A 57,671-nucleotide genomic window follows, 5' to 3' on the forward strand; every position below is an offset into this window, starting at 1 on the left:
ATCCAGAGCGGATGCATTTTGGGGTACTCCGTGTACTAAATGATGACCAAGTGGCACCGGGCAAGGGGTTTGGCTCCCACCCCCATGACAACATGGAGATCATCTCCATTCCTTTGGAAGGGGACCTCGAACACAAGGACAGCATGGGCAATGTGACCACCATCAAAGAAGGGGACGTACAGGTGATGAGTGCCGGCACGGGCATCTTTCACAGCGAATACAACAAGAACGATGACAAGCAGGTGAAGTTCCTACAGATATGGGTGTTCCCCAACAAAAGGAACGTGGAACCCCGTTATGACCAGATTTCCATAAGGGACATTGAGAAAAAGAATGCTTTTTACCAAGTACTCTCCCCAAACCCTGACGATGAAGGTGTGTGGGTGCATCAAGATGCCTGGTTCCATTTGGGCAAGTTTGAATCCGGTGCCATGGATACCTATACCATCAAGAAAGAAGGAAATGGGGTCTATGTGTTTGTACTGGAAGGAACAGTGGACATCAATGGACAGCAACTTGAAAAGCGTGATGGTTTTGGACTATGGGAAACGGATTCCTTCGACCTGAAATCCAACACGGACAGTAGGGTGTTGCTCATGGAAGTGCCGATGGGCCTTGGCAGCATTGGACGTTGATTTTTTTTGAAACGATCATAGACACAATGGCCCCGATCGGGGCCATTGTGTCTATTTTTTCTTGGTGCCTACACGCTAAACTTGCTGGTGACCTATTTCAAAAATCATGACAATTTATATGTATTTTAGTATTCCCAAATCTTTCAATCATGATACGAAACATTCTTTTCACTTTGTTTTGTTTGTTTTCGCTACATCTTGTGGCCCAAGACGAACTTTACCCTCCAGCAATAGAGATTTCTGACCCTACATTATCCAAGTTTTTGACCGAACTCACCCTGGCCGCTGGCAAGAAGGACAAGGATTTTATCCTGAACCATATGGATCCCAACATTTTGAGCAGTTTCGGGGGCAATGGTGGGATAGAGGAATTTAAGGAGTACTGGGATTTTGAAAAACAGCACACCACATTCTGGGACGAACTGGAAAATATTCTTTTGATCGGTGGGGCCAAATATGAGGATGGCTCCGGAAGTTACAGCATTCCCTATACATTCAGCGATTGGCCCAGTGAGTTCGATGCATATGAACATTATTTGGTCTTCGGCACCCATGTGAACGTCAGGAGTGCACCAAGCACCGAAAACTCCAAAGTATTGGGCCAACTCAGCTACCGAATTGTCAAATTGAATCAAAGTCCTCAAGATAATTCGGAGAATCAAAATCAGTGGTACAACATCAGCAGTACAGATGGGAAGTTGACCGGCTACGTACATGGAAAGTATCTTGTCTCACCTATTGGGTATAGGATGGAATTGACCAAATCCAAAAAAGGCTGGGTAATATCCAGTTTTGTCGCTGGTGATTAGGTCACACATTTTCATAGAAGCTTCGATCGGTTTTTTTTGTTGATCAAAACCTTCATCCATCAATTGAAACTGGGCATTGGTCAATTCAACGGCCTGGCTTTGTTCCCATTTGCTTTTCTTTGGACATCAGAAATAGAAGCGATGAGCCTGTCTGCCCGAAATATACTTTACCGCTTTGCCATCTTCATTTCCATAATGACAAACACCCAATGCTCGTCCACCCATCCCAAAATGAGCAATATGGACCCTACTGTCAAAGAAATCGGCAATCTTGGAAAGCAACGCATTGTACAAATGGCCAGGACACTCATCCTAGAGAATAGCGGTGAAAAAATACCGGAAAGTTATGACGCCCGAGTGTTCGCCAATGACAGTTCGGTGATTGTCCTGTTTGACCTTCCCATTCATTTTGCAGCCAAGAACACTGCCTTTTATTATGGTGCCACTGTTGATGTGGTCTCGAAAACCTTTAGCTATAGCCCCATCATAAACACGGAGGCCCAAATAAATGCTTTTAAGCACTTCCCTTTCCATGAACCGTCCAAAGTGGACATGAAGACCATTGAATTTGTATTGGGTGGGACCACATCGTACAGAAAACATAGGGAATCCCTGAATGCTAGGAATGAAGGCGTCACCATCATCGAAACCGATACCTTTTATAAGGTTCAGGTGCTATCCCAGTCACAGAGCAGCCAATACAACTTGGATAAACGGACGGGAATTTCTTCGGAACACCGACACCGACATATTAAAACCGAACCGCTCTCGGAACGGGGTTATGTGGAGATCATCAAATGACCGACTTGGGCCGGAACTACTTTTTCAGCTCCAGTTTTTCTGCAAAATAGTCGCAGAAATCCCTCATGGTGGCCGTCATTTTATCGTCCTGCGTGGCTTTCATGAAGGTATCGGTCATGGTCATCAAGGTCTGATGGAAGAAAATCTTCATCTCGTCCACTGGCATATCCTTGGTCCAAAGGTCTATTTTGAGGGATTCCTTGTTCTTGCTGTCCCAAACGGACAACATCATGGCCTTTGCATCTTCCTCTTGCACACCACCATCTTGGGCAGACCATTTCAATTCTTCAGGAACTCTGTTCTCATCAAGTCCCACTGTCAGTTTTATTTCTGAAGTATGTACTACCGCCATCTACTTTCTTGGTTTATAGTTTGATTTTTTCAAGATCTCATCCGCCGGCATGTCCAAAAGCTGTCGGAATCCCACCTCATTTTTTTCCACAAAGGCCCTAACGATCTGCCAACCCATATATCTGCCCAGCCTTCCCGGCGATTCATTGTCCAGTTCCAGTCCAAACTTGGAAAACGGTGCGGGGTCCAAAAACTTTCGGTCCAATTGGGAATCCGTACTGTAGAGCAGGTCACGCTCCACAAAATACTTCCACATTTCTTCCTCATTCGTTATCGCCCAGTCCATTTCTTCTTGGGTATAACCTATTTTTTGGGCATCCGTACTATGGGGAAGCAACCTGTCCTTTATATATAACTCCTTGCCATAATGCACCATTCTCGAAAGGAAAGTCCGGTTTCTAGGATAGGCAAGCACCCTCTTGGAAAATGCACTGGCCACATCGGAAACCAGAAATTGCTTGTCCAGTCCGGCCGATATGTATCGCTGTATGCCCCCATAGAAATAGTGGTCCGGCCCCAAATAATTGTCCAGCCCGATCAGCAGAAGGGTATCGGTAAGGATAACCCGGTCCTCATACCGCACATCCGAAGTGAGCGTGACCACTTTGGGCACTTCAAACTCCGGGAAATAATATTTGATGTGCTGAAAAAGGGACTCCAACTCCCCGGCTTCCTCCTCAAAATCCCCAAAGGTCTTTTCCACCTCTTCGGAAAGTTCAATCTGAAGGGTATCGGACAATTTTGCCACCCAAATACTATCGGGAAATTGTTCAGGAAAAAAGTAAGGATATTTCTTCTTCAATTGGGGAATGCCCTCCTGGGTCGCTTGGGCAAACTCGCGGTCAAATCGGGAAATCTGGAGTTCAACAGGGACCTTGGCAATCTCCTGTTCCGCCTTGTCCTCTTTTTTACAGGAGAAAAAGAAAAGAAAAATCCCCAAAACCAAACACAAAGGTGCCTGTTTCGCAAAGTATTTGAACAACCTCTTCATTTTTATGGACGCAGGGTTTAAATTTACAGGGAACAAAGGTAATTTATTGAAAACAAAAAGTAAGATATGCAAACAGAAAAGGTAATAGCCCATATTGTGGATTGGTTGAAAGCATATGCCACCAATGCCAAATGCAAAGGTTTTGTAATCGGGGTATCGGGAGGAATCGATTCCGCCGTCACTTCGACACTCTGTGCCAAGACCGGGCTGGACCTCTTGTGTTTGGAGATGCCGATACATCAAGCTGAAAGCCAGGTTACCCGTGCCGACCGCCACATTGATTGGCTGATGGAAAATTTCCCCAATGTGTCCCGACAGCCTGTGGACCTCACCCCTGTGTTCGACAGTCTTGTGGCCGCTTTTCCCAAAGTGCAGAACGAAGAGGAACGGTTTATGTCCCTTGCCAATACCAGGGCCCGATTACGGATGACCACACTCTATTATTTTGCCGCACTCCAAGGCTACCTCGTGGCAGGCACTGGAAACAAAGTGGAAGACTTTGGCGTCGGTTTCTACACCAAATACGGGGATGGCGGTGTGGACCTTAGCCCCATTGCGGACTTGGTAAAGACTGAAGTGTATGAACTCGGGAGGGTGTTGGGCGTCAACCAGGATATTATGGAAGCAGCACCTACTGATGGCCTTTGGGGCGACAGTAGAACGGATGAAGACCAAATAGGGGCATCTTACCCAGAATTGGAATGGGCAATGAAAATGGATGAGGCCGGAAAAACGATTGAAGATTTCTCTGACAGGGAGAAGGAAGTATTCACCATCTACAAAAGGTACAATACTGCAAACAAACATAAGATGGTTCCTATCCCTATTTGTGAGGTTCCAGTGGGCCTCAAATGACCATTTGACCCAAAAATCCCAGTTTAAGACGAAAAAAACCATAGAAAAACTATGGTTTTAAGAAAAAAAATACAATTTTACGTCGTCAAATTGTTATCTTGCCCGCTATACCGTGCAGGTAATCAGACACTAACTAAACGATAAATTAAACTCAAAACCGAATGATAAAGGTATTGATCGCTGACAACCATCCTGTAGTAAGGCTTGGTATTCGACAGGTGCTTGAATCTAGCTCAGATATTGAAATCATTGCAGACGTCTCCACTACAACAGAACTTTTTGAAACATTGGCCAAAATGACCCCGGACGTGGTCGTTTTGGAAATGGACATCCCTGAAATCAATGGGATTGCCACCCTCAGGAAGATGAAACTGGAATTCCCTGACATCAAAACCTTGATGTACAGCGGCCAGTCGGAAGATGTGTATGCCTTGAGCACCATCCGTGCTGGAGCCTATGGCTACCTGTCCAAAACTGCCGATTTGGATTACATCATCTCTGCAGTACGAAAAGTGAGTGACGGCAACATGTTCATCACCAATGAACTGGCACAACGTCTGGCCTTTGATGAAGGCACCCAAAAACCAAGAAGGTTCTTCAGAAAACTGTCCTCAAGGGAAGTTGAGGTACTGAAACTTCTGGCCAGTGGAAAAAGGAACAAGGAAGTCGCCGAAGGACTCAATTTGAACGAAAAAACAGTAAGTACCTACAAGGCCCGTTTGATGAAAAAATTGAATGTGGACAACTTGGTAGATCTGTTGCAACAGGCCAAGGCCCTGGAACTCTATTAAAAATACCCAACCAAACCAACTAAAGTAGGTCCCGGACAGTTTCACTTTCCGGGATTTTTTTATCCCATCACGATAGGACCCGGTTCAGTTTAGCATTCAACAACTTATTCAACTGCAAGTAGTTGACTATTTCTTCCAAAATTTCGGTATGGTCCCCGTTGCTCTCCTGCGTCTTTTCCTGTAGTTTCTGGATGCGGTTCTTGATCAGATTGCACCTCAGGGTAAGAATGGTTTCCCCTACCAACTGGGCCACGCCCAACTTTTTCTCCTTCGGGTAGATTTCACGGCGTTCCCAATCGTGCAGGACATATTGCTCTTCCTCCATTAAAATGGACGACACCTCCGGCACCACATCTTGGTCCAGTTCGGCCAAAAAAGTGTTCAATGAGAATTCCTCGTTCTCGTTCAGACTTTCTATCAATTTATAATAGATGTTCTTAAACTGTCCATTGGTGAGTTCGATTTCATCCTCCTGAAGGTCCAAAAATACCTTTTCATACACCTTGGCTTCCACAATTTCAGGCTCCAAGACCAATTCCCCTGACTCATTTTCCTTGAGCACGAGGTCCTCAAACTCTTGTTTTTGGTTTCCGTACAGCAACAGCACCTCAATGATCTTGCGCTCCAGCTCATATTGCACATCCACCTTCTCCACCACAGGGTCGCTTTTAACGACCTCAAAGGCTTTCTGTTCCTCCTTGATCTTCTTGGAGGCATCCGCCATACCCTTTTTATCGATCTGTGCCAAAGTGTTGTACAGCACTTCCTCCGAAATCTGCATGATCTTGGCACATTCCTGAATGTAGATCTCCTTTTGTATGCGATCGGGTATCTTGCTGATACTGTTCACGATATCCCTTACCGTATCCGCTCGCTTGATGGGGTCATTGGCCGCCTCCTTGGCCAGCAAAGATGTCTTGAACTGAATAAAATCCTTCGCATTTTCCTCCAAATAGAGCACCAGGTCCTCATACGTATTGTTCTTGGCAAAACTATCGGGATCCTCGCCTTCGGGGAAGGTGCACACCTTTACGTTCATGCCCTGCTCCAAGATCAGGTCAATCCCACGGAGCGAGGCACGCAATCCGGCCGCATCCCCATCAAAAAGCACTGTGATGTTCTTGGTGAGCCTGTTGATCAACCGTATCTGTTCCGGGCTAAGGGCCGTACCACTGGAAGAGACCACGTTTTCGACGCCCTTCTGGTACATTTGGATGACGTCCGTGTAACCCTCCACCAAATAGCAGTTGTCCTCTTTGGCAATGGCCTGCTTGGCATAGTAGATGCCATAAAGCACCTTGCTCTTATGGTAGATATCACTTTCGGGCGAATTAAGGTACTTGGCCGCTTTTTTGTCATTGCCCAGGATCCTTCCGCCAAAACCCAACACCCTTCCGCTCATGGAATGGATAGGGAACATGACCCTTCCCTTGAAACGATCGAACCGTTTGACCTCCCCGCCTGTTTGTTCCTTCACAATGGTGAGCCCCGTCTTTTCCAAAAACTCCAATTGGTAGCCTTGTTCCAAAGCGTTTTGCGTGTAGGCTTCCCACTCGTCCAAGCTATATCCAAGCCCGAACTTTTTGATGGTCCCATCGGTAAAACCGCGCTCTTTGAAATACGTAAGCCCAATGGCCTTACCCGGTCCCGTCTCCCAGAGGGTCTGTGCAAAGTATTTTTGTGCATGTTCGGAGACCAGGTACATGCTTTCCCGCTCGTTGGCCTGCTCCTTTTCCTCACTGGTCTGCTCGGTCTCCTCTATGTCGATGTTATACTTTTTCGCCAAATATTTGATGGCTTCAGGATAGGTGAAATGTTCGTGTTCCATCAAAAAGGCCACCACATTTCCCCCTTTCCCGCTACTGAAATCCTTCCAAATCTGCTTGACAGGGGACACCATGAAACTTGGGGTGCGCTCGTCCGTAAAAGGACTGAGTCCCTTAAAATTGGAACCCGATTTCTTCAACTGCACAAAATCCCCGATCACCTCTTCCAATCGGGCGGTCTCATATACTTGGTCTATGGTGGTTTTTGAAATCAAGGGCAATGCGTTGAAATGGCTGTTAAAGGTAAATAAAAACAAAGATTTGGTGAATCTGGTACCAACATTCCCCTTCTAGATTTCTTATCTTAGAAGTCCAATACTTGTTATCCACTTGGGATATTAAAAAATACAGGGGAAATATGACACATAAAAGATTACAGAAGTTAGCCTTTTTGACCATTTGTTCATTAGGAATAGCCTTCAATGCACATTCCCAAATGGCCGAGAAAGCCGCACCGATCTATGAAAATGGTGAGGCCCAAGTGGTCGAAGCTTTTTCCGACCCCAGCAAATGGATTCGCCACGATCTTTGGGTGGAAACCGAGTTTGATTCCGACGGGGATGGAAAACCCGATCGGATGCATGTGGATGTCACCCGTCCGGAGCAGACCGAGACCGAAGGCCTAAAACTTCCTGTTGTCTATGAATCCAGCCCCTACTATGCCGGTACCGCCGGATTGGCCGATGGAATGCTGTGGGACGTGAGGCACGAACTCGGTGAAGCCGGAAAACCCCGGAACCACCCCGAAGTGACCCGGATAGGGGAACGCCCCATCATTTCCAATTCCCAAATACATACATGGGTACCCCGCGGATATGTGGTGGTACATTCCTCTTCGCCTGGCACAGGGCTTTCGGATGGATCGCCTACTGTTGGGGGTGACAATGAGTCCCTGGCTCCCAAGGCCGTAATCGACTGGTTGTGCGGCAGGGCAAAAGGATATACGGAGCGAAACGGCAACACCGAGGTAAAGGCCTATTGGTCTACTGGCAAAGTGGGCATGACCGGTACTTCGTACAATGGCACCCTGCCCTTGGCCGCGGCCACAACGGGTGTGGAAGGTTTGGAAGCCATCATCCCCATTGCTCCGAACACTTCCTACTATCATTATTATCGCTCCAATGGACTGATACGCTCGCCGGGAGGGTATTTGGGAGAGGACATTGACGTACTCTATGATTTTATCCACAGTGGTGACGAATCCAAAAGAGCTAGGAACAACAAGGTGGTCCGCGACACGGAGATGAAAAACGGACAGGACCGCATCACCGGGGATTATAACAATTTTTGGGCCGGACGCGACTACCTCAACGATATGGGGCCCATGAAAGCAGCCCTTTTGATGTCGCATGGGTTCAACGACTGGAACGTAATGCCCGAACACAGCTACCGCATTTATGACAAGGCCCGGGAGAAAGGATTGCCGGTCCAGATCTATTACCATCAAAATGGACACGGTGGCCCGCCTCCCATTTCCATGATGAACCGCTGGTTCACCAAATACCTGCACGGCATTGAAAATGGGGTGGAAAACGACCCGAAAGCCTGGATTGTTCGGGAAGATGACAAAATGGATAACCCGACTTCCTATGAGGACTATCCCAATCCGAAAGCATCGGACGTCACCTTATTTTTGACCAAGGGGGCTCCGGAAAAAGGACAACTCTCTACGACCAAACCACAAAAACAGGGAACGGAAACTTTGGTGGACAATTATTCCTTTTCGGGGTCCAGTTTGGCGCAGGCAGAGATAACCAACCATAGGTTGATCTATGTAACCCCTCCCCTTTCCGAGGATGTGCACATTTCGGGTGTTTCCAAAATCAAGATAAAATTGGCCAGTAGCAAACCCGCTGCCAATCTATCCGTTTGGTTGGTTTCCCTGCCCTGGACCGAACGTCGCAATACCAAGATCACGGACAACATCATTACCCGGGGATGGGCAGACCCCCAAAACCACAAATCCCTTACCGAAAGTGAGCCTTTGGTACCGAACAAGTTCTATGAAATGGAGTTTGGACTGATGCCGGATGACCAGATCATCCCCAAGGGGCAGCAAATCGGGTTGATGATCTTCTCCAGTGACAAGGAATTCACCCTATGGCCCGAACCGGGCACGGAACTGACCGTGGACTTGGATGGAACACAGCTTGTTCTCCCGGTGGTGGGAGGAAAAATCCCTGTCACAAATCCCTAGACCCGAAGGGAAATCGATTTTGAATCTTATAAAGTAGAACTAAATTAATTGAACAACAATGGACAAACACAATTTTGACACGCTTTCCGAAGCCATAAACACCTTGACCCAAGAAGGATATGAAGAAAATTTTGAAGCCGGGGACAACTGCATCAAAGCGCTATATTCCAAAAAGGAGTATCAACCCAGTGAATTAAAGATCATGGCCTCATACCGTTTTGAAGGGATGACCAACCCCGAAGACCAAGCCACCGTTTTCACCATTGAGGCCAAGGATGGCACCAAGGGCACCCTAGTGATGTCCTACAGTGCGGAGCACAACCAAAATGAGGAGCTCATCAAAAAAATCCCAATGGCGAGGAACTAGATCTATCCAAAAAACTGGCCCAAGGCAGAAGGTTGATAAAGCAACCAACCCGTTAAGCTGAACCGACTTTTGTGTGCTTTGAGCACTGCATGGGGCACTTCGGCACTTTTGAACATCACACATCTCGCCGCCAAAGGGTCCACCAAAAAACTGGAACCGTCCTTTTCAAAGATTTCCAGTTCCCCACCGTCCCCTCTTTGCCAACCTTCATTGAGGTAAATCACCACGGAGATCATCCGGTTGTTCCTACGCTCAAATTGATCCAAATGTTTATCGTAATGTCCGCCCGAAGGGTAATGTGCCAAATGGAACTCATATCCGGAAAGACTCAGGTAGCAATATCGATTGAACATCTGCATGGTTTCATCCACCAATCCCCAATAAGTCTTCAGGTGACCGTCCCTTTCCCGATCTAGCCAATAGGTGAAATCGCCCCTGATCTTGCTGTTGATCTGCTTTTCGGTGTCGGCACCTATCCCCGCCTCATTAAACTTGGGCAGCATGTCCAGAAAAAAAGACCTGATCTCGGCATAGAGTTCATCCCGAAGAAAATGGTCAATGATCACGTAATCTTTACTGGAGAGGTCATCCATCCAAGACAACCAATCTTCCAAACTGTGGTAGGTATCCAATGGTTCAAAATGTGTGCGAATGTAGAGAATATTCAACAATGAACCACTGTTTTTCTTATTTTGGACATGCTCAACCTACATCAATATATTATGGCACCAATTTTGTCCCAATCATTTCATTATGAAAAACATGCTCCCCATTCTTATCCTCTCCCTCCTTTCCCCTGCCCTTTCGGCACAACGTGTTTTTGAAGTGGATGCGGAATACAAGGCCGATTACTTGGTCTTTGAGGTGGATAGCGAATACAAAGCCGACCTTCTTGTCCACAAAGTGGACCGGGAATACGAGGCGAAATACAATAAGGGCCTATGGTTTTTTACGGACCGGGATTACAAGGCTGATTTTCAGGTGTTCTTCGTAGATCGGGAATATAAGGCCGAACTTATGGTGTTCTTTGTGGATCGGGATTATAAAGCGGGCTGGAGAAACGATGCCAAAAGACTGGCACTCGAATTCCCAATTCTGGAATGACCCCAACGCTGTATCTTTGCATACAAATCGAAATGTATGATTCTTTTCTTCGGAAGCAGGCCTGGAAAAAAAGAGACCAAAACCTTGAAAAATGTCAGCTGTCCGCATTGCCACCAACGGGACACATTGACCGCAGTTTCCCAATCCAATCATGCCCATGTGTTCTGGATACCGATTTTTACCCTTAACACGATCCGCTATGCGGAATGTTCCCACTGCAAGCGGGTTTACTACAAGGAAGAGTTTACACCTGAAATGGAACGGGCCCTATCGTCCTAATGAAAAAAGCACAGCCCGGATACCCGAACTGTGCCCACATTCAAAATTGTTTCGGTCATATATCGAACCGAAGGCCCAAGGAAATATTGTTCTGTTTGATGTCCGCATCCGTGAAAATGGGATTCAGATCGTACTTGACGTATAGCAACACCCCATCAAAACCCATATAACCACTCACTCCATAGATCAGGTCGCTGGTATTGTAGTCTCTTTTGAGCTTGTCCTTGACATCTTCCCCATCCCTGCTGTACTTCAGTTTTTGACGGGTTCCCAAATTGAAACCCCCATATCCTCCCAAACCGACCCTGAACTGATCTCGGATGGAATATCGGATGGTGCGTTCCGTTTTTCGCAATCGCGAAGGCCCAAATTCAAAATGGACCGGGAAGACCAAGTTGTCCATTCGCAGTTTGGACTTGTCCAATTCATATTCGAACTCCTCCAAAACGGTCTGATCGCCATTTTTGACAAAAATCTGGTTGTCCTTTGGTTTCAGACCATTGAACTGGAATGAAAGTCCATAGTTGAACCGCAGCCAGTTCGAATTTTGAAAAACCCGGGTGCGCCACTGCCAGCCCATTTCAAAAAATCGGCTCCCACCGATTTTATACGGGGATTCGTCCAACGACTGCCCCTCAATCAGGGCATTGTTAAAACCTATGGCCATGACAAAGTCAGAATAGGTCCGTCTGTCATATTTGATGTCTTTTTTCCATCCGTTCGAATTGAACCAGATGGCAGGTTTTCCATCGATCATGATACCGATATGCGTCCGGTCGTTGTCCAAAGTGTCCAGTTCGGACAGGGTAAGCACTTGGCCTTCGTTACGCTCCAAAAGGGAAATCCTATTGTCCACAATGGCAACCCTGTTTTCAATATTGAGGGCCCTGCGCTTGGCCACTTCTTCCTTCAAAATCTTTGCTTCGGCCTCGGAAATATCGCCCCGCTCCAAACGCCGATTGATGTCCTTGACTTCCACTTTCAGGGCTTCTTTTTCCTGTTCCACAATACGTTCCCTCTCGATCTTTAGGGCTTTGATTTCCTTTTCATAGTCTTCCTGTCCCAGGATTTGGTGGGAAACCAGCAGAAATACCAGTGTCGCTAAATAAAATGTAATTGTTCTCATGATTGTTTCTGGATTATAGCCTTCCTTGTCCCTGCCCAAACAGTTTGGGCAGGAAGAGAAAGGTGTTTTGATTGATGAATAAAATTTTAATTGTTTCGGTCGGCCACGGCAGTACGCAGTTTGAAATATCCTTCCTTGAGCGCATCGAATATTTGGTCCCTGAACGACTCGTCCAGTTCATCCTCTACTTCGGCCAGCAAGCTCATGGCATCCACTGATCCATTTTTAGGGAACAATCTGTCGGCCATGATCTGTTTTTGGGCCTGTCGGAGCAAAGAATCCACTTCGGCATCCGAGACGCCTTTGTTCAAGCCTTCCATATGTTGCACCTGGGCGATCACTTCCTCCACTTTTTGGGTAATCAATACATCCGACTCTTTGATGAACTTGTCCTGTTCCACCTGTTTTGTTTCCTCTTGTGCCAAAACCGGTTGCGAAATGGGAAGCTCGTCGGCAAAACCCTTTGGGTTTTCTTTGGTCATCGGTTCCAAATCGCTGTTGGCCAGCTTGGTCTCCTCGTGTCCCGGAAGTGTTTTGGTAAGCTCCTGTTGAGGGGATTGGGTTTCGTTTTCCGTATCGATAGGATCCACTTTTTCTTTCACGGCTTGTATCTCCCCCGGAATGCTTTCCCCTTTGTCCACAAACAATAGGGACAACAACAAAATGCCCACAAAACTCGCCGCCATGGCATACACTTGCCATTTACGGCCTTTCTTCTTGGGTGCGGTGTCCAATTGCGACGCAATTTTGTCCCAAGCTCCGGATGAAGGAGCTATGGTACGCTCCTCCAGTTTTTCCTTGATATGCTTTTCCAATTTATCCATATCCTATGCTTTACTTGCCCAACCTTGTTTTGGGCGACATTCCTTTTAAAGTCAAATTTTCCTGAAGCATCTTTCTTGCCTTGAACAGCTGCGATTTGGAGGTCCCTTCCGAGATCTCCAGCATTTCGGCTATCTCTTGGTGGCCATAACCTTCTATGGCATGGAGCAAAAAAACGGTTTTGTACCCCTCGGGAAGCGAATCGATGAGCTGCTGCACGTATTCCACATCCAACAATCCACCACCGCTCACCGTTTCTTTGGGCTGGGCATCAAACACTTCATCGTCATAGACCACAAACTGTTTTTTCCGCAGATGTGAAATGCTCTCCCTCACCATAATGGTCCTGATCCAACCCTCAAAACTACCCTTGTGCGCAAATGTGCCCAGGTTTTTGAACACCTTGATGAAACCATTGATCATCACGTCCTCCGCAAAATGCTGGTCTTTGATGTACTGCCTGCAAACGCCCAACATTTTTGGCGCATACTTCCCATACAGCACCTTTTGGGCCTGTTGGTCGCCCTTCACGGCCTTTTTTATCAATTGGCCTTCATTGTTATATAGCGAAATGATCTTCAAAAGTTTGGTTTCAAAAAGTGGTTCTATTTAGATAGACGGATAATGTTAAATAGGAGTTGCCTGAAAAAATAAATTTTTTCATTCAAAATTGAAAATCAGTTATTTACAATTTTATTTTTTTCGGTCAACCACATAGTTGACCATAAGCGTGAGGGCACTTTTGTATTCAGAATCGGGGTAATTGTCCAAGATGGCAAGGGCCTCGTCCTTAAATTCCAGCATTTTGGCCACGGCATATTCCAATCCGCCCATTTCCTTTACATAGGCGATGACCTCCTTTACCCTTTTCTTGTTCTTGTTGTGGTTTTTGATGGAATTGATCAACCATTTCTTCTTCTCCTTGTCGCTCTGGTTCAAAGCGTAGATCAAGGGAAGGGTCATCTTCTGTTCTTTGATGTCGATGCCCGTAGGTTTCCCGATCTGTTCGGCACCATAGTCAAAAAGGTCATCCTTTATCTGGAAGGCCATACCACAGAGTTCCCCGAACTTTCTAAAGGTCTCCACCTCTTCGGAATCGGGCCGCACGGAACAGGCTCCCATGCTGCAGCATGCCGCAATGAGGGTCGCTGTTTTTTGACGGATGATGTCGTAATAGACCTCTTCGGTGATATCGAGGAGACGGGCCTTTTCAATCTGCAACAACTCCCCTTCGCTCATGTCCCGAACGGCATTGGAAATGATATGGAGCAGATCGTAGTCCTTGCCCTCCAATGAGACCAATAAGCCTTTCGAAAAAAGGAAATCGCCCACCAAAACGGCAATTTTGTTCTTCCAAAGGGCATTGATGGAGAAAAACCCCCTTCGTTTGTTGCTGTCGTCCACCACATCGTCATGGACCAAGCTGGCCGTGTGGATCAATTCGATGATCGAGGCCCCGGTATAGGTTCTTTCGTTTACTTTACCGTTCAACAATTTGGCGGTAAGAAAAACGAACATGGGCCGCATCTGCTTGCCCTTCCTGTTGACAATATAGTAAGTGATCCTATTGAACAATGCCACCTTGGACGACATGGATTTGAGGAATTTTTCCTCAAAAAGCTCCATTTCATCCTCTATGGGCTCCCTGATCTGAGAAACTATTTTCAACAACGGTTTGGTGCGTTTGATTTTGAAGCCTTAAAAGTAGGGAAAATGAAAGAGTTGGTATAAAGATGCGCAAAGATTTAAGCCCGATGGGTGAAACTATCGATGATTTGAGGGGTTTTAGGGTTTTAGGGTTAAGGGTTAAGGGTTAAGGGTTAAGGGTTAAGGGTTAAGGGTTAAGGGAAAGAACAAATTATTTTGGTTACTTGGTTATTGGGATTTGGGATTTTGGGTTTTAGAATTGGGACTTGCCAACTTGCTTCGACTACGCTCAGCAACCAACGCTCAGGGTAAGAGCTCAATACTACAGTTCCTGACTCCTAAAACTAACTTTTATTGGCCAACTGCCCACATGCGGCATCGATGTCCTTTCCTCTGGACCTACGAACGGTAACGGTAATGCCATTGCTCTCCAGAATGTTTTGGTACATTTCCACAGCATCCATGGAGGCTTGTTGAAACTCGCCATCGTCTATGGGGTTGTACTCGATCAGATTGACCTTGGATGGGGCGAACTTGCAAAACCTGACCAATGCATCAGCGGCCTCCCTGGTGTCGTTTATGCCTTTCCAGACCACGTATTCGTAGGTGATCCTATTTTTTGTCTTGCTGTACCAATATTCCAATGCCTCCCGAAGGTCTCTCAAGGGGAAGGTGGCATTGAAGGGCATGATGGAGGTCCGCACCTCATCAATGGCGGAATGAAGGGATACCGCCAAACGGAACTTGACTTCTTCGTCGGCCATTTTCTTGATCATTTTGGGCACCCCGGACGTGGATACGGTTATCCGTCTTGGAGACATGCCCAATCCTTCGGGCGAAGTGATCATTTCAATGGCCTTGAGCACGTTGTTATAGTTCATCAAGGGTTCACCCATGCCCATGAACACAATATTGCTCAGGGGACGGTCAAAATAGAGCCTGCTTTCGTTGTCTATGGCCACCACCTGATCATAGATCTCATCGGGGTTCAGGTTACGCATCCGTTTCATGCGGGCGGTGGCACAGAACCTACAATCCAAACTACACCCTACCTGACTGGAAACACAGGCGGTGGTCCGGGTCTCGGTCGGGATGAGAACGGATTCCACCACAAGTCCATCGTGAAGGCGCACGGCATTTTTGATGGTGCCATCGGAGCTGCGCTGCATTTGGTCCACCCGTATGTGGTTGATCACAAAGTTATCTTCCAACATTTGTCGGGTTTCCTTGGAAACATTGGTCATGGCATCAAAGGTATGGGCCGATTTCTGCCAAAGCCATTCATAGACTTGGTTGCCCCGAAAGGCCTTGTCCCCATGCTCCACAAAGAACTGCCGAAGCTGTTCCTTGGTCAATGCCCGTATGTCCTTCTTTTTGGTTTCCACAGGATAAAGATAATCAAGAAAAAATCCCGTTGGTCGTGGAACCGAACGGGATTCTATGGTTTGTTCGTTTATTCAATTATAGGATCAACATCGCATCTCCGTAGGAATAGAAGCGATATCCTTCCAAAATGGCCTGTTTGTAGGCTTTTTTGATAAGGTCATGACCTGCAAATGCAGATACCATCATCAATAGTGTTGATTTTGGCAAATGGAAATTGGTGACCATACAGTTGGCAATGCTGAAATCGTATGGAGGGAAGATGAACTTGTTGGTCCATCCTTCGTACGTGTTCAGGGTATGTTCAGAGGAAACGGCACTTTCAAGCCCTCTCATCACAGTGGTCCCCACGGCACAGATACGTCTCTTTTTGGCCTTGGCCTTGTTCACAATTTCTGTTGCCTTTTCATCGATGACCAGCTCCTCACTGTCCATTTTGTGCTTGGAAAGATCCTCTACCTCCACAGGGTTAAAGGTTCCCAATCCCACATGCAGGGTAACTTCGGCAAAATCCACGCCCTTGATCTCCAAACGCTTCAACAGGTGTTTTGAAAAGTGTAGTCCCGCAGTCGGTGCCGCTACCGCGCCTTCATGCTTTGCATAAATGGTCTGGTAACGCTCCTCATCTTCGGGCTCCACATTCCTTTTGATGTATTTGGGAAGTGGTGTTTCTCCCAATTCGCGTAATTTTCTTCTAAAATCGGTATAGGAGCCGTCATAAAGGAAACGAAGGGTCCTTCCTCTGGATGTGGTGTTGTCGATCACTTCGGCCACTAGACTTTCGTCATCGCCAAAATAGAGCTTGTTCCCAATCCTTATCTTTCTGGCCGGGTCCACCAAAACGTCCCAAAGACGCTGTTCTTGGTTCAATTCACGAAGCAAGAACACTTCGATACGGGCCCCTGTTTTTTCCTTGTTTCCAAACAGTCTTGCAGGGAATACCTTGGTATTGTTCAGGACCATCACATCACCTTCATCAAAATATTCGATAAGGTCCTTGAACATTCTATGTTCGATTTTTCCAGAATCCCTATGAATTACCATCAGTTTGGATTCATCCCTGTTTTCAGCGGGGTATTCGGCCAATAGTTCCTTGGGCAATTCAAAATTGAAGTTGGATAATTTCATCTAGACTTTTTTTGGATTTTTTTAAAGAGGGGCAAATATACGACCTCGTGATAGCGGATGTCAAGTAATTTGATGATTAAATGTCAGTTACATTTCGGATACACCAAATCCAAGGGTCTTGAGATCCTTCCAAAAGTCGGGATAGGATTTGGAGACCACTCCCGCATCGTTGACGATCAAATCGGTCTTCAGGGCAAGTGGGCCAAAGGCCATCGCCATCCGATGGTCATTGTAGGTATCCACATCCACGCCCGATTTGATGTTGGTGATGGGTTGCAGGGTAAGGCTCTCGCTATCGATGGCGACTTTTGCACCAAACTTGGACATTTCGGTCTGCAGTGCGGCCAAACGGTCGGTTTCCTTGATGGGAAGCGTGTGAAGTCCCGTAAGATGACAGCCCATACCCAATCCCAAACAGGTCACTGCAATGGTCTGTGCAATGTCCGGAGCATTAGAAAGGTCGTATGAAACAGTTTCCTGTCCGCTCTCTTCGATTTTTTCCAAGGTGATCTGATTGTCAGAAAAAGTGGTGGCAACGCCGAAGTCCGTATAAATCTTGCTCAACACACTATCGCCTTGCAGGGAATTTTGCTTATAGGAAGACAACTTGATCTTGGTCCCGACCTCACATAGGGCGGCAATACTATAAAAGTAACTGGCAGAACTCCAATCTGATTCCACGACCAATTTGATGGCATCTACCTTTTTTTGGGGCTCCACACGGATCTTGTTTCCCTCAAAGTTGGCCTCTACCCCAATCTGGGCCAATAGGCCCAAGGTCATTTTGATATAGGGCACGGAAGTTATCTTGCCCACCAACTCCAGTTCCAGTCCGTTCTCCAAACTTGGGGCGATCAGCAAAAGTGCCGAGATATATTGGCTGCTGATGTTCGCCGGAAGGGACACTTGGGCCTTGGTCAATTTTTTTCCAGCAATCTTTAATGGCGGATAGCCTTCTTGCTTGACGTATTGGATGTCCGCGCCAAGGGACCGCAACGCCTCTACCAAGACCTGTATGGGGCGTTCCTGCATGCGCTGAGATCCTGTGAGCACCACTTCCTTGTTGGGCTGCGAGGCAAAATAGGCGGTCAGAAACCGCATGGCGGTACCGGCATGGTGGATGTCCACCTCTCCGGAAGAAATCTGGAGTCCCTTTTGCATGACCTCACCATCATCCGAAATGGAAAGGTTCTCTATGCTGATATTGGGGAAAAGTGCCCGTAGCAGCAAAGAGCGGTTGGTCTCACTTTTGGAGCCCGTGACCTGTATTGTTTTTTGGATGTTTTTTGTGGAGGGTGCAGAAAGCTGGAGTCTCAATGTTCTATGGTTTGATTCAAACTTCAAAACTAGAAAAAACAGCCCTAATGTTCCCTTTGGGACACAACTTTATTTGAGCTTTTTGTTATTTTGATGACGGTCGTGGTCACGTTTGGTCTTCAGGTCCAATTTTTTGTCAAAGGCCTTTTGAAGATCGATCCCTGTTTGGTTGGCCAAACACAGTACCACAAAGACCACATCGGCCAGTTCCTCGCCCAGGTCCTTGGCCTTGTCCGATTCTTTTTCGCTCTGTTCGCCGTACCTGCGGGCAATGATTCGGGCCACCTCTCCCACTTCCTCCGTGAGCTGCGCCATGTTGGTCAGTTCGTTGAAGTAACGGACCCCATGGTTTTGGATCCATTCATCAACCGCTTTTTGTGCATTTGCTATGTCCATTATTCTTTATTTTTTGTGTCGATCACTATGGTCACAGGGCCATCATTTAATAGTTCCACTTTCATATCTGCACCAAATATTCCGGTCCCGATTTTTTTGCCCAGATCTTGCTCCATCTTTTGGACAAATGCCTCATAAATGGGAATGGCCACATCAGGTTTTGATGCCTTGATGTAGGATGGTCTATTGCCTTTTTTGGTCTGGGCATGCAGGGTAAATTGGCTGACCACGATGATATCCCCACCTACGTCCAGCGCAGAACGGTTCATCACACCATGTTCATCATTGAATATGCGAAGATTGGTGATTTTTTGGGACAACCATTCCGTATCCTCTTTGCCATCGGCGTCCTCGATACCCAGCAGTACCAACAAACCCTGACCGATGGCCGAAACCACCTGTCCATCCACAGTCACACTTGCCCTTGAAACCCTTTGGATCACTGCCCTCATCTATCTTTATCTGTAATTGTCCGTTCTATAGTTTTCTTCCTCACCTGTCAGCATCTGCACATAGCTACGATATCTGCTCCATGCCACCTCATCTTTTTCCAAGGCTTCCTTCACGGCGCATTTGGGTTCGTCCAGATGCAGGCAATTGTTGAATTTGCATTGGGATTTCAATTGGAAGAACTCAGGAAAATAATCCCCAATCTCATCCTGCTCCATGTCCACGATACCAAATCCTTTGATTCCCGGGGTGTCTATGATCTTTGCCCCAAAAGAGAGGTCGTACATTTCTGCAAAGGTGGTGGTGTGCTGTCCTTGCAGGTGCTGTTCGGAAATTTCGGCCGTTTTTAGGTGCAGTCCCTTTTCCAGGGCGTTCACCAAAGTGGATTTTCCCACTCCAGAATGTCCGGAGAACATACTGGTCCTGTCCCTCATCAGTTGTTTCACCTTATCCACGTTTTTTCCGTCTTTGGCGGCTATCGGTATGCAGGTGTACCCAATTTGGGTGTACAGGTCCATCAAATAGGCTACCTCTGCCTTTTCATCCTCACTGTAGGTGTCCATTTTGTTGAACAGAAGCACAACAGGGATGTCATAGGCTTCGGCGGTTACCAAAAATCGATCTATGAAACTAGTAAAAGTGGGGGGATTGTTCAGGGTGACCAATAAAAACACCTGATCCAGGTTGGAAGCGATGATATGGGTCTGTTTGGAGAGTTTTACAGATTTCCGGATGATGTAGTTTTTCCGTTCCAAGATTTCGGAAATGACCCCGACAGATTCATCCCCATGGTCCTCCAACTCAAAAACCACTTGGTCCCCAACGGCCACCGGATTTGTGCTTTTGATACCCTGCGTCCGGAACTTGCCCTTTATCCTACACTCATAAAAAACACCATCTTCCGACTTCACGGTGTACCAGCTTCCTGTTGATTTATAAACAGTTCCGTTCACGATTTGTTCATATTTTCATTGCAAAGAAACGATAATCCTTCTTCTTCTGCGCATATCTTTGTTAACAGTTTTAACAATCAACAATCTATCAATCATGAAAAAAATCGTTTTGATCGCAGTGATGACCCTAGCTGCCGCGTTCAGTGCGAACGCACAACAGTACAAGGTAATTACCAGTGTGGAATCCATTGTTCCCAATGGCCTTGGTCGATCTAGGATCATCAATGCCCTCGAGGACAAGGACTACAAGGAATACACCAGCGTACAGACTGAAGAGGACAACACAAGGAACAAGGCCGATAGGGGCGACATCCGTGTGAAGAACTTCGAAGAGACCAAACTGTTGAACTTCTACAACTTGGGCGGTATCCGTTTTCAGAACATTGCTGCCAACGATGCCCTGATCACTTCCATGATCAACGACATGATCACCAATGGATGGGAACTTGCCTTTGTGGTCAGTGGTGTGGAAAGTGAAGGTGGAAAAGGCGATGGCCAAGGTATCTTCATCACCCGTTACATTTTCAAGAAGTAAGAAGAAGATCTCAAAGAAAAAGCCCGCCTTGGACATCCAGAGCGGGCTTTCTGTTTTATTTCATTATTCAATCCACTATGTGGATCCTTCCACCCACAAAAGTCTTTTTGTACACTTTTTTCGGTTTGCCGTACACATTCACATCACCACCTGCCCTCACATTGATGTCCACAGCTTCCGAAGCGAACACATCGGCCTCACCACCTGCTGAAATTTTAATGTCGGTATTTGCCGTCCGAAGATCGCGACCGTCAAAAATTCCACCGGTGTTGAGCACCACAGTCTGGTTTTTGGCCAAACCGGAGGCTTCCACTATACCTCCCGTGACCGCACGGATATCGGCATAATCCACATCCATCCCGATATGGATCTTGGCACCTTCTTGGGCCCTTAGTTCAATTTTGCTCTTCTGCACCATTTCGTTGCAAGTGATCTGTGCCCCTTCGTTCCCATCGATCACGTCCAAGTTGGTATAGTACACCTCGATCATGGTATCCTCTCCCTGGAATTTTTTATCCAATTGCATGCGGAGTTTCAACACGCCTTTTTTATTGGTCCAGATGATATCGTCCACGTTCCAGCCCTTGATCATGATCTTGTTCTCATCGGATTGTATCAAGTTCACCTCGATCAGGTCAAAGACCTTGATCTCCTTGAATTCCCCTACCTCTGTGTCTATGATCCGCTGGGCGAATGTCAATAAAGGAAGTACTAGAAGGCCCCATGTGTATAGTTTTCTCATCGGTATAAAATTTTTAGGTTATTGGAAATAAATATTTTCGTATTTAAAAGTGTCCGGTGACAGAGTAAAGATGAGCTGTATTTCCAATTGTTACAGTTCCAAACAAAAAAACTATCTGCAATCTTGGAAAATGCCAAGCCACAGATAGTTTTATAATGGTCTAGAAAAAATCGCCTATGCGTTGATGATCTTTTCTTGGTGGTTGATGGATTCTTGGTGGATGGCCTTGAACATCTTTAGAATGAACTCCTCGCTCAATCCCCGTTGCTCCCCTTCCAGGATCATATTGCCCAAAATGGCATTCCAACGGTTGCTCTGCAACACAGCAACGTTCTTTTGCTTTTTCAGCTCACCGATGCCGTCAGAAACCTTCATGCGTTTTCCGAGCAGGTCGATCAATTGGTTGTCCAAAACATCTATCTGTGCCCTAAGGTTGCTCAGTTTGCTGTTGTATTCTGCCTCTTCATCGGTTTCCTTTCTGATGCGAAGGTCCTTCATGATCTGCACCAATCGCTGGGGAGTTACCTGCTGGGCCGCATCACTCCAAGCGTTATCGGGATCGCAGTGGGTTTCGATCATCAACCCGTCAAAGTTCAGATCCAAAGCCGTTTGGGACACGTCAAAGATCATGTCACGCTTTCCGGTAATGTGGCTCGGGTCGTTGATGATGGGCAGATCGGGGAACTTCGTTTGAAGCTCGATGGCCAACTGCCATTCTGGAATGTTTCGGTACTTGGTCTTCTCATACGTAGAAAACCCTCGGTGGATTACTCCCAATTTCTTGATATTGGCCGTATGCAGACGCTCCACAGCACCCAACCACAAAGAAAGGTCAGGGTTCACCGGGTTCTTCACCAATACAATTTTATCGGTACCTTCCAAGGCATCGGCTATTTCCTGGATGATGAAAGGGCTCACGGTAGATCGTGCACCGATCCACAACAGGTCCACATCGTATTCCAATGCAAGATCCACATGGGCCTTATTGGCCACCTCGGTAGCGGTCTTCAGTCCGGTTTCTTCTTTTACCTTCTGCAACCATTTCAATCCAATGGCTCCCACTCCCTCAAAATTTCCAGGGCGCGTTCTGGGTTTCCAGATTCCGGCACGGTAGTAGCTCACATCGGTATCCTTCAGTTCGTGTGCGATCTTCAACACCTGATCTTCAGTCTCGGCACTGCATGGCCCAGCTATTACCAATGGATGTGACAGGTTCATATCATCCAACCATTTCCTCATTTCCTTTTTGTTTTCCATAATGCTTCCTATTTTTTTGTAAGTGGAATTCCTTTAAGTATTTGTTTTATTTTGTTGGTATTGCTCATTTCCAGATGGACATTTTCAAAATCGTTGTCCATGATCAATTGTTTGAAGGTGGTCAGGTTTTGGATATACTCCTCCAAGGTCTCCACCACATTGTCCTTGTTCTGCTCAAATATGGGTGTCCACATATCAGGCGAACTTTTGGCCAATCGGACCGTGCTCTCAAAACCACTTCCCGCCATGTCAAAAATATCACGCTCATTTTTTTCTTTCTCAATAACCGTCTTTCCCAACATAAACGAGCTGATGTGTGATAAATGTGATACGTAGGCGATGTGTTTGTCATGCGCCACTGGGTTCATGTACCGGATGCGCATTCCCATTTCCTGAAAAATGGCCAAAGCCCTTTCCTGCAACTTGAACGCTGTTTTCTCCACCTCACAAATGATCATGGTCTTTTCTGCATACAGCCCTTCCAAGGCTGCCGATGGTCCTGAAAACTCGGTACCCGCTATGGGGTGACAGGCCATGAAATTTCTACGCTTGGGGTGTTCGGCCACACCTTCGCAGATCAACCGTTTGGTGGAACCTGCATCCATCACCACAGTTTCGTCCCCCACCGCATCCAAGATCTTGGGCAGTTCAGTGACCAGAACATTGACGGGAATGCTCACATACACCATATCTGCATTCCCCAAGGAACCATAACTTCCTATTTCATCAATGATCCCAAGTGACATGGCCTCTTCCAAATGGGCCTCATTCTTGTCCACACCAATGATATTGGCATGGGGATGCATTTTTTTTACATCCTTGGCGAACGACCCACCAATCAACCCTATTCCTATTACGACTACGTCCATGCTAAAATCTTTCTATGGCTTCTTTGATTTTTTCTTCTTTTACACAGAGGGAAAATCGGATGTATCCTTCGCCATTGCTACCAAAGATGGTCCCCGGCGCAATGAAGATGTCCTTCTCATACAAAACTTGGTCGATGAACGCTTCGGAGGAAAGCGATCCTTCGGGGAGTTTGCACCAAACGAACATGCCCACGGCATTTCGGTCGTATGCGCAGCCCAATTTGTCCGCTAATTCAAACATCAGTTCCCTTCTTTTGGTGTACACCGCATCCAGTTGCTCAAACCATTCGGGACCGCTTTGAAGTGCGGCAATCGCACCTTTCTGAATACCGTAGAACATACCCGAATCCATATTGCTCTTCACCTTCAGCACGGCGTTGATATGCTCCGCACTACCCAATACCATTCCCACACGCCAGCCGGCCATGTTGAAGGTCTTGCTGAGACTGTTCAGTTCCAAGGTGCATTCCTTTGCGCCATCGATGGACAAAATACTCATTGGATCGTTGGACAATACAAAACTGTACGGATTGTCATTGACCAGCAAAATATCGTTTGCTTTGGCAAAATTCACCAAAGACTTCAATTGTTCCATCGTTGCCGTGGCCCCCGTGGGCATGTGTGGGTAGCTGACCCACATCAATTTCACTTTGGAAAGGTCTTTTCGGGACAGTTCTTCCAAATTGGGGAACCACCCATTTTCCAAATTCAGGTCATAGGTCACCGGAACAGCACCCACCAGATTCGTTACGGATGCATAGGTGGGATACCCTGGGTTGGGCAACAACACTTCGTCCCCCACGTTCAGGAACGCCATGCTGATGTGCATGATGCCCTCCTTGGAGCCCATCAAGGGCAATATCTCGGTGGAGGGATCAACGGCTACCCCAAATTTTTGTTGGTAAAAATCGGCAATGGCCTTCCTGAGCTCAGGTAGCCCTTGATAGCTTTGGTATTGGTGCGCGCCTGCATCTGCAATGCAGTCCCTCAACGTTTCCATCACCTTTGGTGATGGCGCCAAGTCGGGACTTCCAATACCCATGTTGATGATGGGCCTTCCTTGGTCCATCAACCCCCGTACTTCCCGCAATTTTTTGGAGAAGTAGTATTCCTGAACGCTATGTAATCTATCTGCAGTAATCATTGCAATCTTGCATTTTTATATTCACCCAAGACCGTAAAATCTTCGGCCATGATCTCTAGCAAGGATTTTGCCTTGGAAAAGTGATCGTATTCTTCAAAGGTCACATCCACAAAAAAAGCATACTTCCATGGAGTCTCTATCACAGGGAGGGACTGTATCTTGGTCAGGTTCATGTTACAATCGCTCATCACGTTCAGTACTGTGGCCAAGCTCCCCCTTTTGTGATCGGTCATAAAACGCAACGACGCTTTATTGATCTCTTCCTTGGGCAGGACCTTGTTCTGCTTTTTAAGGATAATGAAACGCGTGGCATTGTTCTTTATGGTCTGAATTTCAGGGGCAATAATATCCAAATCATAGAGATCGGCAGCCATTTTTGGAGCAATTGCAGCAATATTAGCCAACCTGCCTTCTTTGATGCGTTTCGCCGTCTCGGCGGTATCCACACTTTCCACTAATTTGATCTGCGGATGGTCCTTGAAGAACTCCTTGCATTGTAGCAGGGCCATGGGGTGCGAGTGAACTTCCTTGATGTCTTCCATGGTGGTTCCCTTGAGCACCATAAGGTTGTGATGAATGCTCAGATAATGTTCCCCGATCACATGTATGTTATTGTGGTACACCAGATTATAATTCGGGATAATGGAACCCGCGATGGAATTTTCAATGGCCATGATGCCTTTGTCCGCAGTCCCATCCAACAGATGGTCGATGATGGCATCAAAGGTCATGCATTCCAATAATTCGATGTCTTCCCCAAAAAAATCCTTTGCGACCTGATGGTGGTTGGATCCCTTGATTCCCTGTATGGCTATTTTTAAACCCATGGCAAAAAAAAAGCCCCGATTTTATCGGGACTTCATGTATTGGTTATACTTTAAACGTATCTACAACAGTCCCGTACCTCTCTTAAAAAAGAAGTAAAAATAGAAACCGTTCCAGAAATACGTGTTTGTCATTTCGATGTAAATTCCCGGCTAATTTAGGTATTCAATCCGAAAATGACGATCATTCATAAATTTTTTTTGATTTTTTTTGAAAAAGCCAATTTCATTGCAAATTGTATCCAAGAAAACGCCCTTTTTTTGAGAATTCATTTCCCATTGCGATTTGAACTCGCCAGAAGTTTCCACATTTCAGGCCAAACAAAGGAATGGATTGAAACATCTAAAAGTGTATTTTTGGTTTCCAAACCCAATTGAATGTCCATCATCGTAAAGAACATCACCAAGACCTTTGGTCAGCAAAAAGCTCTGAACAATGTTTCTTTCTCCATCAAAAAAGGGGAAATTGTTGGTTTTTTGGGTCCCAATGGAGCAGGAAAGTCGACCATGATGCGGATTTTGACCACCTACTACAAAGCAGACAGCGGTGATGCCGAAGTAAACGGACACGATGTGCTCACTGCCAAAAGGGCCGTTCAGGAAAGCATTGGCTATCTTCCCGAACACAACCCCCTGTATTTGGAGATGTACGTAAAGGAATATTTGGCCTTCAATGCAGATGTGTACCAAGTTCCAAAATCAAAGATCGAGGAAGTGATAGAGCAGACCGGGCTGACCCCCGAAGCGCACAAAAAAATAGGCCAGTTGTCCAAAGGGTACCGCCAGCGTGTGGGTTTGGCCGCCGCCCTGCTCCACGATCCGGAAGTACTCATCTTGGATGAACCCACCACGGGACTTGACCCCAACCAATTGATCGAGATACGAAAAATGATCCGCGATATCGGAAAGGAAAAGACCATCCTATTGTCCACCCACATCATGAAAGAGGTGGAAGCCGTTTGTGATAGGGTCATCATCATCAGCAAGGGAAAACTGGTTGCCGACAAAAAATTGGAGGAACTGCGTGAAGCGGAAGAACAGATCATCGAAGTGGAATTCGATTACCGAGTGGAGGAACAACTGCTCCAACAACTGCCCCACGTATCCAAAGTGACCAACATTGGCGGTTTTGTCTATGAGATCACCTTCAGCACCTCCACGGACATGCGACCCGCCGTATTCGATTTTGCCCACGACAACCAGTTGAAAACACTCCAATTGAGCCGGAAAAACAAAAACTTGGAGAGCCTTTTCACTGAACTTACCCGTTGATATTAAAGGACACCGTCCCGCTTTCGCTGCTCATATATCGCAATGAACATTCGAACACTGATGTTCCTGGCCCGTTGTTTCGCTTTTTCAGCATTTGGCCCACTAAAAAGGGCGTCCAAGGTTGCAAACCAATGCCTGAGCCAAATCCCAAAATGATAGTTGTCAATGGTCCTGTCCATATCCCTATCCAACTCGGCGTGGACCTGCATGGGGTTCCCTTTGTATTTTTGGACGAAGAACAGGTTCATCTCCCAAAAATCGGTCAACTTTTCCATGTGTTCCGGCCAATCGGTGATCGTTTCATTAAAAAAATGGCCAATTTCCGCATCAGCACGTACTTTTTCATAAAAGCGGTGCACCAATAATGAGATGTCCTCTCTGTTCGCTATATCCTGCTTTTCCATAACAAAAATGTCCAGGGCGGTTCCATTGGCAAAGGTAGCATTACTCGCCCTAAAAACAGATTTCTGGTCTTTTCCAGTTTCCAGCCATCCCAAATATGGTATTTTTGCAGTCCAACTGAAACAGGGCGTATGAAGAAGAACACCGCTAGATTGGAGCTTTCCAAAGAGGAGATGCAAACGTATGGTTACCAGATCGTGGATGCGATCGTGGAGCACCACCATACCCAACACCAAAAATTTCCTGTGGCATGGGGCTCACGGGAGGAAATGGACCATCTTTTTTTGGAAGAGGCCCCAGAAGCGGGCATGGAAGCCTCCAAGGTTTTGGATTTTGTGTTGGAAAAAGTGATGACCAATAGTGCCAACATGGCCCACCCGAGGTCTTTCTCGTTTGTGCCCGGTCCCAGCAACTATGTCAGTGTGATGGCCGATGCACTTGCCACAGGCTATAATATATTTTCCGGCGGATGGTCGGCGTCCCCGGCTGCTGCCGAACTGGAAATTGTGACCATTCAATGGCTGTTGAAGATCTTTGGTTTTCCCGGAAAAAAGGGAGGTGGAATTTTCACCAGTGGTGGTTCCATGGCAAACCTCACCGCGGTTGCAACCGCCCGTAGGATCAAATGTGGTGACGATTTTTCCAAAGCAATCATCTATCTCTCCGATCAGGCGCATTCATCCAATATTAAGGCTATCAGGGTTTTGGGATTCAAAAAGGAACAGATCCGGATCATCCCCACCGATAACGAATTCAAGTTTGCGCTGAACAAACTCAAAAACTGCATTGCCAAAGATCGATTGGAAGGCTTGCAACCCTTTTGCTTGATCGCTTCCGCTGGAACCACCAACACGGGTACTGTTGACCCACTGTCCGAATTGGCAAAAATCTGCAAGAAAGAAGATATTTGGTTCCATATTGATGGCGCTTATGGCGGTGCGGCCATTTTATCCCCAAAAGGTAAAAGTTTGCTGAAAGGCATCGAAAAAGCTGATTCACTGACCGTAGATCCACACAAATGGTTCTATCAGCCCTATGAAATGGGCTGTTTGTTGGTACGGAACCACAAAAACCTCAGCCATACCTTCACCGAAAAACCGGAGTATCTCCGTGACATTGAAGGAAATACCTCAGAAATCAATTTTTACGACCATGGCATCCAACTCACCCGAAGGTTCAGGGCACTCAAGTTCTATATGTCCTTAAAAACCTTTGGTTTAAAGGAATTTAGGGATGCCGTCACCTACAACATTGACTTGGCCGAAGAGGTGGAAAATCTGTTGCGGGGCAGCAAAAGTTGGGAAGTGGTCTTTCCAGCAACCTTGGCCGTGATCAATTTCAGGTACAACCCCATCAAACAAAACTATAAGGAGAAAGAACTGGACGAGATCAACCAATACATTTCAAAACAGGTGGTGGACTCCCGGAAGGCATTGTTGGTCACGACCCTGCTCCATGGGCAAGTGGTGCTCCGTATGTGCCTCATCAACCCCAGAACCTCTTTGGAAGATGTGACCGAAACCCTTGACCTCTGTAAAAAATTCGCCTTGGAAAAAGAGGAGCAGATGGCGGGCAAACCCTAAGCCCCGTCCCCCACAATGGACGAAATGGCCATATCCAGTTGCGCTTGCACCTTCGGGTCGGTACAATTGATCAAAATGGAAATTACTTTTTCTTCTTTCGGATAGACAAAAAAGTTGGTGTAGGCACCCACACTGTTGCCGACGTGCCCCAAAAACTCCCTACCATCTGCATCTTGGCTCACCTGAAAACCCAGACCGTAATAGATAGGCTTTCCATTCACCATTTGTGAGGTCAATAATTGTTCGTAAGTTGCTTTTTTGAGCAGTTTTCCCTCTAAAATGGCCTGCCCCATCTGGGCAATATCACTGCTGGTCGATAAAAATCCGCCACCCGCCAATTTGTAGGCATTGTCCACTTCCATCGATTGCTTGAAACACAATGATTGCTTGGTGTAAAATTGTGCCATGTCGCTGATTGCGTTCGAACTGACATCCAACGCTTGGGGTGAAAAGGTACTTTGCATCCCTAAAGGGATGAGCACTTTTTCCCGTACGTATTTTTGGAACGGGACGCCACTGGCCTCTTGCATGGCCAATGACAATAACACGAAGTCAAAACTATTGTAGAGATACCCTTTTCCCGGTTGGAAGACTAGGGGGTCGTGCTGGAAAATACCGATGCTGTCCTTGATGGAAAAGCCTTGGTTCAGTGCGAATTCCTTACCTCGGTACCCTCTGATCCCGGCCGTATGGCTTGCCAACTGGCGCAATGTGAAATCATGGTCCTTTTTTGGATAATACGGGACATACCCATAAAAAGAGGCGTCCAGTTCCACAAGCCCTTCTTCCATCATCTTGCCCAAGGCCAATCCCGTGATGCACTTGGAGATACTGGCTATCCTGAAGACCGTTTGCTTGGGATCAACAGGAATTTTTCGTTCCAGATCAGCCAGACCATATCCTTTTTGCAATTGCACTTGCCCCTTCGCCATGATGGTGACGGCCAAGCCGGGCACTTTGTTTTCGGCCACTAGGTTGTGAAAAAGTGCATCTGCCTTCTCCAGACCATGGAGTCCCTCCAAAGACCTCACTTTGGGTGAGAAAGAGAACAAACGCTTGATAAAAGGAACAAATCTGCCCAAAGGTGCCTTGTTTTAGCTATCCGAAAAGTACTGAGAAAACTTGGGAGTTCCTGAAGTTTTGCGTCCATTATGGCCGTACCCCTATTCTTGAAAGATCAAACGGCCATTGAACAGCTCTTCCACATCCACTTCAGGAGGGCGGTTGACGCTGATCACATCCCCGGTACCACGAATGACCCCTTCCAACCGTTGTTGCGGATTCACAAAAACATCGTTGGAACCCCTGTGGTTGATGGTCACGTTTTGCGAGATCAAATCCTCTGCTTCAATCCTGGAGTCGCCAGCGGCGACAGTGACATTGAAATTTTCGGTAGTTCCCTGTAGTTTGAAATATGCTATTCCATTGACCACAATGCTGACCGATGTTGTATTCAGGTTCAGGTCAAAGGAACCATCGGTGGTCTCGGTCTCGGGATTGTTGAAACTTTCGGCAATCAAAGCCAGGCTTGGATAAGCCAACACACCGTCACTGGAAATCAACAGTCCTGTGCTGCTACGGATTTCGTTGATATTGGGTGAGGTGACATACACTGTGGTCAAGCCATATTCCCGGACATAATTGCAACTGTTTTCGTTCCTTAAGATCAAACGGCCCTCTTCAACCACGGCGGAAACATCGTTCAGCAGGTATTCGCCTGTTTCAATTTCCACCCTTTGTTCATCTCCTTGTTTCAGAACCACATTCAGGTTCTCAAAAACAGTAATGGTCGTGAAAGCTGGAACATCAACAGGTTGGCGAACCATATCACCCGCATTCTGAAAACAATCGGGCACGTTTTCGCCGTTGCAGGATACCATCAAAAAGGTGAGCAGTATCAAAAACACCCCTAAAGTCCCCTCAAGGGGACACTTTGTATTTTGTATTTCGTGCTTTCCAACTTTCATAACCTGACTCCGATTCCAAATTCTATGGCCTCTGCTTTGGCCCCATGCGATTTTAAGGTGACGGCTCCGAACACCTTATCCCCAAAATACCGTTTCAACCCGACCCGGTTGTACATTCGTCCTTCAAAGTCAAAGGGGTAATACACATAATATCCCAGTTGGGCCACCACACTCAATTTGTTCACAAAAAGCTCGTGTCCCAAAAATACCCCTACCCTTTTGTAATCGGTATCGGGGGCCACATCCAATTCGGGGAAAGAGGTGGACTGGTAACGAATCAATTCCTTCAGAAAATTGGAGAAGAAGACATCGGTCCCCAACTGAATGGCACTCCGATTTCCCAAACGCTTATCGGCATAAGCGGAAACAATGGCAAAGCCATATCGCCCCATATCGATCACATCACTCTCATTGGCTCCTCCACGCAGCACCAAGTTGTAGCGAATGGGTTCCCTTATTTTTTCCTTTTCTTCCGGCACTATATATTCAATGGCGGCATCCTGGTCCAAATCGTAGGTCAGGCCAAAATTAAAAGCCAGGGAGTTGGTGGATGTATTCGGGGCCTTGAAATTGGCATTGGAGTAATGAATGAGCGAAATCCCTGTCTTGAACCCCAATCCCGCCACGATATTTTCCTTGTGGTAATTGAATATCACCATAGTGGAGCTCAATAAATGGCTGCCATAGGCATTGTTCCTGAAATTTTCATTTTTGTCGTACGGATTGGTGTTGTAGGCCACTCCCTGGCCAATCCGTAGTTGAAGGTTTCTCTTTAAAAAGTAAAAGTTGTAGTGGGCATACAACCCAAAATGTTCGCCAAGGGTGGGATTGTTCATATCCTGATACACAAAGGAAAAGCCGGTATCGGGATAGCCGAGTGCAGCCTCCCAGTCCTCATGTCCAAAACGTTTACGGTTGAATCCCAAAATGATACCTCCGGGATGGTTGGTGATCAGGTGTGAAATGTCCGTATTGTGCAAGAGGATGGAACCATAGAACTGGCTCATATCCAAAGTGTATTTTTTTGGAACATCCCCATCTTGGGAAAATCCAATGCAAAGACACAGCAGAAATAGGGGATACAGCAGGTACCTCATGGAGGGCTAAAGTAGGGAATTAAAAAAGTTCCTTGGCAATGGCCTCCACATTATCTGATTTTCCCATGGAATAATAGTGCAGTACGGGAACACCATACTCCCTTAGTTCCCGGGATTGCTGAATGGCCCACTCCACCCCAACTTTTCGCACCTCTTGATTGGTCTTGCAAGCCTCCACGGCTTCGATAAGATCTTGCGGAATGTCCACCCGAAATACCTGTGGCAACAATTGCAAGTGTTGCTTTACTGCAATGGGCTTTATCCCCGGAATGATCGGCACTTGGATACCCATTTCCCTGGCCGCTTTCACAAAAGCGAAGAATTTTTGATTATCAAAGAACATCTGGGTGACTACATAATCCGCTCCCAAATCCACTTTTTCCTTCAATCGCTTGAGATCGGACTGGAGGGACGGTGCTTCCATATGCTTTTCGGGGTAACCGGCCACACCGATACAGAAACTGCTCAGATCACTGGCCTGTATGGTGTCATGCAGGTAATTTCCCTCGTTGATGTCCTGGATCTGTTTCACCAACTCGGTGGCATATTGATGTCCGCCTTGGGTCGGTGTAAAATATTTTTCCTCTTTACGGGCGTCGCCACGAAGTGCCATCACGTTCTCTATCTCCAAATACTGGCAGTCGACCAAGAGGTATTCGGTCTCTTCTTTAGTGAACCCTCCGCACAGCACATGGGGCACAGTATCCACATTGTATTTATGCTTAAGTGATGCACAGATTCCCAAGGTTCCGGGACGGGTACGGGTCAGTTTTTTGTCCAATAGTCCATCTTTTTCCTTGTAGATGTATTCTTCCCGGGAAGTGGTCACATCAATGAACGGAGGTTTGAACTCCATCAAGGGATCTATGTTGTTGTACAATTCCTGGATGCTCTTTCCCTTCACAGGGGGCACTATCTCAAAACTGAAAAGGGTCTGGCCGTTCGCCTTCTTTATATGGTCGGTAATTTTCATCGGTCTTAATCAACTATGTTGGGGGCCAGCCATTTTTGGGCTTCCTCCAGTTTTATATGCTTTCGTTCTGCAAAATCCTTGACTTGGTCCTGTTCTATTTTCCCCAATCCAAAATATTTGGCCTCTGGGTGTGCAAAATAGTAGCCGCTCACACTGGCTGCGGGCCACATCGCCAAACTATCGGTCAATTTTACACCTATTTTTTCTTCCACACCCAACAATTCCCAAATGGTCAATTTTTCCAAGTGGTCGGGACAGGCAGGATAACCTGGTGCAGGCCTGATGCCACGGTACTTTTCCTTGATCAGGTCGTCATTTTCCAGATTCTCGTCCACGGCATAGCCCCAGAAGTTCATCCGGACTTCTTTGTGCAGGTATTCCGCGAAGGCTTCTGCCAAACGATCGGCCAATGCCTTGATCATGATGGAATTGTAATCATCATGGTTCCTTTCAAATTCTGCGGCCAGTTCCTGTGTGCCAAAACCAGTGCTCACACAAAAGCAGCCGATATAATCCTGAATGCCGGATCCTTTGGGCGCTATAAAATCTGCCAAGGCGATATTGGGAACCCCGTCGCGCTTTTTCAATTGTTGGCGAAGTGTCCTGAAAATGAAGGTTTCCCCATTCTTTTCAACTTCAATATCATCTTCATCAATTTGATTGGCAGGGAACAATCCAAAAATGGCCTTGCCCTTCAACAGTTTTTCGTCCAGCACCTTTTTCAAAAGCCCTCGGGCATCCTTGAAAAGTTCCTTGGCCTGCTCCCCTACGACCTCATCGGTCAAAATATCGGGGTATTTTCCATGCAGGTCCCAACTTCTAAAAAATGGGGACCAGTCAATGAATTCCTCCAATTGGCTCAGATCAAAATCTTCCAACACCTGAATACTCAATTGGTTGGGTTTTTTGATATCGGCAGGGTTCCAATCAATCTGGAGTTTGTTCTTCCGAGCCTCTTCCAGTGTCAAATACTCTTTGTGTTTGGAACGGTTCAAAAATTTATCCCGAAAACTCTCGTAATCCAGCTTGATGGCCTTTTTGTACTTCACTGCAGTTTCATCGTGCAACAAATCACCCACCACCGTCACGGCCCTTGAGGCATCGTTCACGTGCACCACGGAATGACTGTATTGTGGGTCTATCTTCACTGCCGTATGCGCCTTGCTCGTCGTTGCACCACCGATTAGGAGCGGCACCTCAAAATTTTGGCGCTCCATCTCCTTGGCCAAGAATACCATTTCATCCAAGGATGGGGTGATCAATCCACTGAGGCCAATGATGTCCACTTGTTCTTCCTTGGCCTTGTTGATGATCTTTTCCGGCGGCACCATTACGCCCATATCCACAATTTCATAGTTGTTACAGGCCAAGACCACGCTTACAATGTTCTTTCCAATATCGTGCACATCGCCTTTTACGGTGGCCATCAATATTTTTCCTGCCGCTTTGGCGTTTTTGTCCTTGGATGCTTCAATATAGGGCGTTAGATAGGCCACGGCCTTTTTCATCACCCTCGCGGATTTCACCACCTGGGGCAAAAACATTTTTCCGCTGCCAAAAAGGTCACCGACTACATTCATTCCTGTCATCAGGTTGCCTTCGATGACTTCCAAAGGCCTGGCCGCCTGTTGGCGTGCCTCTTCCACATCTTCAACAATATATTCATCAATCCCTTTGACCAAGGCACGGGTTATTCGATCTTGGAGCGGCTCCTGCCTCCACGAAAGATCTACTTTGCTCACCTTTTCCGTTCCAACAACCGTCTCTGCAAATTCCAGCAATCGCTCCGTGGCATCGTCCCTTCTGTTGAGCAATACATCTTCCACATGCTCCAGCAAATCCTTGGGAATGTCGTCGTACACTTCCAACATGGCCGGGTTCACGATGCCCATGTTCATTCCGGCCTTTATGGCATGGAACAAGAAAGCGGAGTGCATGGCCTCACGAACGGGATTGTTTCCCCTGAAAGAGAAGGAAACATTGCTCACCCCGCCACTCACACTGCAATGTGGCAAGTTTTGGCGCACCCATCGTGTGCCTTCGATAAAATCGATGGCGTTGTTCTTGTGCTCGTCCATTCCCGTGGCCACTGGAAAAATATTCAAGTCGAAGATGATGTCCTCAGGGGCAAATTTCACTTCATTGACCAGAATATCATAGGACCGTTTGGCTATTTCTTTACGGCGTTCCAAGGTATCGGCCTGACCCACTTCATCAAAGGCCATCACAATGACGGCAGCACCGTATCTCTTGATGAGCTTTGCATGGTGCACAAACTCTTCCTTGCCTTCTTTTAGGCTGATGGAATTCACCACACATTTGCCCTGCACCACTTGCAGACCAGCTTCAATGATTTCCCATTTGGAGCTATCGATCATGATGGGCACCCGGGCAATATCGGGCTCGGAAACGATCAGGTTCAAGAACCGGACCATGGCTTCCTTGCCATCGATCAGACCATCGTCCATATTCACATCGATGATCTGTGCACCGCCTTCCACTTGGTTACGGGCGATGGCCAGGGCCTCATCGAACTTTTCCTCCTTAATGAGCCTTAGAAAAATCTTGGACCCCGCCACATTAGTTCGTTCCCCCACGTTGATAAAATTGCTTTCGGGGGTTACGACCAAGGGCTCCAGGCCTGAAAGTTTTAGCGCTCTTGTTTCCACTGCTATTGGTTAATCGTTGATTCGTATATATTTTTCCACAATATGCCTCTTGATGCCTGCCTCGGGCACATCCTCCACTCCAGATTGGATGAGGGTATCCCCTTTGATCTCTACCTCAAAGGTAAATTCATGTCCACGCAATTCCTTTACGCTGATGTAATCCAAGCGTTCCGTGTACACATTATCTTCCAAGACATAGGTTCCCCCACCTCCGTAAAATCCTTCGGCGGTATCTTTCTTTTGGTTGAAAAAGGCAAAATGGTCCTCGTTCAATATCTTTATGAATTGGGTATTGGACAAATCCTTCACTTCCAAGCTATCGGCTGTCCTGGTTTCCCCATAGACCAAAAGCCAACTGCCCATGATCTCATTTTTGGTCTCAACCATCTCGGTTTCCTTTTCTTTGGGTTTTTCTTTCTCCCCGCAGGAAATAAAAGTGACCATGGCAATGATCAATATGGATATCCTAAATGGTTTTTTCATGGGTGGTTTCCAATTTTCTGGGTGTATATTCTTTCACAACTTCGGCAATGGCCTTAATGTGTTCCGGTGTGGTTCCACAGCATCCACCCACAATGTTCACGAGCCCTTTTTCCACATATTCCTTGATCTGTGCGGCCATCTGCTCCGGGGTTTCGTCGTACTCGCCAAACGCATTGGGCAAACCTGCATTGGGGTGGGCCGAAGTGGCAAATCCCGATTTGGCCGAAATTACCTCCAAATGGGGCACCAACTGTTTGGCACCTAGGGCACAATTGAACCCAACGGACAAAATCGGAATGTGTGAAATTGAAATCAGGAAGGCCTCCGCCGTTTGTCCGGACAATGTCCTTCCCGAAGCATCAGTAATGGTTCCACTGACCATGACAGGCACTTCAATGTTCCTTTCGTCCTTTACTTCTTCAATGGCAAAAAGGGCCGCTTTGGCGTTCAGTGTGTCAAAAATGGTCTCCACCAATAAAATATCGGCCCCACCATCCAAAAGCGCCTCTACTTGCTGCTTGTAGGCGATACGCAGTTCATCAAAGGACACGGCCCGGAACCCTGGGTCGTTCACATCTGGCGACATGCTCGCCGTTTTATTGGTGGGTCCGATGCTCCCTGCCACAAATCGTGGTTTGCTGGGGTCCTTTTGGGTGAATTCTTCCGCTACTTGCTTTGCAATCTTAGCGGATTCATAGTTCAGCTCATACACCAATGCTTCCATGCCATAGTCTGCCATGGCGATGGTAGTGCCCGAGAATGTGTTGGTTTCCAAAATATCCGCGCCAGCTTCCAGATAAGCCCTGTGCACATCGGCAATGGCCTGAGGCTGGGTCAATGACAAGAGGTCGTTGTTGCCCTGCAGATCGGTTGGCCAATCCTTGAAACGCTCTCCCCTAAAATCGGCTTCCGTAAATTTATAGCGTTGCAACATGGTGCCCATGGCCCCGTCCAGTACCAAAATCCGCTTCTTTAAAATGTCCTCAATTTTTTCCATACTACAATTTCCCTCTAAAAAAGGATATATATCGATATCAAGAAATGTTAGGAAAATACTGCGAAGTATTCTTTACGTTATCCTTCCCATTGGCAGGATCATGCGCCGTACCTTCCCGATCACGGTTCAGGACAAGGGTAGAATGTAGCACCTTCTCGAAGTCGAGGGTTGCTAAGGCTTCGCAGGGTCCAGTCCCTCCACCTTTCTTGATAACACTTTCAATTTATTAATGAACTGAACTGCAAAGAAACGGTACTCGGTAGTGAAAAGCAAAAAAAGCCCTTGAATTTTTAGAATAGCGGGCATAAAAAAACGGGTTGATCGCCCAACCCGTTTTAAACCATACCTTTTCAGGTTTTAAATCATCATTCCACCTGAAACTTCTATGCGCTGTGCGTTGACCCACTTGGCATCGTCCGTACACAAAAAGGCCACTACGCCCCCAATATCGCTGGGGATACCCACTCGGCCCAGAGCAGTAAAATTGGCAATCGCCGCTCTTTTGTCCTCGTCATTTTTGTTGGTGCCTCCTCCAAAATCGGTCTCGATGGCCCCGGGAGCCACCACGTTCGACCGTATTTTTCGTGCTCCCAATTCCTTCGCTTGATAACGGGTAAGTGCTTCCATGGCCGCTTTCAGGGAACCATAAACTGAATATCCTGGAAAGGAAAATCTGGCCAATCCACTGGAAATGTTCACAATTCCGCCACCATCCGCCATGAGGGGCAACACTTTTTGGGTGAGGAAAAATGCTCCTTTGAAATGGATGTCCACCAAGGTGTCGAACTGCTCTTCTGTGGTTTCCGTGATCGGGGCATTGATTCCGATTCCTGCATTGTTGATCAAAAAATCGATATGGTCTGCCCCGAAATGGGAACTGACCACTTTTTTGACCTGATCCACAAAAGCATCAAAACTTCCGATATCGGCCACATCCAATTGCAGTGCATAGGCTTTTTGTCCCAAGCTCTCGATTTCCTTGACCGTATTATCGCCCTCTTCCTTATTGCTTCGGTAGGTCAATACCACGTCCAATCCTTTTTTGGCCAAGTTGATGGCCATGTCTTCGCCGAGGCCTCTACTGCCCCCGGTCACCAGTGCTATTTTACTTTTTGCCATTTTTAATTTGATTTTTGATTCGGGTACAAAGTTCCGAAACAAGGTACCCAAACGGATTGCGAGCATCAATCCATTTTTTGCAAAAATCAAATGGCAATACGGCCTCGATATTTCAATGGGGAAGTGTGGGAAAACTTTTTGAAGAAATTGGAAAAGTGGGCCACTTCCTCAAAACCCAAACTGAACGCAATTTCGGAAATGTTCCAATCCGTGTTGTTGAGCAAGATTTTGGCCTCCTCAAAAATGCGGGCATGGATAATGGCCGTTGTGGTACTTCCGGTAGTCTCTTTGAGCACTTTGTTCAGATGGTTGGCATGTACGGCCAATCGCTCCGCAAAGTCGTTCGCCGTTTTCAACACCAACCGTTGGGCCGGGGTGTTGATGGGAAACTGACGTTCCAACAATTCCACAAAAAGGTCTGTGATCCGGGTCGCTGCATTTTTCCCATTGTCCACAGGCTGGACCGGTTGCAGCTTTTGTCCCATGTGCAGCAACTCCACCACATAGGCACGGATCAGATCAAATTTAAAGGGATATTCCGAGGACAGCTCCCTGTCTATCTTTTGAAAAAGTTGTTCCAATTCGACATAATCCTCCTCGGAAATAGTGAAGATGGGAAAACCACCGGGTTGAAAAAGGGGCAGTTTTTCCAAAATGATCCCGCTTTTATCTTTGGATAAAAAGTTCTCAGTGAACACACAGAAATAGCCTGATTGGTTTTCATCCTGTGGTACGTAGTGGTACGGAATGCGGGGAGAAGCGAACAAAAGGGCCTTGTCGGCAATGTCGATGACTTTATCGGCATATTCAGCGCGGTTCTTTCCGTTGATCAAACTGATCTTGAAATAGGAACGTCGATCATACCGCATTTCCCCTTCATTGAGCTTGGTACGGTATTCATCGATCTTGAATACATTGAAATGCCCAATGTCCTTCCCAATGGTGTCCGGGATGGGCAATCGCATTTTTCCGTAAAAATCCCGTAAAGTGAACAGCTCTTCCATGGAATTGTAAAATTCAAATATAGTGCAAAAACAAAAACACCCTCCAAAAATTGCTTTTGGAAGGTGTTTCCATATAAATTATACTCAAATATGGATGCTTGATCTAATAAATCTTTAGTTCAATGTCCAAATATCATTTAGGTACCCCATGTCTGTATTTAACCCCAGCATTACATATATCTTGTCCAAGAATACCACCATAGAATTATCCTGTCTGTTCGGGATCCCTGTTTCTTGGTATTCTTGTTCCCAATCCTTACCATTGGTACTACTCCAGACAACTGCCGAACTATCAGAAGTGGCTCCTTCAACCATTAAAATCATCTTCTCTTCAATAGATACCAAAGAATATTCCTTGTTATTTGATTCAAACGGTGCATTTTCCAATTCCAACGCCCAATCAATCCCGTCTATGCTACTAAACACTTTGTCTTGGACAACCACCCACATTTTGTCATTAAACACAACTGCTTCCTGCTCTATCGACACGGAAAACCCAATATCATCAGTAACCAAACTCCAGTTAACTCCATCATCACTACTCCAAACATTTTGATTGAAAAATTCATTCTGTCCTCCTGTAATCAACCAGAGTTTCTCATTGTACAGCAAAATTTTATGACCCCAATCTGCTGGAAATTCAGCATTTTCTTTCTCCATGAGCCAATTTTTTCCATCTATACTGGACCAAATATCATTGGAAGGGGCTCCATTCCACCTAAAACCTCCTATCAAAAACATCTTGTTGTGAAAAACGACCACTTGATGAAATGACCGCGGCATAAAACCTGGGGCATCTGTTTCCAAAGTCCAATTTTCACCATCGGCACTACTCCAAACATCATCCAAATAATGTAATACCCCGTCAGAATTATAACCATAACCACCAATAGTGAAAAGTTTTCCATTAAATTCTACAACTGTGGCCAAATGACGTGCGCCGAAAGAAGGCGAGGATATAAAAGAACCTACGGGTCTGGTTTTGAAACTATATATTTTACTGGTCGTAGCATTGCCATTACCATCCTCTGCCACCACTTTCCAGAAATAAGTAGCGGCAAATTCCAAATCGTCATCCAAACTATAAGTCAAAGAATTTAGGTCCGTCGCAACCTGTGAAGCAGGATTTTCTTCTTGACCAAGGAACAAGGTATAAGTAACCGCCTCATTTTCCGGGTCAATGGCTTCCGTCCATTCGAATGTAGGTTTTAATTCCACTTCATCTGCACCATCTTCTATCGCTAATAAATCGAAAGAGGCTGGGGCAGCATTCTCTGGTTCTTCATTTTCTTCAGGAGTGGTAGGGGTTTCGCCAGTAGGAGATTCTCCCATATCATTCCCACCACTACAAGAAACGGTACTTAAGGATACAAAAACCACTAGTACTAACAGAAAAGCCAAATTATTTCTCCTCATTCTTCCCCTATTTAACGAAGAGCAATATAATACAATTCTTACTGGTTAAAAATGTACCTGTTTTAATTGATGCTCTGCACCACTTCTTTTTTGGCCTCTTTTTTGGAACCATCGAATCCTTCCACACCACCAACGGTAGTATATTTCATCACAAAACGTTTGTCGGGATTGATGATCTGATAGGCAAACTGGCACATCACCGCTGCTTCATGGAAACCGGACAAGATCAATTTAAGTTTACCTGGGTAGGTATTTACGTCGCCAATGGCAAATACGCCTGGAATGTTGGTCTGGTAATCCTTGGCATTGTTCACCTTGATGGCATTCTTCTCGATTTCCAAGCCCCAGTTACCGATGGGTCCCAATTTTGGGGACAATCCGAACAAAGGAATGAAGAAATCTGTCTCCACATAGGCATCTTCCTTGGACTCATCGTTGTACTTGATCACTACGGCCTGAAGCTCATCCTTTCCGTGGATTTCCTGAACTTCGGCTTCGGTATAGAGTTGGATTTTGCCCAATTTGGCCAATTCCCTTGCTTTTTCCACAGAATCCAATGCTCCACGGAACTCGTTCCTGCGGTGCACCAACGAAACTTCGGAAGCTACATCGGCCAAGAAAATGGCCCAATCCAAGGCGGAATCACCTCCACCGGAAATCACCACTTTCTTGTCACGGAACTGCTCAGGATCCTTGACCATATACTCCACGCCTTTGCTCTCAAAGAGTCCAATGTTGGCTATCAATGGCTTTCTGGGCTCGAAAGACCCCAATCCACCTGCAATGACCACAACTGGTGCTTGGTGTTGGGTACCTTTGTTGGTGGTGACGATAAAGGAGCCATCCTCTTGTTTATCCAAGGTTTCGGCACGTTCGCCCAAAGTGAAACCTGGCTCAAAAGGCCTGATCTGTTCCATCAGGTTGCTCACCAAATCCCCCGCCAAGATTTCCGGAAAGGCCGGAATGTCATAAATCGGTTTTTTTGGATAAATCTCGGCACATTGCCCTCCGGGTTGGGCCAAGGCATCTATCAAATGGCACTTGAGTTTCAACAAGCCTGCCTCAAAAACGGTGAACAATCCAGTGGGTCCCGCTCCAATTATAATGATGTCTGTTTTGATCATAATACTGCTTTTAATACATCTGGAAAGTCCCTTCGACTTGGCTCAGGGTCCAGATCAACTTGACAATTTTTAAATTTTAACTAGCAATTCTTTTGCCTGGTTCTGATATTCCTTTTGAATGTCCAATATGTTTTGGCGATGGTTCACCACCTCTCCGATGATGATGATCGCTGGGTTGGACAACTGCTGCTCCCTTGCCTTGTCCTCAATGGAAGCAACAGTGCCAATTCCAATTTTTTCATGCTCCGTGGTGCCATTTTGGATGATGGCCACTGGCGTATTTTCTTTTCCTTCTTCTTTGAAGAGTTCCATGATCTCTCCCAACTTTGACATACCCATCAGGATGATGACCGTTGCGCTCGACTTTGCGGCCAAGGCCACATCATTGGATAGTTTGTGCTCTTTGGTGGTACCTGTGATTACCCAAAAACTCTCGGCCGCACCTCTTTTGGTCACCGGGATGTTTTGGGATGCCGGAACCGATACCGAGGATGAAATCCCGGGAACCACGGCCACTTCAAGGCCCAACCCAGCGGCATATTCCATTTCTTCGGCCCCACGGCCAAACACAAACGGGTCGCCTCCTTTCAATCGGACCACATGATGTCCTTGATGGGCTCGTTGCACGATCAGTTCGTTGATCTGTTCCTGCTGATAGGTATAGCATCCTTTGCGCTTGCCCACAAAGATTTTTTCGGCTTGGGGAGCATAATCCAATAATTCCTCGGACACCAGGGCATCGTACAATACCACATCTGCGGCCTGCAATGCCTTCACACCCTTTAGGGTGATCAAATCCGCATCGCCGGGACCTGCCCCTACCACTGTCAATTTTCCGTTACGCATGTTCCAACTCCAATTTTCTGTAGGCTTCCAATCGTTCCAATACGGTTTTCGCATCTTCCACATAGCTTTTTGCAAAAGCTTCGGAAGGCTCATTCTGATTCAATTGAAGGGCCCATTTTTCAAATCCTCCTTCAAACTCAATTTTTCCGGTGGCCACATAATGTTCATCAAAATCCTTGATGATGCTGGCATGGGTGTTCACTTTCTGTTTTTCTGCGGTCAACAATGCCTTGGCAGAGTTCACCATGGACTGATAGGAATAGTAAATACTCGCCGCCCATTTTCCTTGTTGGATGGCCTCTTCGGCATTTTCTATCTTCTCCTGACTCTCAAAGAACAGGGTCGCCACCAAGTCCACAATCACTCCGGCACATTCCCCAACCCCGATTTCCTGAACGTATTTTTCCTCGTTGCCCCAATCGATAAAATCTTCTTGGGTCAGGTTGTCAACCTCTGTCAATGGTTTCAAAAAATCGTAGAAGTAATGCTGTCCTTTTTCTTCATAATACTCGGTGAAGTTGGCCCCATTTCCATTGGCCTCAAAATCATCCAAGATCAATCGAAGTGCCTCTGGCCCTCTTTTACTTGGGATTTTGGCCACTTTGTCCGCAAACTTTCCGTTACCGTTGCCCAAGTTGCCACCACCCAACAATACTTGAAGGGCCGGTGCCACCAATTTATCCTTGGTGCGGATGGACATTCCTTGGAAACCAATATGGGCCATGTTGTGTTGTCCGCACGCATTCATACACCCACTGATCTTGATCACCACATCGGCATTATTGATGTACTGTGGGTATTCGGCCTTGATCACACGCTCCAACTCATCGGCGATACCTGTACTGCTGGCGATACCCAAATTACAGGTGTCCGTCCCAGGACATGCGGTGATATCCAAAGCCTTGTTGTAGCCTGCTTCGGCAAAGCCCAATTTTTCGAGTTCTTGGTAGAAGAAAGGAACCAATTCCTCCTTCACGAAGGGTATCAATATATTTTGACGAAGGGAGAGACGAATCTCACCGGCTGCATAGTTCTGGACCAAACGGGCCAATTCCCTTGCCTTATCGGTATAAAAATCACCCAACAGCACCTTGATCCCGATGGCCACATAGCCTTCTTGTTTTTGGGGCACCAAATTGGTGGATTTCCATTGTTCAAATGCTTTTGTATCCTCAATTTCAACCGTGGGCGTTTCCATCTCGGCCACTTGAACCTTTGGATAACTTTCAAAATCGATAGGGTAGGATTGAATAGGAATGGCGGTCTGTTCTTCTTCCAACAATTGTTTGAAGCCATCCAACCCAATATCCTTCAACAAAAATTTCATCCGCGCCTTGGCCCTACTCTTGCGTTCCCCGTAACGGTCGAACACACGAACCACGCCTTCCATAAGGGGTATGATCTTATCCGTGGGCAAAAAGCTATAGAGTTCATCGGCATGGCGAGGTTGTGAACCCAATCCACCGGCCAACATCACTTTGAACCCTCTTACCCCATTTTCAATTTTGGCGATAAAACCCAAATCGTGCATGTAGGACAATCCTGTATCGGCATCACTCGAAGAAAATGAAACCTTGAACTTTCGTCCCATTTCCTGACCGATGGGGTTTCGTAAAAAGTATTCGAACAAAGCTTGTGCATAGGGCGATACATCGAATGGCTCATCCACATCGATACCCGCTGTTTCGCTGGCCGTAACGTTCCGAACGGTATTCCCGCATGCTTCCCTGATGGTCACCTCATCTTTTTCCAATTCGGCCCACAGCTCAGGGGTACGTTCGAGATCCACATAGTGGATCTGGATATCCTGACGCGTGGTGATGTGCAGTCGACCACGGGAATATTCATCGGAAACATCACAAATCCGAAGCAGTTGGTTCGAAGTGACCTTACCATACGGAAGTTTGATTCGGACCATCTGTACACCAGGTTGACGCTGGCCATAGACCCCACGCGCCAAACGAAGGCTTCGGAATTTCTCCTCATCGATGTTGCCATCCTTGAACTGGCGAATTTTTTTCTCCAAATCAATGATGTCCTTTTCTACTACCGGGTTCTCTATTTCTGTTCTGAAACTTTTCATTATCCTATTTTTCCTATCTCTTTTATAGGTTACTGATAAATATTATCCCTACTTCTTCGCCGAGGGCAAAAATGCTATTCTATGAAACCTACTCCTGCTGTATGATTGGTCCTGCTATCGATGATGATAAAGGAACCATTGGTGCGGTGTTCCTTGAACTTGTCATAAAAAATGGGTTTGTTCAATTTTAGGCGCACTTTGGCAATATCGTTCATATTAAGAGAGGACACATTTTCCTCGATACCTGAATAATCTGGGTGGATCTTATGGTCGATGGCATCTACTTTGGCCAAAGCCTTATTGACACCATGTTGCAACACATATTTTCCACCGACGGTCAATTGGTTGGAATCCATCCAAGAAATGGTTGCCGTCAATTGTTTGTCAACGATCGGAAGGTCACCCACTTTCACCAACATATCGCCACGGCTTACATTTACCTCATCTTCCAAAGTAATGGTCACCGAGGAACGACGTGGAGCGGTTTGGTATTCCGTATCATAAAAATAAATGGCCTTGATCTTGGATCTTGTCATGGATGGCAAAACCACCACCTCGTCACCTACACTCAGCTCACCACCATACACTTTACCTGCAAATCCACGGAAATCGTGGAATTCTTCAGTTTTTGGTCTGATGACATATTGTACCGGAAAACGGGGTGTTCCCACATTGTAAATATCCTGAAGATCCAATTCCTCCAAATGTTCCAACAAGGTTTGGCCTTTATACCAATCCATGCTTTGGGAACGGTTCACTACGTTATCACCTTTAAGGGCACTTACCGGAATGAAGGTGATTTTCTGATCTTGATAATCCCTTTTGTCCATCAATTCCTCAAAATCGGCCTTGATATCATTGAAGGCATCTTCGGAGAAATCTACCAAGTCCATTTTATTGATGGCCACGATCACATCTTTGATGCGCAACAGGTTATTGATGAAAAAGTGCCTGTTGGTCTGCTCGATCACCCCCTTTCGGGCATCGATCAAAATAATGGCTGCCTGAGAAGTGGACGCACCGGTAACCATGTTACGGGTATATTCCACATGCCCAGGGGTATCGGCAATAATATAACTTTTGGTCGCCGTGGAGAAATAGATATGGGCCACATCGATGGTGATGCCCTGCTCCCTTTCCGCCACCAAACCATCGGTTGCCAATGAAAAATCGAGGTAATCATACCCCTTTTGTTTACTGGTACGCTCGATGGCTTCCAATTTATCGTCGGTCAAGGATTTGGTGTCGTACAACAATCTTCCGATCAAGGTACTTTTTCCATCATCCACACTTCCTGCTGTCGCTATTTTTAAAACTTCCAATGCTTTGATTTTTTTCTTATGTCTCCTTCGACTGCCCCTTCGACTGCGCTCAGGGTGACAACTCAGGATGACATCTGGATTAATTCTTATTTTTTAGAAATACCCTTGTTGTTTACGTTTTTCCATGGCCGCCTCGGAACGTTTGTCGTCGATACGGGCCCCTCTTTCTGATATTTTTGAATCCCTGATCTCCGAAACCACTTTATCGATGGTGTCTGCGTGGGATTCCACGGCTGCGGTACAGCTCATATCCCCAACGGTACGGAAACGCACGATTCTTTCTTCCACTTTTTCATCCTCAGCCCTGAAAACCACACCATCCTCAGCAGACCAGATCAGTCCATCACGTAGGAAGGTATTTCTTTTATGGGCGAAGTAAATAGAAGGGATTTCAATATTTTCTTTTTGGATATAGCTCCAAACATCCAATTCGGTCCAGTTGCTGATCGGGAACACCCTAACATTCTGCCCCATTTCAATTTGTCCGTTCAACATATCGAACAACTCCGGACGCTGGTTCTTTTCATCCCATTGACCAAAATCGTCACGAACGGAAAAAATTCGCTCCTTGGCCCTGGCCTTTTCTTCATCACGTCTGGCTCCGCCGATACAGGCATCGAACTTGAACTCTTCAATGGCATCCAACAAGGTTGTGGTCTGCAACATGTTCCTACTGGCATATTTTCCAGTTTCTTCCACCACTTTCCCTTGGTCGATGGAATCCTGGACATTGCGCACAATGAGTTCCACACCCAATTCTTCCACCAACTTATCCCTGAACTCAATGGTCTCCGGAAAGTTGTGGCCGGTATCAATGTGCATCAACGGAAAGGGAATCTTTGCTGGCCAGAATGCCTTTTGGGCCAAACGGACCAAGGTTATGGAATCCTTTCCTCCAGAAAACAACAGCACAGGCTTTTCAAACTGTGCGGCCACTTCCCTTATAATATATATGGCCTCATGCTCCAATGCATTCGCACTGGGCCTGTCGGCACTGTTAATGGTTTTCGGTTTTTTGATTTCTTCTGCGAGTGTACTCAAAGCTCTGTTTGTTTTTAAGCGTTGGGGAATTAGGTATGCAAACCACATTCGCGGTTGGCCAATACTTTTGTGGGGTCAAAATATTTGTGTTCGTTGGGCAGACCGTGTTCTTTAAGATAGGCGTCCAATTGCACATCACTCCAATGATAGAAAGGGCTCACCTTCAGCACACCGTCCTTGCTCATGCTCAACACATCCAAAGAATCCCTAAGGGCGGTCTGTCCTTTTCTAAGGTTGGTGAACCAAACATCGGGTTTGTGCTCATCCATGGCCCTTCGGAAAGGCTCCAATTTGACCTGTTCGGTAAACAATTCGTGACGGGGATCATCTATTTGAGGTATTCCCATCACAGCATCACGGTGTGAGCTGGTCTGTTTGGGCACATACAATTTAATGTTCAATTCCAAACGGGCAATCAACTCCTCGGCATGCTTATAGGTTTGGGGGGTATTGTAACCCGTATCGCACCAAATGACCGCGATACTCCTGTCCACTTCAGTGACGGCATGTAGAATGGCCACTTCATAGGGTCGGAAATTGGTGGTCACCACCGATTTTTTGCCATGTTTGATGGCCCAAGAAATGATTTCTTCCGGTGGAATGCCCTTGAACTGGCGGTTCAGATTTTGTATTTCGTCTTGCGTCAATGCCATATCCATTCTATTTATTTACCCCATTTGATGGAGTTCCAAATTCGTTCATGAAAAAAATAAAGTACCATTTTGGTGACCAATTCCACCATCCCAATGGAGAAAGCCAATTTCAAGGTCCCTGTCACGATCCAAGAGATGATGATGGTGTCTATGGTCCCCACAATTCTCCAGCTGATGGATTTTGCAATGCTCCTTTTGGGGCTTTCGGAATTCACATCCTTGGTATAGGAAGATTCTTCTTTACTATTTTTTATTACCAATTGGTCTGTAATCATCAGTATTATTATTTCCCTATCGACTTACTAGGAAATTCAAAAGTAAAATTATTATTTAAATTGGAATGCAAAATGTTCCTTAAATTTAGTATTACCCTATAGTTTTAGTAGATTATCGATAATCGAAGTGGATTATTAGAATATTCTCATCCTATTTTTATAAAAATAGAAGGGTTTTAGAGGATGTCCGCCAAGGTATTGTTCCTATAGACATCAAGGGCACTGTCCCTGATCTGAAGCATCAGTTTGTGCACGGAACAAGTGTCCTCATCGGGACAATCATCACATTTTTCGTAGAAATTGAGGCTGACACAAGGCACCATGGCAATGGGTCCTTCCAATACGCGCATCACAGTGGTCATTGGGATATCCGCCGGATCTTTGATGAGATAATAGCCTCCCCCTTTTCCTTTTTTGGAACCCAAAAAACCATTTCTTCTCAAGGTGAGCAGGATGCTTTCCAAAAATTTCTGGGAAATATTCTCATGTTTGGCAATCTCTGCAATCTGGACGGGCTCTTTCCCTTTTGCCCTTGCGAGATAGGTAAGCGCCTTTAAACCGTATTTTGTCTTTTTGGAGAGCATCGCACGAATATAGCGAAAATTAACAATCGCCTTTTAAAATATTCCCGGAATGCCCTATTCCAATGCTTGTTCTATATCCGCAATGATGTCATCAATATGTTCCAACCCAACGGATACTCGTACCATGCCATCCGTGATCCCCACTGCCTCGCGTTCTTCCTTGGATAATTTGCTATGGGTCGTGGATGCCGGATGGGTAACAATGCTTCGTGAATCGCCCAAATTGGCGGAAAGGGACAGCAATTCAATGCTATCGAAGAATTTTCTACCTGCATCCAACCCTCCTTTTACTTCAAAAGCCACTACACAACCGCCAGCTTTCATCTGTTTTTTAGCAATTTCATATTGGGGATGCGATTTGAGGAAGGGATATTTTACCCATTCAATTTTTGGATGGTTTTCCAAAAAAGTGGCCAATTCCAACGCATTGGAACAATGCCTGTCCACCCGAATGGCCAAGGTTTCCAGACTTCGGGACAACACCCATGCATTGAAAGGGGAAAGTGCAGGGCCCGTGATTCGTGAAAAACGGTAGACCTTGTCCATCAATTCATTATTTCCTACGGTGATCCCAGCCAAAACCCTTCCCTGACCATCCATCAACTTGGTCCCTGAATGGATGACCAGATCAGCTCCGAACTTAATGGGCTGTTGCAGGTAAGGCGTCGCAAAACAATTGTCGATAATAAAAATAAGTCCATGCTTTTTGGCTATGTTCCCCAATACTTCCAAATCCAGGACATCCACTCCCGGATTGGTGGGTGATTCCGCATAAATGATCTTGGTATTCGGCTGGATCAACCCTTCAATCGACGACAGATCAGTGGCATCAAAATAACTGGTGGTGATGTTCCATTTGGGAAAAAACTGGGTGAAAAGCGAGTGTGTGGAACCAAAAATACTCTTGGACGAGACCACGTGGTCACCTGCATTCAACAAAGCGGCCAAGGTGGAGTACACAGCCGCCATGCCAGAAGCAAAGGCAAAACCGTTCTCCGCCCCCTCCATTTTGCACACCTTGTCTATAAACTCTGAGGAATTCGGGTTGGAATATCTGGAATAAATGTTCCTGTCCTTTTCCTCTGCAAAGGAAGCGCGCATATCTTCCGCATCTTCGAACACAAAACTGGAGGTCATATAAATTGGACTGGAGTGTTCCAAATTCTGGCTACGCTCCATTTGTGTCCGTATCGCTTCTGTCTCGAATTTCTTTTTCATTATATTCTTTTTTGGGTGGCTGAGCGTAGTCGAAGCCACTTCATTTAACCTCTTTAAAATATCTATAATTTGTATGGTTCTTGCACTCGGCCAAATAGGGCAGGGTTTGAAATTCTCCTTGGATGAGTGCTTCCTTTTTTGCCCTCGACCAACCCTGAATCTGTTTTTCCCGCTCAAAAGCCGATGCAATGCTTAGGTATTCTTCAACATACATCAACTCCACTGGCAGCCTTTTCTTGGTATGGTTCGCTCCCCTACCATCTTGATGCTCGCTGATACGGTTGTCCAAATCTATCGTACTTCCGGTATAATAGCTCCCATCCGAACATTGAAGTATGTACATGTAACCTTTCATCTTTAGTTTGTGGCTTCGACTACGCTCAGCCACCGTTCCAATCATACTCTTTCTATATTTCGACTACGCTCAGCCACCGTTCCAATCAGACTCTTTATAAATTTCGAAAACGCTTAACCATCCAAATATACTAAACAAGATAGCTGAGCGTAGTCGAAGCTATATTTTCTCAGCTATTCTCAAAATATCCCCAAAAACACCTCTGGCCGTTACCGCAGCACCCGCTCCGGCACCTTGGATCACCAATGGGTTTTCGCCATAGGACTCCGTATAGATCTCAATGATGGAGTCGGAACCCTTCACTTGCCCCAAAGCACTTTGCTTGGGCACGGAAACCAATTTCACCTCCAAAATCCCCTTGTCCTGATGAAGGTCGCCGTGCAAATCCCCAACATATCTAAGAACATGGCCCGTTTCCTGTTTGTTTTTCACTTCTTCATACACCTTGTCCATCTCCCCGATTCGCTCAATGAACCCATCAAAATCCAAAGTCTGCAATTCCTTTGGAATCAGGTTCTGCACATCAATATCGGAAAACTCATTCTGAAGGTCCAACTCCCGGGCCAAGATCAATAGTTTCCTACCTACATCGTTCCCGGATAGGTCTTCCCTCGGATCGGGTTCCGTGTACCCACTTTTCATGGCTTCCTTTACGATGGATGAAAACGAGGCCTCCTTTTCCGAAAAGGTATTGAAAATATAGCTCAACGACCCAGAGAACACGCCCTTGATCCGGGTAATGTTCTCTCCCGAAAGATGCAATAGCCTAATGGTATCGATCAATGGGAGACCTGCCCCCACATTGGTCTCATACAGGTATTGCTTCTGGTTTTGGTCCAAGGATTTTCGGATAGACTTGTATTTCTCAAAACTCAAGGTATTGGCGATCTTATTGGAAGAAACAAGGTCAAAACCTTTCTTGATGAACGGTTCGTAGTGCTCCACGAAAGCACTGCTGGCCGTATTGTCCACCGCAATGAGATTTTCCAGATGGTGCTGTTTGGCAAAGGCAGCAATATCCTCCACTTGGTAGGGCTTACCTTCCTTCTCCAACCGTTTTTTCCAATCGGGACCAATTCCTGAAGCATCCAACAACACTTTTTTGGAATTGGCGACCGCAAACACACGAAGGCCGATTCCTTTTCTCAATTCTATGCTCTTTTCCGAGTCCAAGATCTGATCGATCAAGGTACCCCCGACATTACCATGACCAAAAATGGCCAGATTGATTCGCTTTGCGATGCCAAAAATCTGTCCGTGCACCACATTGACCGCCTTATGCAGGTCCGATTTTTTCACGACCAAACTCACGTTCTTTCCTGTCACCGTGTTATTGAACAACAGGGGAACCACTTGGTTTTTGACCAGCGCATTGAAAGGTCTGTGGAAACTGCTCAGGTCCATCCCCACAATGGAGATGACCGAAACATCCTTCACCACGGTGATCTGGTTGATGTCCTGAGAGGAATAATCGGTCTCAAATTCCTGGTCCAGTACTTTTTTGGCCTTTTCCGCTTTGGATGCATCCACCACAAGGCCAATCCCCCTTTCGGACGATCCTTGCGAAATGATGCCCACGCTGATGCCATTTTGGCCCAACGCACGGAAAATACGCATATCCACACCCACTTTTCCCAACAGCCCCCTACCCTCTAGATTGATAAGGGCCATATGGTCCAGTACGGACAGGGATTTAATGCCACCGTTTTCGGTCTTCGGACCAATGAGCGTCCCTTCGTTTTCATCATTGAAGGTATTGCAGATCCGTAGCGGAATATTCTTTTCGATAAGGGGGATGATGGTCTTTGCATGCAGGATGTTGGCTCCAAAATTGGCCAGCTCGTTGGCTTCCCCATAGGAAATCACATCGATCAAGCGGGCATCCTTCACCAAATCGGGATTGGCCGTAAAGATACCATCCACATGGGTGTAGTTGACCAGTTCCCCGGCATCCAAAAAGTTGGCCAACAAGGCTGCTGAATAATTGCTCCCATTCCTGCCCAAAGTGGTTGTGGACCCATCTCCGTTGGACCCAATAAATCCTGTGACCACGGCTATGGTATCGGCATCCAACTTATGGAAATAGCGTATCACATTTTCCTTGGAGGTCCGTTGGTCAACCTCGGCATTGCTAAAGGTATCGTCGGTCTTGATCAATTTTCGGGAGTCCAGCAGTTGTGCCTTCAGTCCTTGGGCATTCAGCAAGGTGGTCACTACCTTGGCAGAGATCAGCTCACCGTAGGACAACACCTCATCCTTGGTCTTGAGGCTATAATCCCCGGTCAAGGAAACCCCATTGAGTATTTTTTGGATGGTCTTTAGTTCTTCCTCGATATCTACCCCTGCAAAATCATTCTTTTGATAGGCCGCGAAATGGTCAAGGTCCTGTTGAAAATCCTTCCCTTTTGCCGCTTTGTCCAACAAGGCTTCCAATTCATCGGTGGCCTTGTCACGGGCTGACACCACCACGGCAAAGTGCTCTTTGTTCTCCGCCCTTTTGGCAATCACCCTCAGCACTCTTTCGATACCTTCGCCGTTGGCCAAGGACTTCCCGCCAAACTTCAACACCTTGATGCGCTCTGTCCTTCCATTTTTCTGAAAAACGGTCTCCAAAAGCTTTTCCAATTGTTCAAATTCCATCAAAAAGGCATCGTGGCCATGGAGCGACTGTACTTCACCATAGGTGACATTGGTGTTGGCCTGCGCCAATCGTTTAAAAGTCTCCCTGTTTTCCTCTGCCGTAAAGAACAGATCGGAATTGACCCCGATGATATGGATCTTCATTTCGCTTTCCTGCAATGTCTTGAAGGCCTCATCTCCGTTACGGGTGATGTCGATGGTCTTCAGCAATTGGTTCATCAACTTGTAGGCGGACAACTGGAAACGCTCCTGCAGTTTTTTCCCGTGGTGCATCAACCAGCTCTCCACATTGAAGACCTGAAGCTCTTCGTTCGTGCTCCTTTTGAATCGCTCTTTGAAAGATTCGGGCGTGCGGTAGCAAAGCATGGCATGCATACGGGCATCGTGTACCGGCTGTTTGGAATTCACCAAAAACTGTTCTTGTATCTGGCAATTGGCTATCAACCAATCCGTTGATTTCCAATCAGATGCTACAGGGACCAAATGTTCTGTAATGTTAGGGTTGAATGCCGCCATTTCCCAAGCGATACCACCACCCAAAGAACCTCCTATGATGGCGTACAGTTTTTCAATCTTCAATTGTTCCAGTCCCAAAAGAAACAATCGGGCAATGTCGCCCGCCACAAAATCCTTGTAGTTCTCGATGACAAAACCATCATACCCATTGCCCGGAATGTTGAAGGCCAAAATGGTGTATTTTTCGGTATTGATGCATTTCCCTTCCCCGATCAGATCGGACCACCAGCCATTATCCCCGGCAACATCGGAATTTCCCGTAAGGGCATGGTTCACCATCACCACCGGGGCCGAGTGCAGGGGCTGCCCGAACAATTGATAGGACAATTGCAGGTCCTGGATTTTGCCACTCTGGGTAGAAAATTGGTCGATTTTCAAATACTGTAACATGTATGTATGCTATGTTTTATTCTTCTGCGTGTAAAAACAATTATTTTCCTATGCCTGCAAATGCACTTTCCAAATCGGCTTTCAGGTCGGACAAATCTTCCAAACCAACGGACAGACGAATCAAGTCCTTGGTCACACCTGTAGATTCCTGTTGTGCATCATCCAATTGTTGGTGCGTGGTACTTGCCGGATGGATAATTAGCGATTTGGTATCCCCAATATTGGCCAAAAGAGAGAAAATCTTGGTTTCATCCGCTATTTTCTTGGCCGATTCAAATCCGCCCTTCACCCCAAAGGTAACAATACCACTTTGACCTTTTGGCAAATACTGATTAGAGAGGGCTTTGTATTTGCTGGATTCCAGCCCGGGATAGTTCACCCAAGTGACCTCGTCCCTACTTTCCAACCACTTGGCCAAGGCCAAGGCGTTTTCACTGTGCTTTTTCATCCGTATCTCCAAAGTTTCCAAACCTTGGATGATCTGAAATGCATTGTATGGGCTTAAACAGGCTCCATGGTCACGCAATCCCTCGATCCGCACTTTGGCAATGAACGCTGCAGGGCCCAAGGCTTCGTGATAGATCAATCCATGGTAGCCTTGCGAAGGTTCTGTAAATTCAGGGAATTTTCCATTGGCCCAATCAAATGTTCCGGCATCAATGATCACCCCTCCCATGGTGGTCCCGTTCCCGTTGATGTACTTTGTCAGGGAATGCACCACTATATTGGCGCCGTGCGCAATGGGGTTCAACAGTGCCGGTGAGGCCACGGTATTGTCCACAATGAGCGGTACCTTGGCTGCCTTGGCTTCCTTGGAAATGGCTTTGAGGTCCAGTACGTCCAACTTAGGATTTCCCAAGGATTCCACAAAGAAGGCCCTGGTGTTGCCCTGCACCGCTTTGCCAAAATTGGCAGGGTCCGAAGGATCCACAAAGGTGGTCGTAATGCCCAGACGCGGCAAGGTCACATTGAACAGGTTATAGGTTCCGCCATACAGGCTATTGGACGATACGATATGGTCCCCGGCCTTCAACAAGACCAACAAAGCGGTGTTGATGGCGGCCGTTCCCGAGGAAGTCACCACAGAGGCTATCCCTCCTTCCAGTGTGGCCAACCGCTGTTCCAAGATATCGTTGGTCGGGTTGTTGAGCCTGGTGTAAATATACCCCGGCTCACTCAAGGAGAAAAGATTGGCGGCATGGTCCGAATCCCTGAACACATAGGATGTGGTCTGGTAAATCGGCACAGCCTGTGTTCCTCCATTGGCGGCCACATCATGGCCGGCATGCAATGCATTGGTTGAAAATTTTTGATCACTCATGACTTTTGTTTTTTAAAAATTATAAAATCGATAAAATAAAAAGTCAAACTCCCATGGTACGTACAGCATGGAAAAATCAAAAAGTTATAAGAAAGTGAAATCGAAAAGTCGATTGTCGTTATCTATTCCCATCGGGATAGAATGTAGCACCTTCTTGACATCGTGAGCCAAGGGTTGCTAAGGCTTCAAAGGGTCTATTCCCTCCACCTTTCTTGATAACTAATCAATACGTGTTTGAACTTCGTTCGGCAAATATACTGATGGAAAGATGGAATTTCCTAATCTTTCGGCAAAAATTCACCAAAACATGGCCCATCTTCTATTTCAACACCGTGAACTCAATGTTCGAATCCGTGAAAACGGTATGGGTCTGGGTCTTGAAGTCCGATTCATCGGCCTTGAAGATATTCTCCACATAGGTTTGCGGGTTCAAATCGATCAGCGGGAACCAGGTACTTTGTACCTGCACCTGTAATTTGTGCCCCTTTTTGAAGGTATGGAACACATCCTGCAATTTGATGTCCACATCCGTTTTTTGGTTGGGTGTAAAAGGCTCGGGATCGGAAAAACTGTTCCTGAACCGCCCACGAAGTACCTCGCTTCGCACCATCAAATGGTAATTGCTCATCTTGAGGTGGTTCTGCATTTCTTCATTGGTCTCGGCATCCGCTGGGTGCACGTCGATGATCTTTACGATCCAATCCGCGGCAGTTCCTGTTGTGGCCACTTTCAAATGGGCCAGAATATCCCCGGCCAAGGTGAGGTCATCTTCCAAGACATCGGTTTCAAAAACAAGCACATCGGAACGTCTGGCCGCAAAACGCTGATCATCGGTCATGTATTTTCGAGGGGTGAACACGGTCTTGATATCCTCGGAATAGGGCACTGGTTTTTTGATGTCACTGATGAACTGGACACCTGTTGCCCCATTTTGTGCCTCGGTCAGCTCTTGATCCTCGGAAAGGTACATGGTCTGCTTCGAGGCATTTTCGGGCGGCCATGTGCCATAGGTCTTCCATTCCTTTTTGCCCGTATCGAAGACATAGGCTTCGGGCAATCCTGAATCTGGACTTCCATCTCCTTTCAAAAAGTGATTGAAGAATTTGGTTTCTATGTCTTTTTGGAAAAACAAGGAAATGGAATCCCCAAAATAATAATTGCCCACCACGTTCCTGTCCACGGTTCGGGCCCATCCGCCGTGATCCCATGGACCAAAGACCATGGTATTGTAGTTGCCCTCATTGTATTTTTCAATGTTCTTATAGGTCTCCAAGGGTCCATAGAGGTCTTCCGCATCGAACCAACCGCCTACGATCATGGTGGCCACGCTGCTCTTTACATTTTTCAAATGTTGGATCAAGCCTTTGGACTGCCACATTTCATCGTAATTGGGATGTTCCTTGAGTTCGTTCCAAAAATAATCATCGGTGACACCTTCGGGACGCATGGTGGGGGTGTCTGCCGTTTCGTATTCAAAAAAGTAGTCCAGATTCTTTAACGGGCCTGCATCCAAAAAGAACTGGTATTGATCTTCGGTGGGCAGACTGGGCAAGGTGTACCAAGCGGTATCGATGGGCTGATCGCCATTGGGCCTGGGTGTCCCGAACAGGGACGTAGCCCTAAAATAGCTCAACAAATAGGCGCCATTATGATGAAAATCATCAAAAAAGAAATCCCCGATACAGGCCTGGGGCGAAGCCGCCTTTAGCGCAGGGTGTGCGTCCACCGTGGCATAGGTGGCGTAATAACCTGGATACGAAATCCCCCAAACACCGACATTACCGTTGTTGTTCTCCACATTGTTGACCAACCATTCAATGGTATCGTAGGTATCGGAACTTTCGTCCACTTGGTCATTGGAGGTCTTGTTGGGGATATAGGCCCTCATGTTCTCATAATGCCCTTCGCTGAGCCAACGCCCGCGAACATCTTGATAAACGATGATGTTCCCCTCCTTCATCAAATGCTCATTGGGCCCGATCTTGGTCCTAAAATTGCCTTCTCCATAAGGCTGCGAGCTGTAGGGTGTACGTTGCATGATGATGGGATATTCCTTGGAAGTATCCTTTGGGGAATATATGGTGGTGTGCAGTTTTATCCCGTCCCGCATTTCAATGTCCACCTCTTTTTTGGTGTAATGGTCGGCCACATAGGTGTCAACAACTGGCTGCTCTTCGGTCTTTACGGTTTTCTTGCAGCTTACGGTAAAAACCAACAAACAAATGCTAAGAATCAGGATTTTGGCTGGACTTTTCATCATGGGATATTTTTGATTCCCTAAATCTACTAAAGTTCCCTAGAGTATGCCAATAAAAAAGGAGCCCTTCCAAAGAGCTCCTTTCTTTTTTATGTGAATGAATGTTAGATTATAGCCCGAATGCTGCTTTCACCTTGTCCACCATGTCCAGTTTTTCCCAAGTGAAGAGTTCCACTTCTTTTTCGATCCTTCCATTATAGGGGGACTCGAACACCTTGGTCAAGGTTTGGGGTTCTTTGCCCAAATGGCCATAGGCGGCGGTTTCCAAATATATGGGATTGCGCAGTTTTAGACGTTCCTCAATGGCAAAAGGCCTCATATCGAAAAGCTCCGCGGCCTTCTTGGCAATCTCGCCATCACTAAGTTTTACGTTGGATGAACCATAGGTTTCCACAAAAATGGAGGTCGGTTCCACCACTCCGATGGCATAACTGACCTGTACCAAAATTTCATCGGCCACCCCGG

General features: G+C 46.4%; 56 protein-coding genes and 2 riboswitches (2 of these 58 only partly in view). Of the genes, 12 read left to right on the forward strand and 44 right to left on the reverse strand.

From position 1 onward, the window contains the following. The 3 genes from DB398_RS10235 to DB398_RS10245 form a co-directional block, all read left to right on the forward strand. Positions 1-635: the 3' portion of a pirin family protein gene (locus DB398_RS10235; RefSeq protein ID WP_108424293.1), read on the forward strand. The gene continues 94 nt to the left of window position 1, outside the view; only the last 635 of its 729 coding nucleotides appear in the window; its start codon lies off the left edge, out of view; the stop codon is at positions 633-635. Positions 636-784: 149 nt separating this feature from the next. Further along, positions 785-1,444: an SH3 domain-containing protein gene (locus DB398_RS10240; protein WP_108424294.1), complete on the forward strand. Its 660-nt coding sequence runs from the start codon at positions 785-787 to the stop codon at positions 1,442-1,444. A 36-nt stretch (positions 1,445-1,480) separates the two neighbouring features. Further along, positions 1,481-2,245 (forward strand): hypothetical protein, encoded by a 765-nt coding sequence (locus tag DB398_RS10245; RefSeq protein ID WP_108424295.1) that lies wholly within the window; start codon positions 1,481-1,483, stop codon positions 2,243-2,245. Between the two features lie 16 nt (positions 2,246-2,261). On the opposite strand, the gene gldC is transcribed toward DB398_RS10245, so the two are convergent. Further along, a complete protein-coding gene (gene gldC, locus DB398_RS10250) occupies positions 2,262-2,597 on the reverse strand; it encodes a gliding motility protein GldC (protein ID WP_108424296.1) in 336 nt (111 codons plus the stop codon). Next, positions 2,598-3,587: a gliding motility lipoprotein GldB gene (gldB, locus tag DB398_RS10255; protein ID WP_199913382.1), complete on the reverse strand. Its 990-nt coding sequence runs from the start codon at positions 3,585-3,587 to the stop codon at positions 2,598-2,600. 66 nt (positions 3,588-3,653) lie between these two features. On the opposite strand from gldB, the gene nadE reads away from it, so the two are divergent. Beyond that, positions 3,654-4,442 carry an NAD(+) synthase gene (nadE, locus tag DB398_RS10260; RefSeq protein WP_108424396.1) on the forward strand — a complete coding sequence of 263 codons (789 nt, stop codon included), beginning with the start codon at positions 3,654-3,656 and terminating at the stop codon, positions 4,440-4,442. Between the two features lie 161 nt (positions 4,443-4,603). Continuing rightward, the gene (locus tag DB398_RS10265) at positions 4,604-5,233 is read left to right on the forward strand and encodes a response regulator (protein WP_108424297.1); all 630 of its coding nucleotides are present in this window, start codon (positions 4,604-4,606) and stop codon (positions 5,231-5,233) included. 67 nt (positions 5,234-5,300) lie between these two features. On the opposite strand, the gene dnaG is transcribed toward DB398_RS10265, so the two are convergent. Then, positions 5,301-7,274, reverse strand: coding sequence for a DNA primase (gene dnaG, locus DB398_RS10270; RefSeq protein ID WP_108424398.1), 1,974 nt, complete (start codon positions 7,272-7,274; stop codon positions 5,301-5,303). Between the two features lie 143 nt (positions 7,275-7,417). Between dnaG and DB398_RS10275 the strand changes: the two genes are divergently transcribed. Both DB398_RS10275 and DB398_RS10280 read left to right on the forward strand, forming a co-directional pair. Then, the gene (locus DB398_RS10275) at positions 7,418-9,256 is read left to right on the forward strand and encodes a Xaa-Pro dipeptidyl-peptidase (RefSeq protein ID WP_108424298.1); all 1,839 of its coding nucleotides are present in this window, start codon (positions 7,418-7,420) and stop codon (positions 9,254-9,256) included. 58 nt (positions 9,257-9,314) lie between these two features. Further along, a complete protein-coding gene (locus DB398_RS10280; RefSeq protein ID WP_108424299.1) occupies positions 9,315-9,623 on the forward strand; it encodes a phosphoribosylpyrophosphate synthetase in 309 nt (102 codons plus the stop codon). Positions 9,624-9,625: 2 nt separating this feature from the next. On the opposite strand, the gene DB398_RS10285 is transcribed toward DB398_RS10280, so the two are convergent. Then, positions 9,626-10,294: a 2OG-Fe(II) oxygenase gene (locus tag DB398_RS10285; protein ID WP_234416193.1), complete on the reverse strand. Its 669-nt coding sequence runs from the start codon at positions 10,292-10,294 to the stop codon at positions 9,626-9,628. An 82-nt stretch (positions 10,295-10,376) separates the two neighbouring features. On the opposite strand from DB398_RS10285, the gene DB398_RS10290 reads away from it, so the two are divergent. Both DB398_RS10290 and DB398_RS10295 read left to right on the forward strand, forming a co-directional pair. Further along, positions 10,377-10,727, forward strand: a complete 351-nt coding sequence (locus DB398_RS10290) for a 7(1) septoil knot domain-containing protein (RefSeq protein WP_108424300.1) — start codon at positions 10,377-10,379, stop codon at positions 10,725-10,727. A gap of 36 nt (positions 10,728-10,763) precedes the next feature. After that, entirely contained in the window at positions 10,764-11,006 is a 243-nt protein-coding gene (locus tag DB398_RS10295) for a zinc-ribbon domain-containing protein (RefSeq protein ID WP_108424301.1), read from the forward strand. 55 nt (positions 11,007-11,061) lie between these two features. On the opposite strand, the gene DB398_RS10300 is transcribed toward DB398_RS10295, so the two are convergent. From DB398_RS10300 to rsgA, 10 genes are all read right to left on the reverse strand, one after another. Beyond that, on the reverse strand, positions 11,062-12,132 hold the full coding sequence (locus tag DB398_RS10300; RefSeq protein WP_108424400.1) for a coiled-coil domain-containing protein: 1,071 nt from the start codon (positions 12,130-12,132) through the stop codon (positions 11,062-11,064). Between the two features lie 86 nt (positions 12,133-12,218). Next, entirely contained in the window at positions 12,219-12,956 is a 738-nt protein-coding gene (locus DB398_RS10305; RefSeq protein ID WP_108424302.1) for a hypothetical protein, read from the reverse strand. A 10-nt stretch (positions 12,957-12,966) separates the two neighbouring features. Further along, positions 12,967-13,536, reverse strand: a complete 570-nt coding sequence (locus tag DB398_RS10310; protein WP_108424303.1) for an RNA polymerase sigma factor — start codon at positions 13,534-13,536, stop codon at positions 12,967-12,969. Between the two features lie 111 nt (positions 13,537-13,647). After that, complete coding sequence (locus DB398_RS10315) at positions 13,648-14,622, reverse strand: polyprenyl synthetase family protein (protein WP_108424401.1); 975 nt, start codon at positions 14,620-14,622, stop codon at positions 13,648-13,650. 323 nt (positions 14,623-14,945) lie between these two features. Next, entirely contained in the window at positions 14,946-15,986 is a 1,041-nt protein-coding gene (gene rlmN / locus DB398_RS10320; protein WP_108424304.1) for a dual-specificity RNA methyltransferase RlmN, read from the reverse strand. 76 nt (positions 15,987-16,062) lie between these two features. After that, on the reverse strand, positions 16,063-17,112 hold the full coding sequence (gene queA / locus DB398_RS10325; RefSeq protein WP_108424305.1) for a tRNA preQ1(34) S-adenosylmethionine ribosyltransferase-isomerase QueA: 1,050 nt from the start codon (positions 17,110-17,112) through the stop codon (positions 16,063-16,065). A gap of 87 nt (positions 17,113-17,199) precedes the next feature. Further along, a complete protein-coding gene (locus tag DB398_RS10330; RefSeq protein WP_108424306.1) occupies positions 17,200-18,429 on the reverse strand; it encodes a 3-phosphoshikimate 1-carboxyvinyltransferase in 1,230 nt (409 codons plus the stop codon). Positions 18,430-18,498: 69 nt separating this feature from the next. Beyond that, on the reverse strand, positions 18,499-18,825 hold the full coding sequence (locus DB398_RS10335; protein ID WP_108424307.1) for a nucleotide pyrophosphohydrolase: 327 nt from the start codon (positions 18,823-18,825) through the stop codon (positions 18,499-18,501). Continuing rightward, positions 18,825-19,277, reverse strand: a complete 453-nt coding sequence (gene dtd / locus DB398_RS10340; RefSeq protein ID WP_108424308.1) for a D-aminoacyl-tRNA deacylase — start codon at positions 19,275-19,277, stop codon at positions 18,825-18,827. Before dtd ends, DB398_RS10335 begins: the two co-directional genes overlap by 1 nt. A gap of 6 nt (positions 19,278-19,283) precedes the next feature. Next, entirely contained in the window at positions 19,284-20,228 is a 945-nt protein-coding gene (rsgA, locus tag DB398_RS10345) for a ribosome small subunit-dependent GTPase A (protein ID WP_108424309.1), read from the reverse strand. A 94-nt stretch (positions 20,229-20,322) separates the two neighbouring features. Here rsgA and DB398_RS10350 point away from each other — a divergent pair, with 94 nt between their 5' ends. Beyond that, on the forward strand, positions 20,323-20,763 hold the full coding sequence (locus tag DB398_RS10350; RefSeq protein ID WP_108424310.1) for a hypothetical protein: 441 nt from the start codon (positions 20,323-20,325) through the stop codon (positions 20,761-20,763). 67 nt (positions 20,764-20,830) lie between these two features. Here DB398_RS10350 and DB398_RS10355 read toward each other — a convergent pair whose 3' ends face one another. From DB398_RS10355 to DB398_RS10375, 5 genes are all read right to left on the reverse strand, one after another. Further along, positions 20,831-21,505, reverse strand: a complete 675-nt coding sequence (locus DB398_RS10355; RefSeq protein WP_108424311.1) for a head GIN domain-containing protein — start codon at positions 21,503-21,505, stop codon at positions 20,831-20,833. A 174-nt stretch (positions 21,506-21,679) separates the two neighbouring features. Next, the gene (locus tag DB398_RS10360) at positions 21,680-22,762 is read right to left on the reverse strand and encodes a bifunctional 3-deoxy-7-phosphoheptulonate synthase/chorismate mutase type II (protein ID WP_108424312.1); all 1,083 of its coding nucleotides are present in this window, start codon (positions 22,760-22,762) and stop codon (positions 21,680-21,682) included. An 8-nt stretch (positions 22,763-22,770) separates the two neighbouring features. Beyond that, a complete protein-coding gene (locus tag DB398_RS10365; protein WP_108424313.1) occupies positions 22,771-23,631 on the reverse strand; it encodes a prephenate dehydrogenase in 861 nt (286 codons plus the stop codon). A 1-nt stretch (position 23,632) separates the two neighbouring features. Next, the gene (locus tag DB398_RS10370; RefSeq protein WP_108424314.1) at positions 23,633-24,775 is read right to left on the reverse strand and encodes a pyridoxal phosphate-dependent aminotransferase; all 1,143 of its coding nucleotides are present in this window, start codon (positions 24,773-24,775) and stop codon (positions 23,633-23,635) included. Next, a complete protein-coding gene (locus DB398_RS10375; protein ID WP_108424315.1) occupies positions 24,772-25,602 on the reverse strand; it encodes a prephenate dehydratase in 831 nt (276 codons plus the stop codon). The genes DB398_RS10370 and DB398_RS10375 overlap by 4 nt, the downstream gene beginning before the upstream one ends. A 375-nt stretch (positions 25,603-25,977) precedes the next feature. Between DB398_RS10375 and gldA the strand changes: the two genes are divergently transcribed. Further along, a complete protein-coding gene (gldA, locus tag DB398_RS10385; RefSeq protein WP_108424317.1) occupies positions 25,978-26,871 on the forward strand; it encodes a gliding motility-associated ABC transporter ATP-binding subunit GldA in 894 nt (297 codons plus the stop codon). 2 nt (positions 26,872-26,873) lie between these two features. On the opposite strand, the gene DB398_RS10390 is transcribed toward gldA, so the two are convergent. Continuing rightward, positions 26,874-27,368 carry a group III truncated hemoglobin gene (locus tag DB398_RS10390; RefSeq protein ID WP_313777787.1) on the reverse strand — a complete coding sequence of 165 codons (495 nt, stop codon included), beginning with the start codon at positions 27,366-27,368 and terminating at the stop codon, positions 26,874-26,876. Positions 27,369-27,404: 36 nt separating this feature from the next. On the opposite strand from DB398_RS10390, the gene DB398_RS10395 reads away from it, so the two are divergent. After that, entirely contained in the window at positions 27,405-28,856 is a 1,452-nt protein-coding gene (locus DB398_RS10395) for a pyridoxal phosphate-dependent decarboxylase family protein (RefSeq protein WP_108424318.1), read from the forward strand. Here the strand turns inward: DB398_RS10395 and DB398_RS10400 are convergent. The 24 genes from DB398_RS10400 to metK form a co-directional block, all read right to left on the reverse strand. Then, complete coding sequence (locus DB398_RS10400) at positions 28,853-29,938, reverse strand: serine hydrolase domain-containing protein (RefSeq protein WP_234416194.1); 1,086 nt, start codon at positions 29,936-29,938, stop codon at positions 28,853-28,855. The two genes, DB398_RS10395 and DB398_RS10400, sit on opposite strands and share 4 nt — an antisense overlap. An 81-nt stretch (positions 29,939-30,019) precedes the next feature. Then, positions 30,020-30,823 carry a head GIN domain-containing protein gene (locus DB398_RS10405; protein ID WP_108424319.1) on the reverse strand — a complete coding sequence of 268 codons (804 nt, stop codon included), beginning with the start codon at positions 30,821-30,823 and terminating at the stop codon, positions 30,020-30,022. Continuing rightward, on the reverse strand, positions 30,820-31,920 hold the full coding sequence (locus DB398_RS10410) for an acyloxyacyl hydrolase (RefSeq protein ID WP_108424320.1): 1,101 nt from the start codon (positions 31,918-31,920) through the stop codon (positions 30,820-30,822). The genes DB398_RS10405 and DB398_RS10410 overlap by 4 nt, the downstream gene beginning before the upstream one ends. Positions 31,921-31,939: 19 nt before the next feature. Continuing rightward, entirely contained in the window at positions 31,940-32,893 is a 954-nt protein-coding gene (gene metF / locus DB398_RS10415) for a methylenetetrahydrofolate reductase [NAD(P)H] (protein WP_108424321.1), read from the reverse strand. Positions 32,894-32,898: 5 nt separating this feature from the next. After that, the gene (metH, locus tag DB398_RS10420; RefSeq protein ID WP_234416199.1) at positions 32,899-35,562 is read right to left on the reverse strand and encodes a methionine synthase; all 2,664 of its coding nucleotides are present in this window, start codon (positions 35,560-35,562) and stop codon (positions 32,899-32,901) included. A gap of 9 nt (positions 35,563-35,571) precedes the next feature. Further along, positions 35,572-36,045 (reverse strand): hypothetical protein, encoded by a 474-nt coding sequence (locus DB398_RS10425; RefSeq protein WP_234416203.1) that lies wholly within the window; start codon positions 36,043-36,045, stop codon positions 35,572-35,574. After that, on the reverse strand, positions 36,029-37,042 hold the full coding sequence (locus tag DB398_RS10430) for a homocysteine S-methyltransferase family protein (protein WP_108424323.1): 1,014 nt from the start codon (positions 37,040-37,042) through the stop codon (positions 36,029-36,031). Before DB398_RS10430 ends, DB398_RS10425 begins: the two co-directional genes overlap by 17 nt. A gap of 104 nt (positions 37,043-37,146) precedes the next feature. Beyond that, a riboswitch (SAM riboswitch) is annotated at positions 37,147-37,258 on the reverse strand. Between the two features lie 141 nt (positions 37,259-37,399). After that, complete coding sequence (locus tag DB398_RS10435; protein ID WP_108424405.1) at positions 37,400-38,161, reverse strand: SDR family NAD(P)-dependent oxidoreductase; 762 nt, start codon at positions 38,159-38,161, stop codon at positions 37,400-37,402. Between the two features lie 86 nt (positions 38,162-38,247). After that, complete coding sequence (locus DB398_RS10440; protein WP_108424324.1) at positions 38,248-39,165, reverse strand: helix-turn-helix domain-containing protein; 918 nt, start codon at positions 39,163-39,165, stop codon at positions 38,248-38,250. Positions 39,166-39,279: 114 nt separating this feature from the next. After that, complete coding sequence (locus DB398_RS10445) at positions 39,280-40,581, reverse strand: DUF6242 domain-containing protein (RefSeq protein ID WP_159076389.1); 1,302 nt, start codon at positions 40,579-40,581, stop codon at positions 39,280-39,282. Between the two features lie 62 nt (positions 40,582-40,643). Then, complete coding sequence (locus tag DB398_RS10450; RefSeq protein WP_108424326.1) at positions 40,644-41,705, reverse strand: NAD(P)/FAD-dependent oxidoreductase; 1,062 nt, start codon at positions 41,703-41,705, stop codon at positions 40,644-40,646. A gap of 69 nt (positions 41,706-41,774) precedes the next feature. Beyond that, complete coding sequence (cobA, locus tag DB398_RS10455) at positions 41,775-42,551, reverse strand: uroporphyrinogen-III C-methyltransferase (protein ID WP_108424327.1); 777 nt, start codon at positions 42,549-42,551, stop codon at positions 41,775-41,777. Next, positions 42,544-44,634: a HEPN domain-containing protein gene (locus DB398_RS10460; RefSeq protein ID WP_108424328.1), complete on the reverse strand. Its 2,091-nt coding sequence runs from the start codon at positions 44,632-44,634 to the stop codon at positions 42,544-42,546. The genes cobA and DB398_RS10460 overlap by 8 nt, the downstream gene beginning before the upstream one ends. Positions 44,635-44,708: 74 nt before the next feature. Next, positions 44,709-45,956 carry a sulfate adenylyltransferase subunit 1 gene (locus DB398_RS10465; RefSeq protein WP_108424329.1) on the reverse strand — a complete coding sequence of 416 codons (1,248 nt, stop codon included), beginning with the start codon at positions 45,954-45,956 and terminating at the stop codon, positions 44,709-44,711. A gap of 93 nt (positions 45,957-46,049) precedes the next feature. Then, positions 46,050-47,045, reverse strand: coding sequence for a sulfate adenylyltransferase subunit CysD (gene cysD / locus DB398_RS10470; protein ID WP_404828234.1), 996 nt, complete (start codon positions 47,043-47,045; stop codon positions 46,050-46,052). Further along, positions 47,027-47,650, reverse strand: a complete 624-nt coding sequence (locus DB398_RS10475; protein ID WP_108424407.1) for a phosphoadenosine phosphosulfate reductase domain-containing protein — start codon at positions 47,648-47,650, stop codon at positions 47,027-47,029. Before DB398_RS10475 ends, cysD begins: the two co-directional genes overlap by 19 nt. 11 nt (positions 47,651-47,661) lie before the next feature. Continuing rightward, positions 47,662-47,925, reverse strand: a complete 264-nt coding sequence (locus tag DB398_RS10480; protein WP_108424330.1) for a DUF2061 domain-containing protein — start codon at positions 47,923-47,925, stop codon at positions 47,662-47,664. A gap of 176 nt (positions 47,926-48,101) precedes the next feature. After that, on the reverse strand, positions 48,102-48,509 hold the full coding sequence (locus DB398_RS10485) for an RrF2 family transcriptional regulator (protein ID WP_108424331.1): 408 nt from the start codon (positions 48,507-48,509) through the stop codon (positions 48,102-48,104). A 54-nt stretch (positions 48,510-48,563) separates the two neighbouring features. After that, entirely contained in the window at positions 48,564-49,727 is a 1,164-nt protein-coding gene (locus DB398_RS10490; protein ID WP_108424332.1) for a trans-sulfuration enzyme family protein, read from the reverse strand. A 40-nt stretch (positions 49,728-49,767) separates the two neighbouring features. After that, complete coding sequence (locus DB398_RS10495) at positions 49,768-50,070, reverse strand: GIY-YIG nuclease family protein (RefSeq protein WP_234416206.1); 303 nt, start codon at positions 50,068-50,070, stop codon at positions 49,768-49,770. A gap of 171 nt (positions 50,071-50,241) precedes the next feature. After that, a complete protein-coding gene (gene thrA / locus DB398_RS10500) occupies positions 50,242-53,628 on the reverse strand; it encodes a bifunctional aspartate kinase/homoserine dehydrogenase I (RefSeq protein ID WP_108424333.1) in 3,387 nt (1,128 codons plus the stop codon). A gap of 40 nt (positions 53,629-53,668) precedes the next feature. Next, positions 53,669-54,949, reverse strand: a complete 1,281-nt coding sequence (locus DB398_RS10505) for an O-acetylhomoserine aminocarboxypropyltransferase/cysteine synthase family protein (RefSeq protein ID WP_108424334.1) — start codon at positions 54,947-54,949, stop codon at positions 53,669-53,671. A 115-nt stretch (positions 54,950-55,064) separates the two neighbouring features. Next, positions 55,065-55,171, reverse strand: a riboswitch (SAM riboswitch). A gap of 97 nt (positions 55,172-55,268) precedes the next feature. After that, a complete protein-coding gene (locus tag DB398_RS10510; protein ID WP_108424335.1) occupies positions 55,269-57,206 on the reverse strand; it encodes a CocE/NonD family hydrolase in 1,938 nt (645 codons plus the stop codon). A gap of 109 nt (positions 57,207-57,315) precedes the next feature. Then, on the reverse strand, positions 57,316-57,671 hold the 3' portion of the coding sequence (gene metK / locus DB398_RS10515) for a methionine adenosyltransferase (RefSeq protein WP_108424336.1). The gene runs 898 nt beyond the window's last position; 356 of the gene's 1,254 nt are visible here — the last part of the coding sequence; its start codon lies beyond the right edge, outside the window; the stop codon is at positions 57,316-57,318.

This window comes from Flagellimonas amoyensis (assembly GCF_003058265.1).
Lineage (GTDB): Bacteria > Bacteroidota > Bacteroidia > Flavobacteriales > Flavobacteriaceae > Flagellimonas > Flagellimonas amoyensis.

Excerpts from the sequence above, each read along its gene's own strand:
- DB398_RS10430 (WP_108424323.1), bottom strand. The coding sequence starts at position 37,042 with ATGGAAAAAATTGAGGACATTTTAAAGAAGCGGATTTTGGTACTGGAC.
- DB398_RS10495 (WP_234416206.1), bottom strand. The coding sequence starts at position 50,070 with ATGTACATACTTCAATGTTCGGATGGGAGCTATTATACCGGAAGTACG.
- cobA (WP_108424327.1), bottom strand. The coding sequence starts at position 42,551 with ATGCGTAACGGAAAATTGACAGTGGTAGGGGCAGGTCCCGGCGATGCG.
- gldC (WP_108424296.1), bottom strand. The coding sequence starts at position 2,597 with ATGGCGGTAGTACATACTTCAGAAATAAAACTGACAGTGGGACTTGAT.
- DB398_RS10450 (WP_108424326.1), bottom strand. The coding sequence starts at position 41,705 with ATGATCAAAACAGACATCATTATAATTGGAGCGGGACCCACTGGATTG.
- DB398_RS10295 (WP_108424301.1), top strand. The coding sequence starts at position 10,764 with ATGATTCTTTTCTTCGGAAGCAGGCCTGGAAAAAAAGAGACCAAAACC.
- gldB (WP_199913382.1), bottom strand. The coding sequence starts at position 3,587 with ATGAAGAGGTTGTTCAAATACTTTGCGAAACAGGCACCTTTGTGTTTG.
- DB398_RS10445 (WP_159076389.1), bottom strand. The coding sequence starts at position 40,581 with ATGAGGAGAAATAATTTGGCTTTTCTGTTAGTACTAGTGGTTTTTGTA.
- DB398_RS10510 (WP_108424335.1), bottom strand. The coding sequence starts at position 57,206 with ATGAAAAGTCCAGCCAAAATCCTGATTCTTAGCATTTGTTTGTTGGTT.
- DB398_RS10360 (WP_108424312.1), bottom strand. The coding sequence starts at position 22,762 with ATGGAAAACAAAAAGGAAATGAGGAAATGGTTGGATGATATGAACCTG.
- DB398_RS10300 (WP_108424400.1), bottom strand. The coding sequence starts at position 12,132 with ATGAGAACAATTACATTTTATTTAGCGACACTGGTATTTCTGCTGGTT.
- DB398_RS10265 (WP_108424297.1), top strand. The coding sequence starts at position 4,604 with ATGATAAAGGTATTGATCGCTGACAACCATCCTGTAGTAAGGCTTGGT.
- DB398_RS10425 (WP_234416203.1), bottom strand. The coding sequence starts at position 36,045 with ATGAAAAAACCATTTAGGATATCCATATTGATCATTGCCATGGTCACT.
- metF (WP_108424321.1), bottom strand. The coding sequence starts at position 32,893 with ATGAAAATTACCGACCATATAAAGAAGGCGAACGGCCAGACCCTTTTC.
- DB398_RS10460 (WP_108424328.1), bottom strand. The coding sequence starts at position 44,634 with ATGAAAAGTTTCAGAACAGAAATAGAGAACCCGGTAGTAGAAAAGGAC.
- DB398_RS10475 (WP_108424407.1), bottom strand. The coding sequence starts at position 47,650 with ATGGCATTGACGCAAGACGAAATACAAAATCTGAACCGCCAGTTCAAG.
- DB398_RS10395 (WP_108424318.1), top strand. The coding sequence starts at position 27,405 with ATGAAGAAGAACACCGCTAGATTGGAGCTTTCCAAAGAGGAGATGCAA.
- DB398_RS10375 (WP_108424315.1), bottom strand. The coding sequence starts at position 25,602 with ATGGGTTTAAAAATAGCCATACAGGGAATCAAGGGATCCAACCACCAT.
- DB398_RS10335 (WP_108424307.1), bottom strand. The coding sequence starts at position 18,825 with ATGGACATAGCAAATGCACAAAAAGCGGTTGATGAATGGATCCAAAAC.
- DB398_RS10490 (WP_108424332.1), bottom strand. The coding sequence starts at position 49,727 with ATGAAAAAGAAATTCGAGACAGAAGCGATACGGACACAAATGGAGCGT.
- queA (WP_108424305.1), bottom strand. The coding sequence starts at position 17,112 with ATGAAATTATCCAACTTCAATTTTGAATTGCCCAAGGAACTATTGGCC.
- DB398_RS10365 (WP_108424313.1), bottom strand. The coding sequence starts at position 23,631 with ATGGACGTAGTCGTAATAGGAATAGGGTTGATTGGTGGGTCGTTCGCC.
- DB398_RS10435 (WP_108424405.1), bottom strand. The coding sequence starts at position 38,161 with ATGGCAAAAAGTAAAATAGCACTGGTGACCGGGGGCAGTAGAGGCCTC.
- dtd (WP_108424308.1), bottom strand. The coding sequence starts at position 19,277 with ATGAGGGCAGTGATCCAAAGGGTTTCAAGGGCAAGTGTGACTGTGGAT.
- DB398_RS10355 (WP_108424311.1), bottom strand. The coding sequence starts at position 21,505 with ATGAGAAAACTATACACATGGGGCCTTCTAGTACTTCCTTTATTGACA.
- DB398_RS10440 (WP_108424324.1), bottom strand. The coding sequence starts at position 39,165 with ATGGAAGAGCTGTTCACTTTACGGGATTTTTACGGAAAAATGCGATTG.
- DB398_RS10480 (WP_108424330.1), bottom strand. The coding sequence starts at position 47,925 with ATGATTACAGACCAATTGGTAATAAAAAATAGTAAAGAAGAATCTTCC.
- DB398_RS10350 (WP_108424310.1), top strand. The coding sequence starts at position 20,323 with ATGAAAAAAATCGTTTTGATCGCAGTGATGACCCTAGCTGCCGCGTTC.
- gldA (WP_108424317.1), top strand. The coding sequence starts at position 25,978 with ATGTCCATCATCGTAAAGAACATCACCAAGACCTTTGGTCAGCAAAAA.
- nadE (WP_108424396.1), top strand. The coding sequence starts at position 3,654 with ATGCAAACAGAAAAGGTAATAGCCCATATTGTGGATTGGTTGAAAGCA.
- DB398_RS10410 (WP_108424320.1), bottom strand. The coding sequence starts at position 31,920 with ATGAGGTACCTGCTGTATCCCCTATTTCTGCTGTGTCTTTGCATTGGA.
- DB398_RS10505 (WP_108424334.1), bottom strand. The coding sequence starts at position 54,949 with ATGAGTGATCAAAAATTTTCAACCAATGCATTGCATGCCGGCCATGAT.
- DB398_RS10405 (WP_108424319.1), bottom strand. The coding sequence starts at position 30,823 with ATGAAAGTTGGAAAGCACGAAATACAAAATACAAAGTGTCCCCTTGAG.
- thrA (WP_108424333.1), bottom strand. The coding sequence starts at position 53,628 with ATGTTACAGTATTTGAAAATCGACCAATTTTCTACCCAGAGTGGCAAA.
- cysD (WP_404828234.1), bottom strand. The coding sequence starts at position 47,045 with ATGTGGTTTGCATACCTAATTCCCCAACGCTTAAAAACAAACAGAGCT.
- DB398_RS10485 (WP_108424331.1), bottom strand. The coding sequence starts at position 48,509 with ATGCTCTCCAAAAAGACAAAATACGGTTTAAAGGCGCTTACCTATCTC.
- DB398_RS10305 (WP_108424302.1), bottom strand. The coding sequence starts at position 12,956 with ATGGATAAATTGGAAAAGCATATCAAGGAAAAACTGGAGGAGCGTACC.
- DB398_RS10280 (WP_108424299.1), top strand. The coding sequence starts at position 9,315 with ATGGACAAACACAATTTTGACACGCTTTCCGAAGCCATAAACACCTTG.
- DB398_RS10290 (WP_108424300.1), top strand. The coding sequence starts at position 10,377 with ATGAAAAACATGCTCCCCATTCTTATCCTCTCCCTCCTTTCCCCTGCC.
- DB398_RS10240 (WP_108424294.1), top strand. The coding sequence starts at position 785 with ATGATACGAAACATTCTTTTCACTTTGTTTTGTTTGTTTTCGCTACAT.
- DB398_RS10370 (WP_108424314.1), bottom strand. The coding sequence starts at position 24,775 with ATGATTACTGCAGATAGATTACATAGCGTTCAGGAATACTACTTCTCC.
- DB398_RS10275 (WP_108424298.1), top strand. The coding sequence starts at position 7,418 with ATGACACATAAAAGATTACAGAAGTTAGCCTTTTTGACCATTTGTTCA.